Raw genomic sequence first — 57671 nt, forward strand, 5'->3', positions numbered from 1 at the left:
CCTCACTTCCACCCCGGCGATCGTGATGGGCCGCCGGATGGACGTCATCGCCTGGAACCCTCTCGCGGCGGCGCTGGTCACCGATTTCTCCGCCGTCCCCGAAAAGCATCGTAATTACGTGCGTATTCTCTTCACGGATCCGGCGATGCGGACGCTTTACGCCGACTGGAAAGGCGTTGCCCGTACCGCGGTCGCGCAATTGCGCATGGAGGCGGCGAAGTGCCCGGACGATCCCCGGCTGACGACTCTGGTCGGGGAGCTGTCGGTGCAGGATACGGACTTCCGGAAGTGGTGGGCCGCCCACCACGTCGCCACCCTGAGTGTGGGCACGAAGGTCCTCAACCACCCGGTCGCCGGTCAACTCTCCCTGGATTGGGACACCCTGACCGCCAGCACCGACCCCGACCAGCAGCTGGTCGTGTGGACCGCCGAAGTCGGGTCAGCCACCCACGACGGGCTGCGCATTCTCGCCTCCTGGGCGGCGGACCGGAATCTCTCGGCCGCTCCGCCGGAGTGAGAACGCCAGTGGCGTCCTGACTGCTCTTCGACGCGCGCGACAGTGCGTGACGCGAGCGCGGAGCCCGCATGTCCTGCCCAGAGGCGACCTACGAGCCGACCGACCGCCTGCGGGCCGGAAGCGAACCGGGACCCTTCCGGGGCGAGCGCACTTTCAACAGGTGCTGCGGAAGGAGGAGTCGGGTAGATATGTGTGCCACTCGTCAGGAGTGAGGCCACCGCCGGCCCGTCGGCAGAGGGTTCGGGTGGCGGCCTCCGGGGCGATCGTGAAGCTCTGCAGGAGGGTACGCCGACCTGCGGCGCGCAGGGTGTCGCCGTCGGGGGTGAAGGCGAGGGCAAGGACGGGATCGCCGGGGGTGGTGGGGAGGGCTTGGCCGAGGGGTTGATTGGAGGCGGTGTCCCACAGCCGTACGGTGCCGTCGTCACCCGCGGTGGCCAGGGTCTTCCCGTCGGGAGAGAAGGCGAGTGCGTTGACGCTCGCGCCTTGTGTGCTGTCTTCAGGGGTGGTTGCGTCGGTGACGGCCAGTTGGCCCAGGCGCCGGTGGCCTTGGCCGTCCCAGAGGGTGACCCGCCCGTGTTCGTCGCCTGCGGCCAGGAGGCTCCCGTCGGGGCTGAAGGCAACTGCCGTGGTCGACTCGCCCGTGAGGGCTTGGCGGCCGACCCGTCCTGTATCCAGGTCGACCAGCCGGCCGATGCTCTCCTCTCCTCCCGAGAAGGCGACGACGGAATGGCCGTCGGGGTGTGCGGCCATGGGGGTGCCGTCGACGTTCCGCAGAGTTCGCACCGTATGTCGGCGGGTATCCCAGATTTCCAGAGCCTCGTCTGTTGTGATCCACAATTCACCGTTCGCGGAGAAGATTCCGCCGGATGCTCGAAGGGCGCGGGGAACGCGAACTCGGTCGCGTGCACCCAGATCCCACATGTGAAAACGCGTCGTGAACGCGACGCGGGAGACGCCCTGGTCCCGGCGGACATAGGACTGCGGGGCCTGGTAGGCGAGACGACGGCCGTCAGGACGAAAGGCCAACTCCGCATTTCTCCGCCGGCAGCCTTCCGGACCCACTTGCACCTGGGCCTTCTGCAGGCAAGGAATGGCAGGCAACTCTGCTGTCAAGGTGCCGTTGTCGGCGTTCAGCACCTGAAACCGTGACCGGCTCCCCGCACGGAAGGAAATCGCCAGTTTCCGTCCGTCAGGGCTGAGTTGCGCCGCATCCGCCGGAGCGTCACGCTGTGTCCCTGTGGACGCGTAGGAGATGCTGCGCACTGCGCCCCCTCCCAAGTACCGGATCACATGGCGGTCGGTGTCCAGCTGCATATCTGTCACGCCCTCATTGGGGATCGTGTAGCGCAGGAACGGTGCCCCGGGCCGACTGGTGTGCCAGAGAAGGATTTCGTCGGCGTCCTGCCCTGCCAGGGTTTTGCCGTCATCGCTCAGGCGAACCTGCGTCAGTCCGGAGTGCTCGATCCCCCACCGCGTGCGTCCTGAGTCCAGGTCACGCACCTGGGCGCCGTGGCCCTCATCCACCGTCAGCAGCCCTCTGCTGTCCGGAGTGAATTGCAGGGTTTCCTCCGGACAGCCGGCCCTGCTCCGCCCCTGCGGGAGGGGCGAGGGCGTGGTTCGGATTCCTGTGGTGTTCCAAACCGTCAGCGGGAAATCATGGGAACAGACCGCTACGTACCGACCGTTCGAACTGACCGCGGACTGGTAGAGCACCTCATCCCCACTCTCCGGCAGTACGGGGAGCGCCTTCTTGAACAGCTCCTGCTGATGCTGCCGGTCCCACAGGCGAACGCCGTCGTCCTTGGTGATCAGCAACGTTCGCCCATCGCTGCTGAACCTTTTCAATCCCCCCTCAGGTGAAGGGATCTCGCGCGCCGTCGTTCTGCCGCCGGCGGTGCTGTAGATGCGTGAACGCGGAGCCTGGTCGATCACCACGGCCCGCCCGTCAGCGGATACATCGGCCATGAAGTTTTCCGACATCGCGGCTTCAGAGGCTTTCAGCGGAGCGAGTTCACGCTGCCTTGGGATGTCCCATCGACGTACTCGGTCCCTTGTCGAATACATGAGCGTTCGTCCGTCGCCACTGAGGTGCACGTTGATGGGGTCGACGTCGTCGGGTAGCGGCATTGCGTCCAGCTCGCGCTGGGAGAGGGCTGCGCCGAGGAGCGCTCCTCGGGTTTCAGGGGTGTGCGCGAGGTTCCACGCGGCGAGGCTCAGCCGCATGGCGCGTACGGGGTCGGTGGTGCGCAGGCTTGAGGCGACGGTGGCGATGCGCCGCGCTTCGGCCTGCGTGTGCTGCGTATCGCTGTGGCGCTTCTGCTCCCAGGCCATGGTGCCCGCCACCAGCGCCAGTGTGCACAGTGCGGCCAGAGCCACCATGGATCGGCGCGAGCGGCGCTTGGCCCGGGCCGTGCGCGTGCGCTCGGCGTCCTGGGCTGCGACCCCCGCTGCGAGGAATGCGGCTTCGAGGGGGTTGAGTTCGCCTCGCTGTGGGCCGGTGAAGGCTTCTTCGGCTCGGGAGAGTCGGGTGCCGCGGTAGACGGCGCCGGGGTCACGGGCAAGTTGCTGCCAGGTGGTGGCGTCGTGGGTGAGTTTGCGGTGGAGGCGGATGCGGTCGCGTTCCTCGTTGATCCAGCCGAGCAGCCGTGGCCAGGCGGTGATGAGGGCTTCGTGGGCGAGGAAGACGTGACCGTCGTCGAGGGTGAGCAGGCGGCTGCGGGCGAGACGGTCGAGGACGGCATCGACGTCATCCCCGTCCGCGCTGTCGGTGGTGGTGAACTCGGTCCGTGGTGTGGGTCGGTGGGTGTCCTGTGTGCCGTCGCCGGGGGCTATCAGGCGCAGCAGGGTGCGGCGGGCGAGGGGAGCTTGGGCAGGGGTCAGTTGGTGGTAGGCGTCCTCGGCGGTGCGGGCGATGGCACCGTGCAGGCCGCCGGCCACCTCATACGCCTGCATCGTCAGCGTCCGTCCACGCCGCCGGCGCCAAGTCTCCATCAGGGCATGGGACATCAGAGGCAGCGCGCCGGGCTCGTCGGCGATCTCCGCGACGATCCGGGCGGTCAGCTCACGCTCCACGTTGAGGCCACAGGCCCCGGCCGGCCCGACGATGGCCGCACGCAGTTCGTCCGGGCCCATGGAGCCGACCAGGAGCGTGGCGTCGTTGAGCGCCGCGGTCAGACCTGGGTGATCGGCGCAGCGCCCGAAGAAGTCCGCCCGTACGGCAAGGACCACCCGCAGCCGGCTGCCGTCCTCCCGGGCGACCAGCAATCGGTCCAGGAATGCCGTGCGTTCGTCGGGGTCGGCGCAGAGGGTGAACAGCTCCTCGAACTGGTCCACCAGCAACCAGGTGTCGCCCGAACCGTCGCCCGGCCGGAGCCGATCGGCGTGCCCCATCGGCTCCGGGCCGGGCGTCAGTACCCGCACCGCGGCCGGCATCCGGCCGGCCTCCTGAACGGGGCGGCGAAGCCGGGGTATGAGGCCGGCACGCAGCAGGGAGGACTTGCCGCTGCCCGAGGCACCCACCACCACGCAGACGCGGTGCCGACGGGCCATCTCCTCCAGCCGCCCGGTCATCTCCTCGCGGCCGAAGAACAACTCCGCATCCCCCGGCTCGAATCGGGCCAGTCCTCGATACGGCGGTTCGCCGTCGTCCTCGTCCGGGCGTGGCTGCGCCGCGATCTCCGCGTCCACCTGCTCCCAGCGGTGCTGCCACTCCTCCTCATCGCCCGCGCACGCACGGACGTAGGCCAGCAGGGCCGGCAGGCTCGGCAGACGCTCCCCGGCAGCCGCCTTCGAGAGTGCCGGCGCCGAGTACCCCACCCGCCGGGCCATCGCCCGGTAGGCCGGGCTGCCGGCCTCGTCCCGGAGCTTGCGCAACTCGTAGGCGAATCGCTCCACCGGGCCGTCCAGCGGATCGATGGCCTTCTCCGGACGCCCCACGCCACACTCCCCCTCCTCGCCCCGACTGTTTCGCCACCCTAAGGATCCGATCACTACCCCCGCAAACAGTGGGCCGCTCCACGGGGCGGATCAAGACGAATTGGTTCCTGCAGGTCAGACCGGGTGCGAATCAACTCTGCGGCGAGTGGACTTGCCTGCGTCGGCTTGCCTCGCTCGGTCGGGCGGGCCAGGGCAAGCCGACGGAGCAGGTAGCTGAAGCAACATTCATGACACCAGGGGGATTTCGTTGCGCTTTCGACGTGCTGCCAGAGCCGCCGCTTCTACGGCCGCGCTCGGCCCGAGCGCGCTGCCCGGAGCGGCACACCTTCGCGACAGCCACCGCCCGTGACGCATACGGCTTCGTCCGGCGCTCCACGTCCAAGCCCGCCGCAGCGCTGAAGAAAGTGTGGGTACGGACGCCCGGGCGCGGTACCGGCACCGCCCCGTCGGCGCGTCCACATCGAACCGCCCGCTCTGCCGTCCAGCGGAGCGACCGGCCACGATGCGTGGTGGACGGAGGACCCATGACATCGCCGCACCGATGAGTTCCGTCGATCCGGGCAGTCTGCATTCTCGACACGTTGACCGCGGCATCCACGGCAAGGAGCAGTGACGATGCGGAAGATCATCGAGCAGGCAGTAGTCACCCTGGACGGGCAGGTGAGCACGCCCCAGGAATGGCTCCCCACCAGGTGGGCCGGGGACTTCGAGCGGCTGTCCGAGGAGCTGCTCCGCTCCGTCGACGCGCTCCTCTACGGGCGGATCAGTTACGAGAACCACGCCGAGGTGTGGCCGACCCTGGAGGAGGCGTTCGGTGACTACGCGGTCCGGATGAACACCATCCCCAAGCACGTGGCGTCACGCACCCTCACCGAGGTGAAGTGGAACGCCACTCTCCTCGGTGAGGATGTCGTCGACGCCGTGCGCAGGCTCAAGGAGCAACCGGGCGGCGACATCCTCAAGGTCGGCACCGGCGGCTCGTTCAGCCGGACGCTTCTCGACCACCGGCTGGTCGACGAGTACCTGTTCTGGCTGTTCCCGGTCATCGCCGGCAGCGGCGAACGGCTCTACGACGGGATCGACACCACGGATTTCGACCTGATCGACGTCAATCGGCTCGACAACGGCATCGTCGGCCTCACCTACGTTCCGGCTGGCGGCTGACACCGCCCACGCACCAGCTCCGGGCCCCGAGTGGTTCGGGAGTCGCGGACCAATGATCCGTGCCCATCACGCCGTGCGCAGGATGGTGTCGGGGCGGCAGACAGGGCAGGGGACGGCGGTCTCGGGGTCCGCGAGAGCCTGGAGCGCTTCGGCGTCGCTCAGGAGCCGGTCGCCGAGGCACTGGGCGCAGTCGTCGCGGTGGATGTAGTAGTCGGCGGGGCTGGTGCGAGGGGCGTCGTAGATCCGCCAACGTCGACGCTCGTGCGGAGGCGCCGGGTTGAGGCTGCTGTAGTCCTCGCCCGGGAGGGGCTGGACGACCGGGTGCGGGGCGCTGAACGTGATCATGCGGGAGGTGAGGGTGGGGCCGTGACGGCGGTCGTCGTCACGGTCGGGTATCTCGATCTCCAGGTCGTACCACCACACGCCGGCGCGGTCGCGGCGCCGGCGTGTGACGGCTGCCTGCAACCGCTGCCCGTCGGGCAGGGAGACCTCGGCCCGCGGGCGGGTATCGATCGCTTGATCTCGGGGCCGTTCCATCGCTATGCCTCAGCCCCGTCGCCGTCGCCCGCCGGCTCATGGGCGTGCTTGAGAGCGGCTCGCGCGTCGACGATGCTGCCGGGGCACGAGACCCAGTAGTCGTGGCACGACAGCGTGACGGTCAGGTCAAGCTGCCTGACGCGCAGCGCTGTGACCTGGGCCTTTTCGTCGTCGGTGTAGCCGGGCGAATCCTCGCGCAGCCTCGGGCGCCAGAAGTCCTCACCCTGCCCCGCCATCGGGTCGACCGACCAGGGAAGCCGCGCGTACAGAGCGTGCAGCTCTGCCTGGACCCGGTGCAGCTCCAGTTGCACGTCCAGCAGGTCTTGAGGGAAGTCGACGAAGTCAGCCACACCCCACAGGATACGCTCACATGTTCGATTCCTGGACCGGGGCGGCCCGCCACCCTGGATTCACCCGGCAGGCCGACAGGCCGACAGGTCCCGCGACACCGCACCCGCACATGGTTCGCCACGCTTACCCACGACCCCTTGTGCTCGATTCTGTTCTACACAACACTCTCCATGCACAGAAACGCGCACCACTGAACATCTTCGAACCTTGAGTGACGGCCGGTCGAGTCGAGGAGAGCAGGCATGACGCAGTTCAGCCGACGTAGGTTTCTGAGCGCGGCCGTGGTGGGGGCCGCGTCCACGGGCATCGCCGTGGGCGGGCGTACAACCCTCGCGCAGGCGGAAAGCCCGCGCGGACTGACCATCCGAGGGAGCGAATTCCTCCTGGACGGCGAGCCGTTCCGGATCCTCGCCGGTGCCTTCCACTACTTCCGGACGCACCCCAAGGACTGGCGCGACCGGTTGCAGCGGATGCGGGCGATGGGCCTGAACACGGTGGAGACCTACATCGCCTGGAACTTCCACCAACCGTACGAGGGCAAGGCCGACTTCACCGGTTGGCGTGATGTCACCGCCTTCGTGCGGACCGCGGACGAGGTCGGGCTCAAGGTGATCGTGAGGCCGGGACCGTATATCTGTGCGGAATGGGACTTCGGCGGTCTGCCGGCCTGGCTCCTCAAGGACAAGGACGCGCCGCTGCGCCGCTCCGATCCCGCCTACGAGCGGGCAGTTGACGCCTGGTTCGCCGAATTGCTGCCCCGGTTCGTCGATCTGCAGGCCACGCGCGGCGGGCCCATCATCGCCATGCAGGTCGAGAACGAGTACGGCAGCTACGGCGACGACCACGCGCACCTGGAACATCTGCGGGACAGCATGCGGGCACAGGGCGTGGACAGCCTGCTGTTCTGCTCCAACGGGGCCACGCAGGAGGCACTGAAGGACGGCAGCCTTCCCGACCTCCTGTCCACCGTCAACTTCGCCGGCGACCCCACCGGCCCTTTCGCGGAGCTGCGTAAATTCCAGCCGGAAAAGCCCCTGTTCTGCACGGAGTTCTGGGACGGCTGGTTCGACCACTGGGGAGAACCGCATCACACCACGGACGCGGTGCAGACCGCCGCCGACGTGGAGAAGATCCTCGAAGCGGGAGCCTCCATCAACTTCTATATGGCGGTGGGCGGATCGAACTTCGGCTGGTCCGCGGGTGCCAACCTGAGCGGCAGCGCCTACCAGCCCACCGTCACCAGCTACGACTACGACTCCCCGATCAGCGAATCCGGCGAACTCACCGACAAATTCCACAAGGTGCGTGAGGTACTGGCCAAATACACCACCCTGCCGAGCACGCCCGTACCGGCCACACCGCGCCGTATGCCGGCCCAGCGGATCGCCGTCGATGAGTCGGTGCCGTTGATGGAGGCTCTCGATGTGCTCAGCACTCCGGTACGGCGCACCGACCCCGTCCACATGGAGGCTCTCGGGCAGCCGCACGGCCTGATCCACTACCGCACCCGGGTGCGCGGCCCGCAGGAAGCCAGGAAAGTGAAGGTCACGGGCCTGGGCGATCGTGCGCTGGTGTTCGGCGACGGCCGGCGCATCGGCACCTTCGACCGCAACCAGCCCGACCACACCGTCGACTTCACGGTGGTCGGCGCGGCCGGCGTCCTCGACCTCCTGGTTGATCCGACCGGGCGGATCAACTTCGGCCAGGGGCTCAACGACCCCAAGGGGATCAGCGGCAAGGTCCTCCTGGACGATGAGGAACTGAGCGACTGGGAGATCCGACGGCTGCCCCTCGACAACCTCGCCGCCCTGAAGTTCGGCAGCGGAGACACGCCGACCGGCCCCGCGTTCCACCGGGCACGGGTCCAGGTCGACGCCCCCGCGGACGCCTTCCTCGCCTTTCCGGGCTGGGACAAGGGCATGGTGTGGCTCAACGGGTTCGCGCTCGGCCGGTACTGGTCCCTCGGGCCGCAGGTCACCCTGTACGCGCCGAGCCACCTGTGGCGGCGGGGGCCGAACGAGCTCGTCGTCCTGGAGATGGAGCGGACGGGGGATCACATCGAGGTGCGGTCCGAGCCCGACATCGGATAGGTTCCACCGCCACCCCGACGGCCGACTGTCGCGCTTCCCGAGACGCCCCGCACCGCGACCGCTCAGGAAATCGGTTCAGATCACCATGAGTTGGATACGCGGGTGCCGGCCTGAGTACCTGTACTCAGGACCTGGGGCTCGAAGTCCTCCACGGTGGGAGCAGACCGAACAACCCACAGGAGACGACCGTGATTCCCCGTACCAGCCGCCCCCGTTACGCCTCTCGACGCCGGGTCCGCACTGCCGCGGCCCTCACGGGAGCCGTCGCGGTCATAGCGCTCACCGGCTGCTCCGGATTCTCCTTCCAGGACGACATCTGTGGCGACGGCGAGTACCCCGTCATGAGCGTCGGGGGCACCGGCTCCGCGTGCGTCAAGGACGGCGAGAAGGTGCCGGAGGGGTACACGCGCTACCCCGAGGGCAAGGTGCCGCAGCAGGTCGACGACAAATGGGATGTGTACTGGCGCACGCACACCGTGGACGAGAAGGGCAACATCGTGAAGGCACCGGAAGAGAAGTAAGCCGCCGCGGCCCGGGGTGCGTTGCCCTCTCCAGGATTCTTCGACGATGTTGCCGGCGGGCTGTTCGCAGACCCCTACATACGTGGTCGGAGTGTCAGCTGCTCCGCCCACGTAGCCCGGATTCGCAGACGAATCGCCGAACTGAGCCCCTTTTCAACCGGGTTCGTGGACGCGCGTAAAGCGGCAACCGATGCTGTTGTCCGGATCGTCCCCCGGAATCTGCAGGAGCATGAGCCCGCTATCGCTCTCGCGCAGCAGCACCGCTTCGGTTGCCTTACCCAGCTTCACTTGGAGTTCCTGCCTGCCCTGGAATGCTTCCAGCATCCAGGTTCCGGTGCCGTTCTTCCGCTGAGAGATGCCCCCCTGGTCGTTCAGGGATATCGGCCATCGCGACACTCGTGCGGAGCCGCCTTCCTCAAGCCTCAGCGACGAATCACACATGCCGCCTGCGTGCCACTCACCCACCAGATCGGAGCGCGTGACGTGTTCCGCCTGCGGCTCCGGTGATCCCGAGCATCCGGAAACAAGGCCCATGCTGAGGCTGAGCAGGACCGTGCCCACCAACCGCTGCTTCACCATCGTGCTCCCCCTTGAATGGGAACACACTGTATGTCCATGCCAGAAGGGTGCTGTCTCCGGCCCCCGGGCAGTAGGAAACGCGGTCAGCCGTCAGCGGTCGGCCCTGGACATCCACGGTCACGCAGTCAGCAACGTGCGCCGGGCCTGCCTCGGGAATTGAGGAGAGATTACGCGGACGCGGCCGCGATGACCGCGCGTACGTTTTCGGCTCTGCCGGGAGCGGATGCCAACTGGTCCCGCCGCGCCTTGACGAAGGCGGCACCGAGTTCCGCCCGCCGCTCGTCGCTGACGTTCTCCCGGGTGTCGTTGATCAGTGACCGCTCCTCCTCGTCCAAGTGGTGCGTCACCGCCTGTACGAGATCCTCCAGCCTTTCGTCCCATTCGTCGCTGCCGGGCTCACCGGCCTCCAACAGCGCGAGCAGAGCCTCGTTGCCCTCGGTGTGCTCTTCCTTTCCGTGCTCCACATCGTGATCGTCCACGTTCTTGAACCGGCGCAGCGCTGGGTAGACCTCGCGCTCCTCGGCCTCGGCGTGAGCGATCAGCAGGTCGGCGAACCGGCGCAGCGCCGCGCTCCGGTCCGCGTCCACGCTTCGCATTTCCCGGAACAGATCCTCCATGGTGCGGTGATCCCGCAGGATCAGCGCCACCACATCCGTTTCCGCCTCGTGCAGCTGGTCGCTCATGTCACCCACCTTTCGTTGACTGGCGGATGCCCCGCAGCGATCAACTCACTCATTTCTCCTCACACGGTCCCCGCCATTGAACAGAAGCCTCGAACAGGCCGTACAGCTAACGGCGGGCCGATCTCCCGAGCCTGGTCCGCCGTGCCACCACCGGCTTCGCACGGAAGGACCATCGGGTGTCCCACACTCCTCGCTCTCACCGGCAGCCGGCCACGGACACAAGTACGGGTACGGCCACGGAAACAGGTACGGGTACTGCCACGCTGAATACGGCAGCAACGGAGAACGCCCGGACGCGGGGCGGACCACCGGAGCCCGGTCCGGACGGCAGCGTCGGCAGTCGGAAGGGCACGGGAGGTGGCCAGGCCGACGGCTGGCGGGGCAAGTACCCGGCGGCGGCACGGGTGTTGTCGTGGACGGCCACCGCTCTGGCCGCCTTGCTTGTGCTCTTCGCCCTCCTGCTGCCCGACGAGTTCGGCGGCCTCACGCCCGGCGCGTTCGCACGGCTCCCGGTGGAGGGGATCTTCGGCGCCGTCGTGCTGCTCCTCCTGCCGTCGAAGGCGAGGCGGCCGGCGGCGATGGCCGCCGGCGTCGGCCTGGGAGTGCTGACCGTCCTGAAGTTCCTCGACATGGGCTTCCACTCGGTGCTCAGCCGCCCCTTCGACCTGGTGCTCGACTGGATCCTGCTCGACGACGCGGAGTCGTTCCTCGCGGACTCGGCCGGCCGGGCCGGTGCGACCGGAGCCGTCATCGCGGTGGTGGTCCTCGTTCTCGCCCTGCTCGTCCTCATGACGCTCGCGGTCGCACGGCTGAGCCGTCTCATGGCCCGGCACAGCGCCGTGGCGACCCCTGCCGTCTTGGTCCTGGGTACGGCATGGATAACCTGCGGCGCGCTGGGACTGCAGATCGCGGGAGCGCCGGTCGCTTCCCGCAGCACCGCCGACCTCGTCCAGGACCGTGCGGACCAGGTGCGTGCGGGCCTGCGGGACAAGCAGGCGTTCGCCAAGGAAGCCGCCGATGACACCTTCCGCGACACCCCGGCCGACCAGTTGCTGACCGGGCTGCGCGGCAAGGACGTCCTCTTCACCTTCATCGAGAGCTACGGCCGCAGCGCGTTCCAGGACCCGGCGACGGCGTCGCCCGTCGACACGGTCCTCGCGGACGGGACCGCTCGGCTGCGCAGGGCGGGATTCTCCTCCCGGAGCGCGTTCCTCACCTCACCGACAGCGGGCGGCGGCAGCTGGTTGGCGCACTCCACCTTCATGTCAGGCTTGTGGATCAAGAACCAGCAGCGCTACCGCAGCGTCACCTCCAGCGACCGCCTGACCCTCACCGGTGCCTTTCGCCGGGCCCGGGCCTGGCGGACGGTCGGCATCATGCCGGGCGTGACCGGTGCCTGGCCGGAGGGGAAGTTCTACGGCCTCGACCACGTCTACGACACACATCATCTCGGCTACAAGGGACCGAAGTTCAGCTGGTCGCGGGTACCCGACCAGTACAGCCTGGCGGCCTTCGAGCGCCTGGAGCACGGCAAGCCGGACCGCAAGCCCCTGATGTCGGAGAACATTCTGGTCTCCAGCCACAACCCGTGGGCGCCCATACCCAGGATGATCGACTGGGGCAGCGTCGGTGACGGCTCGGTCTACGAGGCCATCGAGAAGGACGGCAGGACTCCCGAAGAGGTGTGGAAGGACCCGGCACGGGTGCGCACGGAGTACCGGCGCGCCATCGCGTACTCACTGCGAAGCCTCATCTCGTACGTGGAGAAGTACGGCAACGAGAACACCGTGCTCGTCTTCCTGGGAGACCATCAGCCCGTGGCGACCGCCGCCGGCGAGAACGCCGACCGGGACGTACCGATCACGATCGTCGCCCACGACCCGACGGTGATGCGGCGAATTTCCAGCTGGGGCTGGCAGGACGGTCTGAAGCCGGGCACGAATGCACCGGTCTGGAGGATGGACAAGTTCCGCGACCGCTTTCTGGCCGCCTACAGCTCGCAACCCGGCCTCGCGCTGTCCTCGTCCGCCCACACACCCCACCCCACGCCCTCGCGGGGAGCGCGTTGACAGCCGGGAGGCCATGACAGGCGAAGACGCCATCGGATCGGGCGCGGAACAGCCCGGACCGAACGCCCGACCACAGTCGGAAGACGGCCGTCAGGGCCGGCCGCCCGCAACGCCTCAGCGCTCGGAAGAACCTGACATCGCGTCCTCGGCGTCGTGCTGTGATCGCCAGCCGTGGATCAGTAGGTCGAACACCGTCTCCACGGCCGCGCGTGGATCCTGGCGGCCCTTGGCCAGGGTCGGGAACTGCAGGACGAACCTCGCGAGCGCTGAGCACGCGAGATCGTCCGCCTCCCGGCCGAGTTCCTCCGCGATCACGGTGCCCAGGGTGACCGCATGGCGCATCCACATGCGCTCCGAGTACTCGCGGAGCGCGGGCGTTCGGTCCACCAGCGCGGTGAACTCATGCAGCCGCGGATCCGACGCGATCGGCAGCCAGGACTTCAGCGCGTGGGCGCGGAGCGCCTCCACCACGCTCTGGCCCTCGGGCCGTTCGCGGACGGCGGCTGTCAGCTCCGCCTCGACTGCCTCGTCGCGGTCGAAGACCAGGGCCTCTTTGCTCGGGAAGTGGGCGAAGAGGGTCGTCGTCGACACATCGGCCGTCTCGGCGATATCTCGGACGCTCACCCCCTCGAATCCGTGCTCAAGGAAGAGCTCCAGGGCGGAGTCGGCGATGGCCTGCCGCGTCGCCGCCTTCTTGCGCTCGCGACGACCAACGGTCGGAGAGTCGGGCATGGCTCCATCCTACCCGATAACTGGAATGAAGCAGAAACTGGAACTGTTGCACTTTCTGACTCGCTTCTGCTTTGCTGGCCTCCGCAGGGGTTGCCGCCCCGCGGGGGTCGCGGCACCCGGATCGCCACCCATGGCGTCACCGGGAACCCCACCGACGAAAGGAGTCCGCCGTGGCCTCTCCGACGCCCTCACGTGCGCGGATCAGCATCATCGGCGCCGGACCCGGCGGCCTCACATGCGCTCGCATCCTGCAGCGGCACGGCATCGCCGCGACGGTGTACGACCGCGAGCCGGAGGTGGACGCCCGAAACCAGGGAGGCTCGCTCGACCTCCACGAGGACGACGGTCAGCTCGCACTCCGCGAAGCGGGCCTGCTGGCGGAGTTCTTGGCGCTCGCCAGGGTCGAGGGGCAGGAAATGCGCCAGATGGACCCAGCAGGGCGCGTCCTTGACCACCAGCTGCCGGACGAGGGCGAAACGGCCCGGCCCGAGATCGACCGCGGACAGCTTCGCGATCTCCTGCTGCGTTCGCTCGCCCCGGGGACGGTGCAGTGGGGGCGCACGCTCGAATCGGTGAGCGGACCGGCCAACGGGCCGCGCACGCTGACGTTCACCGACGGGACGACCGTCGAGGCGGATCTCGCGATCGGCGCGGACGGCGCCTTCTCCCGCGTCCGCACCGCCGTGTCGCCCGCGACTCCCCGCTACACCGGGGTCAGCTTCCTCGAGGCGTGGTTCGACGACATGGAGCACGCCCACCCGGAGCTTTCCCAACTGGCCGGGAAGGGCAGTGCCCACATCACCGACGGCGAGCGGGGCCTCTTCGCGCAGCGCAACAGCGGCGGGCACATGCGCGTCTACGTCATGCAGCGCGTCCCCGTGGACTGGATCGCGGCGAACGGGCTTCACCCCGAGGACACCGAGGGCATCCGCAGCCATCTGCTCGGCGAGTACGCGGCCTGGTCACCGCAGATACTCCGACTGATCACCGACAACGACGGCGCCTACGTCGATCGCCCGCTGTTCGCGCTGCCGGTGCCGCACACTTGGGAGCACTCGCCCGGAGTGACGCTCCTGGGAGACGCCGCACACCTCATGCCGCCGCTCGGCGTCGGCGTCAACCTCGCCATGCTCGACGCCTGCGAACTCGCCCTCGCACTCGCCCGGTCCGCCACCATCGACGACGCCGTACACGACTACGAGAAGTCGATGCTCCCGCGCTCGACCGAAATGGCCCGGCTGCTCGAAGGCGGCGCCGAGCATCTCCTGTCCATGCCCGACGCCGACGAGATGTCACGGTTCCAGCAAGCTGCCCAGACCTGACGCCGTGCGGGGGGGCGGTACAGGGCGACTCACCGAGCGGACCGCCCCCGGGACTACCCAGCTGACGACCACGCACCTTGCGACTGCCGGCTCCAGCCCGGGACTTCGGCGCCACCCCGTCCCCCCTAAAGCCTCCCCGCCCATCACTCGGGGAGTGACGGGGACCGAATCCTGCCCCAAGTACCGCTGCGGGCCGTCGCGTTGGGAGTTCCTGCCGCCTTCCGTCAATGATGGGAATGCGCGGCGGGCCCCGACACGCGGATCGCGCTGCCTCCGCCTTCCAGGGCGGAGTCGGCTGCCCGACACCTGCCGCCCGCCACCCGCCGAGCCCTTCGCCCCCACCCCAGCCCCACACGTGACCGACATCACAGTGCGGCGCCTCACATCCTCAGGTCATCATATGACGCGATCGCCGCACGGATTCAGAGCCGGGCCGTGCCCGGACGGGACAGCGAGACGAGGATGGGCATGAACGACCAGGACAGGCCGGCGCGGCCGCGCGTAGGCGTGGTGGGCCTCGGGGCCATGGGGCTCGGCATGGCGCGCAGTCTGCGCAACGCGGGCTTCGAGGTGGGTGTCCACGATCTGCGCCCCGCCGTGACCGCGGCCTTCGCCGAGGACGGCGGCACGGCCTTCGCCTCCGCCGGTGAGCTGGCGGCCACGGTGGACGTCCTGGTCGGCGTCGTGGTCAATGCGGCGCAGGTGGAGTCGGTCCTGTTCGGTGCCGACGGCGCGGCCGAGCGGCTGCGTCCGGGCTCCGTCTACGTCATGTGCTCCACGGCCGACCCCGGCTGGTCCGCCGAGTTGGAGAAGCGCCTCGCCGAGCGTGGTGTGCTCTACCTGGACGCCCCCATCTCCGGTGGCGCCGCACGGGCCGCGAACGGCGAACTCACCATGATGACGTCGGGCGCCCCCGGCGCGTACGCGGTCGCCGACCCGGTGCTGGAGGCCATGAGCGGCACGGTCTACCGCCTGGGCGACGAGGCCGGCATCGGCTCCAAGGTCAAGATCGTCAATCAGCTGCTCGCCGGGGTGCACATCGCCGCTGCGGCCGAGGCGATGGCGCTGGGCATCAAGGCGGGCGTGCCCGCCGAGGCGCTCTACGAGGTCATCACGCACAGCGCGGGCAACTCGTGGATGTTCGAGAACCGCATGGCGCATGTGCTCGCCGGGGACTACACGCCGCTGTCCGCGGTCGACATCTTCGTCAAGGACCTGGGTCTCGTGCTCGACGCGGCCCGGCCGGAGAAGTTCCCGCTCCCCCTGGCGGCCACCGCGCACCAGATGTTCCTCCAGGCGTCGGCGTCCGGCCTGGGAGCCGAGGACGACAGCGCGGTGATCAAGATCTTCCCCGGGATCGAGCTGCCCGAGCAGGGGGAGGTCTGACATGGGAATCCGACTCGGCTGCATCGCCGACGACTTCACCGGAGCCACGGACCTTGCAAACAACCTGGTGCGCGCGGGCATGCGCGTGGTCCAGCTGATCGACGTGCCGCAGGCCGGGGCCGAGGGGCCGGTCGACGCGGACGCCGTGGTCATCGCGCTCAAGTCGCGGACCACCCCGGCGGACGACGCGGTCGCGGCCTCGCTGCGGGCGCTGGACTGGCTGCGGTCGGCGGGGGCGGAGCAGATCTACTTCAAGTACTGCTCGACCTTCGACTCGACGCGTCACGGCAACATCGGGCCCGTCACCGAGGCGCTGATGGACGCGCTGGGCACGGACTTCACGGTCGCGACACCGGCCTTCCCCGACAACGGCCGCACGGTCTTCAAGGGGCACCTCTTCGTCGGCGACGTGCTGCTCAGCGAGAGCGGTATGCGTCATCACCCGCTGACCCCGATGACCGATTCCCACCTGGTGTCCGTGCTCGGCGCGCAGACGGCGCGCCCCGTCGGCCTCATCGACCACACCGTCGTCGCCGCCGGTGCCGACGCGATCCGGGAGCGCGTCGACGAGCTGCGCAAGGAGGGCGTCGGCGCCGCGATCGTGGACGCCGTCTCCAACGAGGATCTCGTACGTCTCGGTGCGGCCGTCAAGGAGCTGCCGCTGGTGACCGCCGGTTCGGGTCTGGCGATCGGCCTGCCCGCGAACTGGGGGTTCGAGCCCTCTCCTGCCGCCGCCCGGCTGCCCCCGCCGGGCGGCCACCAGGCCGTCGTCTCCGGGTCGGTGTCCACCGCCACCAACGGTCAGGTCGTGGAGTTCCTGCGCAGCGGGCGTCCCGCGTTCAGCGTGGACCCGCTGCGGATCGCGGCCGGCGAGGACGTGGCCGGACAGGCGCTGGCCTTCGCCGCCTCGCACCTGGCCGAGGGACCGGTCCTGGTCTACTCGACCGAGGCGCCCGACGCGGTCAGGAACGTCCAGGGCCGGCTCGGCGTCGCCGAGGCCGGTGAGTTGGTCGAGCAGACCATGGCCCGTGTCGCACAGGGCCTCGTGGAGCTCGGCGTCCGTCAGCTCGTCGTCGCCGGAGGTGAGACCTCGGGAGCGGTCGTCCAGGCACTCGGCCTCACCGGCCTGCGCATCGGACCGCAGATCGACCCGGGTGTGCCGTGGTGCGCGGCGGCGCTCCCCGGCGGGGACACGCTCCACATCACGCTGAAGTCGGGCAACTTCGGCGGCCCGGGCTTCTTCACCACGTCCTTCGCCCACCTCGACGGGGAGACCGTATGAGCCCGCCCCCGAACCCTGCCGTGGACGAGGCGCGCGCCGAGATCGTCCGGGTGGGCACCAGCCTGTTCGCCCGCGGCTACGTCCACGCGAGCGCCGGCAACATCAGCGCGCGGGTCGGCGAATCCCACCTGATCACGCCCACCGACGCCGCCCTCGGCTTCCTCAGGCCCGAGCGCCTCGCCCTGGTCGACGCCGGCGGCGAGCAGATCGCGGGCGACCGCGCCAGCAAGACCCTCACCCTCCATCGACGCATCTACGACACCGACCCCACGGCACGGTTCGTCATCCACACCCACTCCACGCATCTCGTCGCGCTCACCCTGGCCGGCGTGTGGAGCCGGGACGACGTGCTGCCGCCCCTCACGCCGTACTACGTCATGAAGGTCGGGCACGTCCCGCTCATCCCCTACCACCGGCCCGGCGACCCGCGTGTCGCCGAGCTGGTGACCGCCCGTATCGCTGACCGCGCCGCGAGTGACACGCCGATCAGGGCCGTGCTGCTCGACCGTCTCGGCCCCGTGGTCTGGGGCCCGGACGCGGCCTCCGCTCTCGCCGTACTCGAAGAACTCGAGGAAACGGCACGCCTCTGGCTCCTGACCGACCGTCGCCCCGAGCCGCTCCCCTCCCCCGCTCTCGACGAACTCAAGGACGTGTTCGGCTCCTCTTGGTGACCGCGCACCACCCGTCGGAGAATCCCCTGAGCCGCAGTAAGGATTCCGCATGTCCACGCCCACCGCGACGGCCGAGACCCCCGGCCTCGCCCGCGAGAACGCCGTCTTCCGCAAGGTCGTTCTCCGTATCGTCCCCTTCCTGGTCCTCTGCTACGTCTTCTCCTACCTGGACCGCGTCAACGTCGGCTTCGCGAAGCTGCAGATGGCCGACGACCTCGGCCTCAGCGAGGCGGCGTACGGCCTCGGCGCCGGCCTGTTCTTCATCGGCTACTTCCTCTTCGAGGTCCCCTCGAACCTGATGCTGCAACGCATCGGGGCCCGCACCTGGATCGCCCGGATCATGATCACCTGGGGGCTGGTCTCGGGGGCGTTCACCTTCGTCACCAACGAGACGACGTTCTATGTGCTCCGCTTCCTCCTCGGAGCGGCGGAAGCCGGCTTCTACCCGGGGGTGATCCTCTACTGCACCTACTGGTTCCCGTCCCACCGTCGCGCCCGCGTGATCGCGATGTTCATGTCGGCGATCCCCGTGGCCGGCATCTTCGGCAACCCGCTCTCCGGCTGGATCATGGACCGCTTCCAGGGGGTCAACGGCTGGCAGGGCTGGCAGTGGATGTTCCTGCTGGAGGCGATCCCGGCGCTCCTCATCGGTGTCGCCACGCTGTTCTACCTGGACAACGGCGTACGCAGCGCCAAGTGGCTCTCCGACGACGAGAAGGACATCGTCGAGGCGGCGATCGCCAAGGACACCGCGCACCAGAAGCACGGGCGGGCCTGGGACGGCTTCCGTGACCCCAAGGTGTGGCTGATGTGTCTCATCTACTTCTGCTTCGTGATGGGCCAGTACGCCCTGACCTTCTGGATGCCCACCTTCGTCAAGTCGACCGGCATCGAGAACAACGTCACGATCGGTGTGCTCAGCGCCGTTCCGTTCCTGGCCGCACTGGTCGCGATGAACCTGTTCGGACGCTCCGCGGACAAGCGCCGCGAGCGCCGCTGGCACCTGGTCATCCCGAGCCTGATGGGGGCCGTCGGTTTCTCCCTCGCCGCCGGCTGGGCCGGCTCCACCGCGCTGTCCCTTGTCGCGCTGTCCTTCGCCGCGGCCGGTGTGCTGACCTGCGCCCCGCTGTTCTGGTCGCTGCCCACCGCGTTCCTCGGCGGCACCGCCGCGGCGGCCGGACTCGCCGTGATCAACTCGGTGGGCAACCTGGCCGGCTTCGTCAGCCCGTACATGATCGGCGCGCTCAAGGACGCCACCGGCTCGGCCTCCATCCCGATGTACGTCCTGGCGTTCAGCCTCGTCGTGGGCGCGGCCGCCGTCCTCACCACCAAGAAGCAGGTCGTCAACCGATGACCGGGTCCGGTCCGCCCGGATCGAATACAGGAGCAAGCATGCCGAGGTTCGCCGCGAACCTGTCCATGATGTACACCGAGCACGACTTCCTCGACCGCTTCGCCGCGGCGTCGGCGGACGGCTTCGAGGCCGTCGAGTACCTCTTCCCGTACGACCACGAGGCCGGCGAGCTGCGCCGTCGGCTCGACGACCACGGTCTGCGGCAGGTGCTGTTCAACGCACCGCCCGGCGCATGGGATTCCGGGGAGCGCGGCATCGCCTCGCTGCCCGGCCGTGAGGCCGAGGTCCGCGCCGGGATCGACCGGGCACTGGAGTACGCGGCGGAGCTCGGCTGCGGCCAGGTGCACGTGATGGCCGGTCTGGTGCCTGCGGACGCGACGGCCGCGCAGCTCGCCGGCCACCGCGACACCTACCTGGCCAACCTGGCCTGGGCCGCGGCGCGGGCCGCCGCCGTGGACGTCGATCTCCTGATCGAGCCGATCAACGGCCGTGACATGCCGGGCTACTTCCTGCCCAGGCAGGCCGAGGCGCACACAGTCGTGCAGGAGGTGGGCGCCCCGAATCTCAAGGTGCAGCTGGACCTGTACCACTGCCAGATCGTGGAGGGCGACCTCACCACGACGCTCCGCCGGGACCTTCCGACCGGCCGCGTCGGCCATCTGCAGATCGCGGGGGTGCCCGACCGTCATGAGCCCGATCGGGGCGAACTCGACATCCGGCACCTCTTCGACGTCGTCGACGAGCTGGGCTTCGACGGCTGGATCGGCTGCGAATACCGCCCCCGCGCCGGTACGAGCGAGGGGCTCGGCTGGATCGCGAACTACCGAGGAGAGAACGCATGAGGATCGTCATCACGGGTGGCTTCGGCTTCCTGGGCCGGCAGGTCGCCGACGCTCTGCTCAGGCGGCGGACCCTGGGCGGTGTATCCATCGACCGTCTGGTGCTCGCCGACCGGTTCGTCCCGGCCGGGTCGCCGGTGGCGGCCGACCTTTCCCCAGGCTCTTCGAGCAGGGGGTACCCCATGGTGGACGTCGTGCAGGGCGACCTGAGCGAGCGCCTCGACGAGATCTTCGCCCGACCGGTGGACGTCGTGATCCACCTGGCCTCCGCGGTCTCGTCCGAGTGCGAGGCGGACTTCGACCTCGGTATGAGCGCCAATCTCGACACCACCCGCGCGCTGCTGGAGGCCGCCCGCGCGCAGTCGGCCGCCGGCGGCCCGACGCCCCGGGTGGTGTTCTCCAGCAGCGTCGCGGTCTACGGCGCCGACCCCGCGCTGCCGCTGCCCCCCGTGGTCGGCGAGTCGACCCTGCCCACACCGCAGTCGAGCTACGGGACGCAGAAGCGCGTCTGCGAGCAGCTGGTCGCGGAGTACACCCGCCGGGGCTTCCTCGACGGACGCGTCGCGCGCCTGATGACCGTCTCGGTGCGGCCGGGCAAGCCGAACGCGGCCGCCTCCGGCTTCCTGTCCGGCGTCATCCGCGAGCCGCTCGCGGGGCTCCCGGCAACCTGCCCGGTCAGCCCCGACCTGAAGGTCGCGCTCGCCTCACCGCGGCGCACCGTCGAGGGCATCCTCCGCATCGCCGAAGCCGAGCGGGGCAGTGGCCCCGGCGAACTCGACGGCGGGCTCCCGGTCAACCTGCCGGCGCTGACGGTGACGGTCGCCGAGATGCTGGACACGCTGCGCCGGGTGGCCGGGGACGCCGTAGCCGACCTGGTGACGGTCGCGCCGGACCCCGCTGTCGAAGCCATCGTGGGCTCGTGGCCCGCCGTCTTCGACAACGGCCGTGCCGCGGCGCTCGGGCTCGAAGCCGACGAGAGCTTCGAGTCGGTCGTACGGGCGTACGCCGAGGACCACCCCGCGGCCCTCGCGGCCGGTGAGCTGCCCACGGCCGGTGCGGCCAGGCCCTGACGGATAGACTGACGAGCATGTTCTCCAAGGTGAGTGGCCCCGTACGGCTCGCGGACCGGGTCGCCGCGATCCTCTCGGAGGAGATCGAGTCCGGGCGTCTGGCCGAGGGCGACAAGCTGCCGACCGAGGTGGAGTTGGTCAAGCAGCTGGGCGTCAGCCGCACCGTGATCCGCGAGGCCGTGTCGCGGCTGCGCAGCGCGGGCCTCGTCGAACCGCGCCAGGGCCGGGGTGTGTTCGTCATGCCCCGGCGCACCCGTCCGCTCGACCTCGAAGCCGATGCCTCCGGCACCAAGTCCAAGGTGCTGCAGATCGTGGAGGTCCGTCGCGCCATGGAGGGCGAGGCCGCCTCGCTCGCGGCCACCCGCGCCACGGCGGACGACATCGCCCGGATGCGGCAGTCCCTTGCCGCGATCGACAAGGCGGTCGCGGCCGGCGGTGACGGTGTGGACGAGGATCTGGCGTTCCACCAGTCGATCGCCGAGTCGACCGGGAACGCCGTGATGGTCTCGACCGTGCGGTACCTCGGTGAGGTGCTGCGCAGCGGCATCCGCGTCACACGGGCCAACGAGGCCCGGCGGAACGACTTCATCGAGGCCGTCAGGGTGGAGCACCACGCGATCCTGGCGGCCATCGAGTCCGGCGACGCGCAAGCGGCCAGCACTGCCGTGCGCCGTCATATGAAGCACGCCGCCTCCCGGCTCCAGGACGCCGACGAAGGCTTCTGGTCGGAGACGGACGACCTGGACGTCGACTTGGACGCAGCGCCCTGATCTGCACATATGCCCGTGGATGCGCCCCGGGGACGGTCCGTGTGGCCCGTGCCCGGGGCGCATCCGTTGCTCTCCGGGTCTCCGGGCGCCGGCTTCCTTCTACGCCGCCATCGACGAGAGCGGACTCCGACTCACCTCCTCTGGTGCCACTTCTGGGCCCGGTCCGGGGTCTCGCACGGTGAGAGTGCTGATCGTTGGTGGTTCCGGGTTCTTGGGTACCGAGCTGGCGCGGCAAGCGTCAGCGGCCGGGCACACGACGGCAGCGACCTACGCGACCAGGCCCGGGAGCATTCGAGAGGTCGCGTGGCACGCCCTCGACCTGCGGGACCCCGGAAGGGTGGCAGCGGTCGTGGCCGACGTCTGCCCTCGTGTCGTCATCAACGCATCGAGCGGCAATGCCGACTGGGCGGTCACGGCCGAGGGCCCGATCCGTCTGGCGATGGCCGCGGCGAAGTCCGGCAGCCGGCTGGTCCACGTCTCCAGCGACGCCGTGTTCTCCGGCGCCCGCGTCCACTACGACGAGTCCTGCCCGCCCGATCCGGTCACCCCGTACGGGGCGGCGAAGGCCGCGGCGGAGACCGGGGTTCTTCTCGTGCGTCCGGACGCCGTGGTCGCCCGCACCTCGCTGATCATCGGCGACGGGCAGTCCGTACACGAACGTGCGGTGCACGAGCTTGCCGCCGGGGCCCGCGCCGGGGCCCTGTTCACGGACGACATCCGTTGCCCGGTGCATGTCGCCGACTTGGCCGCAGCGCTGCTGGAACTCGCGTCGGGAGATACGAGCGGCATCCATCATCTCGGCGGAAGCGAAGCCCTGAGCCGTCACGAACTCGGCGTCCTCATCGCCAGGCGCGACGGACTCGACGACTCCCGACTGCCCACGGGTCTGCGAGCGGACAGTGCGATTCCCGGCGCCCTCGACGTACGCCTCGACAGCCGCGCAACCCAGCGCAAACTGCGCACCACGCTGCGCGGTGCCCACCGGTTCCTCACCCCGGCGGCTTGAACTCCCGCCTTCTGATGGTTTCCGCCCGCGGGTGTCGGCAGATGGGCTCAGGCCGCCATGAAGCGGCCCAGCTCGCGTGACTTCTGCTGAACGGCGGCTGCCCACGCCCTCTCAAGGGAACCCCAGGCCGTCGGGACCTGGACCCGCATGGGTTCCGATGCCGGACGGCAGAGCCCAGTGCCTCATTCCGCGGCCGGGCCCGACCGACCGAACGTCCGCCAGTACTGACGTCGCTTCTCGTCCCGTACGACGACACCGAGACGGGCCAGTTCTTCGCGGAGCTCGCGTACGTCGCCGTCGGACGGCCCTTTCTTCTCCAGGGCCCCTTGGCGGGCGTGGAGGAAGGCGTTCGCGGCTTGCGGCAGTTCGGGGGTGTCCGGGACCCAGCGGCGGAACTCGCTCTTGTGCGGATCGGCGTCCGCCCATGCGTAGCCGTGCCCGGTGAACGCCTCGGCAACCCGGCCGGCGTCCAGCTCGCACAGCTCCCGGCTGAGTTCCCCGCCGTCGTGGCCGAGCAGGACGAGATACTTGCCGTCCCGGCACACCGTGGCGACGGCATCATGCGGCAGTTCCTGGTCCCGGCCCTTGCGGCCGAGCACAACCGACTCGTCCGACAGGCGAACGACCAGCTCCTCGTGTTGCGCGATGAGCCCGACCACCAGACCCGCCACCGAGCCCACAACGGGCAGCACCGGGCCGGGGATCGACGCAAGGAGCCGGGCAGGGCCTTGCAGAGGCGCCCAGGGCAGCGTCACCAGCCAGTCGGCAAGAAGGCCGACGAGCCGGCCGGCGACCGCCCCTGCCAGGACCAGGACGACGTAGACGCCGGCGGTGCCCCACGCCGACCGGCCGAGCACGGTGCGTTGAGCCGCCTTCGGGTCCCGTTCGGGAATCTTGCCCATGTCCATGTGTCCCCCTCGCTGTCCGTCGCCCGCATCATAAACCGAGCGCTCAATCTATTATTGAGGAATGAGCCGAGAGACGACCAGGAAGAGCCCGCGATGAGAACCGTCGACCCGGCCAAGCACCGAGCACGGCGCCGGCACATCATCCACGCCGCAGCCGAGCTCTTCGCCGCCAAGGGCTTCGAGCGCACCACCACAGCAGAGATCTGCAAGGCCGCCGGCATGAGCGCGGGCAATCTGTTCCACTACTTCCCCAACAAGCGCGCGATTTTCCACGCCGTCTTCGAGGACGACGACCACGACGACGGCACCACCAAGTCCGAGCGCCTCGCCGCCGCCCGCGCCGCTGACGACCCTTGGACCGCCCTCTTCGACACCGTCGACCTCCTCGCGGCCCCCGCAACGCAGCCACTGGTCCCGGCCCTCGTCATGGAGGCGATGATCCAGGCCCACCGTGACCCCGAACTCGAAGCGCTGCTGAGCCGGGACAACGACGAGGAACGGTCCACCATCACCGTGCTGCTGCACAATGCAGCCGCGAAAGGTGACATCGACGCCGCTTTGAACCCCAACGACGCCGCGGCCTGGGTCATGGCGCTCATCGCCGCGCTCTACACCAGCGCCGCCACCGAACCGTCGTTCAACCCGGCGGAGCAACTCCCCACTCTGCGACTGATCCTCCACCGTTTCCTACAACCCGACGCCGCCCCGGCCTCGGTACAGCCGAGGCCGTAACAGGGAGCTCGGAACGCAGCGAGGGGTGGAAGTCGAGGGGCCGCAGGACCACAGGCGTGCTCCCGGAAATCCAAAGGAGGCCGGGCAGGCCCTCCTTCACGGTCGTCGGCCGGGCCGCCGCAGTCGGCGAGCACGACCGGCCCCGCTTCCGCGGTTCGCGCTGCCCGCGAGCCGCCGGACCGGGACCTCGTGCGACGACGGGCCTTGCCGGTCGGTGCCGCCTGAGGCCGCGGCAGCACCGTAACGCCGCGCGAGTGGCCCCGCGCTGAGGCCATGCGCCAGGACACTGAGCAACACCGTGCAGACGAGTACGGGAACGACCTGCTCTGTGACAGCGGGGGCGAGGTCCTCGACGGCGAGCAGACCGAAGATGATGGAGGCCAGCCCCCGGGGGCCGAACCAGCCGACGAAGACGACGGTGGCACGGTCCATTCCGCTGCCGAGCAGTGACAGCGCCACAGGGACCATCCGAACCACCGTCAGGCTCAGCAACGCGTAGAGGCCCACCTGCCACGTCATGTGCGGGAAAGCGGCCGGGACCAGGACCGCCCCGAACAGCAGCCACACCAGCAAGGAGAGCACCGATGCCGACTGCTCGGTGAACCGCAGTTGCCAGGGCGGCGCACCACCGTAGGAGGTGCCGAAGGCCAGTCCGGCCACGAACGCGGCGACGAACCCGTTGCCACCGATGGCAACGGCGGACAGATAGGACAGCAGGGCGAGGGCCAGCACGGCCGGGCCCGCGAAATCCTCGCCTGCCCAGCCCTTGCGCAGCGCCCACCGCAGCAGCCCCCCTCCGGCCAGACCGAGCGCCGCGCCGTAGGCGAGACCGATGGCGAGTTCCACGAGTTCCTTGCCGGTGGCGTCCGGACCTGCACCGGCAGCCGCTGCGGCCCCGGTCAGCGCGACCGCCACGACGGGGGTGGCGATGCCGTCGTTGAGGCCGCTCTCGACATTGATCAGGCGCCGGACGCGTTCGGGCACGACGGGGTTGGACATCATCGAGGCCCCGAGCGCCGCGTCGGTGGGGGCGAGAGCGGCCCCCACGAACACGGCTGCCCAGGCGCCGACGCCCGGAAGGAGACCGAGTGCCAAGAGCGCCCCGAGCGCGATGCACAAGGGCAGCCCGATCAGCAGAAGCCTCAGGTAGAGGCCGAGATCCGGCCGCAGGACCCGGAATGACAGCCGGGCCGCGTCGGTGAACAGGATCCAGGTCAGACAGATCTCCGCAAGACTCTTCACCGTCCCCGGCGGCGGGTCCAGGTCCATCGATCCCAGACATGTCGCCAGCACCAACCCCACCAGTACGAACGCCGCCGGAGCTGTCAGCTCGACCCGTTCCACCCGCTGCGAGAACAGCCCCCACAGGAACAACAGCAGCAGTACCAGCGAGAGCGTTCCGTCCATCCAGCAGCTCCAGGTCCCTAACCCTCACCCGGCGGCCGGGGGCCGGCGGTCCGCGCCGGCGCGGACCGAGCGCGATCGTGCCAGCGTGCGGTATTCCGCCACGGCCTGAGTTCATTCGCCGTACGCGCGTGTCGCCTCAATCATTCCCGCAGGCGTCGCAGTGGCTGATGATCTGCACCCCCGCCGCACCGGCTACGGCCGTCTTCCACGGGCTGCCGCGTGTGGCGGTCACGGTTCGGCGCGCCTGTGCCACGGGGCCCGGATGCGTGCATACAGTCGCCGCGTCGGCCGGTCCTGCGGCTCGGTGCGCGCATCCGAGAAGCGGTCAACTGGCGGCCTCGCCCGGCGTGCCGGCCGTCCGGCGTGCCGGCTTCACTGGTCATCTGCCGGTATCTGATCGCAGGTGCTGCGGATCGTGGCCGCGGTCCCGGCCCCATGACCGCTCGCGCGTCCTCGACGACGCCGGCGTACGGCACCGGACGGCCGGAGCGGCACCGAAGGAGGACCACGGCCGTCATGAGTGCGCGTACAGGCAGCATCCCGGGCAGGCGGCGGCGTCCACACCGCCTGCGTCCGCGCGCTCTTGAGGTCCTGACCACCGCCAATGTCCCCGTTCCTGTCGGCCGACCTCAGCACCGGAGCAGCGTCACGCACGACTCTTTCGTCCCCGGTCTCGAAGGGCTGATCCCATGACGGAGCGGAGAGCCCGGTCGGAAACGGCCGAACAGCCCTCGGAAGCGGACCGGTTGCGGGACCTGCTGCGCACCCCCGGGTATCGCAAGGCCCTCGTGTTCAGCGGCCTGATCGGTGTACCGATCTCCCTGGCGGCCTTCTGGTTCCTGGTCGGCCTGCACGAACTCGAACACGTCATGTGGGCGGACCTGCCCGAAGCGCTGGGCTGGGTCACCCCGCCGGCGTGGTGGCCGCTGCCGCTGCTCGCCCTTGCCGGCGTGGTCGTAGGTCTGGTGGTGACCCATCTGCCGGGCGCGGGCGGGCACATTCCCGCAACCGGCCTGCACGCCGGCGGTGCTTCCTCGGCTGCCCTGCCGGGAGTGATCATCGCCGCGATCGCGAGCCTGCCACTCGGTGCGGCCCTGGGCCCCGAGGCCCCGCTGATCGCGCTCGGTGGCGGCCTGGCCCTGCTGTTCCGAGATCTCGTCCGCGCCCCCGCCACCCCTCGGAGCACCGCCCTGCTGGGCGCGGCCGGCGCCTCCGCGGCGATCGCCGCCATCTTCGGCAACCCGCTCATCGCCGCGGTACTCCTGATCGAGGTGGCGGGCGTGGGCGGCCCCCAGCTCTTCGCGGTCATGCTCCCTTCCCTGCTGTCCAGCGGCGTGGGAGGGCTGGTGTTCACCGGCTTCGGACGCTGGACCGGTCTGGAGACCGGCAGCCTCGCCGTCCACTTCCCCGCCCCTCCCGCGAGTCTGGACACCGGGGACGTGGTGTGGTCCGTCCTGTTGGCCGTTGTCATCGGCGTACTGGTGCACCTCGTGATCATCGGTGGTCGGCTGGCCGCCGCGTTCGTCGCGGCAGCCCCGCTCCCGCGGACGGTGATCTGCGCGATCGCCGCCGGGGGCTGCGCAGCCCTGTACGCGGTCATCACCGGCCGCACTCCTGAGGACGTCGCCTCGTCCGGCCAGGGGACGCTGGCGGAACTGGCCGCCCACCCCCATGCGTGGAGTGTGGGCGCGCTGCTGGCGGTCCTGCTGTTCAAGGCCGTCGCCTACGCCCTTTGTCTGGGAACCCTGCGAGGCGGACTTGTCTTCCCTGCCCTGTTCCTGGGCGCGGCGGCCGGTGTGCTGTGCTCGCCGCTGCCCGGGCTCGGGGTCGTCCCCGCCGCGGCCACGGGCATGGCCGCGGCCGCCGCCGCGGCCCTGCGGCTGCCGGTCAGCAGCGTGGCCCTGGTGGTGCTGGTCCTCGGGAACGCCGAGACGATCCCCGTCGTGATCCTGGCGGCCGTGGCCGCGTTCATCACCACCGAGCTGTTGCCCACCGGCCCGTCCGCCGAGCCGCGACGCTCCCGCGAGGATCCTGCGGGCACCACCGCGACGTCCTGACCCCGGGCGTGTGCCTCACACACGCACCGGACGGCGGCCGTCGCGCGCACGGGACCGGCGGTTCCTCGCGTGCCGGTGGCGGCGCCGGAGAACAGGTCGCGATGCTGCTCTTCCCCAGCGCCGTCGCGGATGGTCTCAGCAGGTCAGCGGCCGAGGGCCTTGCGCAGCTCTTCCTTGTTCATGGACGAGCGGCCGTCGATGTGCTTCTTCTTGGCCTCTTCGTACAGCTGGTCCTTGGTGGGGCCCTGCGGCCCCTTGTGTGAGCGTTCGCCACCGCGCTGCGAGGCGGACTTCGGGTCGCGAAGGGACGCCTTGCTCGCCTGCTTCGACTCGCCCGTGCGGGCGCGTTCCTTGTTGACGGTGCGCGCGGCGATCTCCTTCGCGCGCCGCTCGGAGACGCCGTGCTGCTCGGCGTTCTCCTTGATGCGCTCGTACTGTCGCTCACGCTTCTTGCTCGACCCTGCGGGCATGTCAGCTCCTTCGGTCATGGTGCTGTCGCCATCGACGGTTTGCTCCGCGTCCGCCACCCGGCAACGGTCCAGGTCGTGGGCGCGCGCTTCTACTCCACGTCTAACCCCTGCGGAGCGCGACATGAACGAGCCGTCCAGGTAGACCCGAACGGTTCTGCCGTGGCCGGGGCTTTCAGCCGGTGCGGGCGCCTCCCCCTCGGAGAGCTCGCCCGCCTTCGTCTGCTGGTGGGGAGGGCCAACTGCTGGTGGAGAGCGTGCACTCGTCCTTCCGGCCGTTTTCACCCGGATGCAGCTGCCACCGAGGGGCTCCTCGGCGATCGGGGAAGGGGTTCGTCGTGCCGTAAGGAGCCGCCGTGGAGTTCGAGTCCGTCGCCGAAGAGCTGTACACCCTGCACCCTGCCGAGTTCACCGCCGCCCGCGACGCCTACGCCGCCCGGGCCCGAGAGGCCGGCGACCGGGGCCTGACCGCCCGGATCCGCCACTTGCGACGACCGTCCCGTGCCGCCTGGGCCGCCAACCTGCTCGTCCATCGGCAGCCGGACGAGGTGCACGGGCTGCTGGATCTGGGGAAACAACTGCGCGAGGCCCACCAGACCCTGGACACCGAGCAGCTGCGGCAGCTGGGGCGACAGCAGCACCTGGTGACCGCCTCGATGGCCCGGCAGGCACAAGAACTCGCCCGAGAGGCCGGACAGAGCATCAGCGACAGCGTGCTCTGGGAGGTGGAGGCCACCCTCCACGCCGCCGTGGCTGATGCCGATGCCGCCAGCCGGCTCGCCACCGGACGGTTGACCAAAGCACTCACCCACCGACCGACTTCCCCGCGTCCCCCACGGTCAGCAGGAAGTCCGGCGCTCCACCACCACCCACCCGAACCCCCGCTCACCAGGCCGAAGACGCCGCCGGGAGCACTCGGGGCCGAGCGTTGGAGGCAGCGCGCGCAGCGGCGGACGAGAGCGAGTCCGCCGCGCAGGCACGCAGTGCCGATCTGCGCGAGGCCGAAGCGTCCGAGCGAGCCGCGGAAACCGAACGCGACGAGTGCCAGGAGCAGGTGGCCGCCCTGACCGCTCAGCTCGAAGAAGCGAAGCACCGACGACGCGATGCGGAAGACCGTCTCGAAGCGGCCCGCGCCCGTGCACGCGAGGCGGGCAAGGCCGAACACGCAGCGCGCCGGCGGGCTCAGCAGGATCGTGCCGAGGCGGAGAAGCCGGCCCATCGAGAGAAACACCGGTAGGCGTGGGGGCCCTACGTCCTGCCCCCGGCCGAGGCGCGGGCCTGCCTCGGGCATCGGCGCCGGGAGCGGCACGGCTGCGTTCGCCACTCGGTACGAAGAGGCTGCCGACCGCTGCCTCCCTCACTCGGTCCTGATGCGCATGAAGGTCACCGAGTGCGCGGGGAAGCCGTACGAGAAGGTGTTGGTGACTCCGTCGAAGGTCGACGTCGCCGGTTTGACCGGCTGGGTGTCCGCCGTGTTCTCCGCGGCCGGGTCGGCCGCGAGCGTGGTCACCCGCGCGGTGGGTGTCACCTTCACCCGGTCCCCGAGGTCGATCCTCGTACGGGCCGTCGTCGGTTGGTCGTTGACGACCTTGAGGATGAGGTCGCCGGTTGCCTTGTCGCGGGTGACGACCTGCCGGAAGGGCTCGGCCACCTTGTCGTCGGTGAAGGCGCCCCACTTCCTTCCGTCCAGGTAGAGCGTCACCTGGCGACCGCGCACCTCGACGCGGAGGTCATAGGTGCGGCCCGTCTCGACGGTCGTCCCGTCCTGGACCACGGTCTGCTTCTCACCGTCGACGGTCTTCTCCACGCCCGACCGAGTGTTGTTCCAGCCGCCCAGATTCCACCAGTAGTGGTTGCCGGTGTCCTTGACGCCGAAGGCGATGAGGAAGCCTTCCTTTCCGGACCTCTTGGTGGCTTTCACCCTCAGGTCATAGTTCTGCCAGCCCTTGTCGCCGGCGGTGACCAGGGTGTTCTCGGCGGCCTCGTCGGACTGGACGTACGCCCCGTCCCGCACGGCCCACGAGCCGGCGTCCGTGGCCTCGGTCCACCGACCGTCACCGGACGAGAAGTCGTCGGCCAGGAGGGACGTGCCGTCGGCGGCGGTGACCTGGACATCGTCGTAGGCGGCGCTGGTCGCCCAGGTGGACAGGCCGACGGCGCCGGTAATCGGTCCGGAGACGGCAGGGGTCGTCGAGGAGGTGGAAGGAACGACCTCGTCACCGACGTTGGTCATGAACAGCTTCTGCGTCTCATAGTTGGCCGATCCCCAGGACCTGGCGTTGTCGAACCAGATCATGTCGGGCTGCCACTGGACGTCGTCCTTTTTGGCGAGCAGCGGGGCGTACGAGACGAGTTTCACGATGTCGGCATTGCGTTCAAGGCCGGTCATGAACGCCGCTTCCGCGAGGGCGTTGGAGAACTTGTTGCCCTGTGAGGCGTATTCACCGAGGAAGACCTTCGGGCCGCTGCGGTCGTAAGTGTCGTAGCGGTCGTTGTTCTCCAGGAACCACTGCGGGCTGTTGTAGTAGTGCTCGTCGACCATGTCGACGTCCGCTTCCCTGTTGAGCCTCCACGCGGCGTCGAAGACGGTCCCCGCGTCATCGGGTCCGGAGTTCGAAATAACCTTGATGTGCGGGTACTTGGACTGGACGGCGGTCCGGAACTGCTTGAAGCGGGCGATGAACTCGGTCGGCAGGTTCTCCTCGTTGCCGACCTCGATGTGCGTGAGGTGGAAGGGTTCGGGATGCCCCATCGCCGCCCGCTTCCCGCCCCACTCGCTCGTCACGGGTCCGTTGGCGAATTCGATGAGGTCGAGGGTGTCCTGGATGTGCCGCTCCAGCAGCGCGTCGTCCTCGGTGACCGTGTTCTGGCCGCAGCCGGTGACGAGCGCGGGGACGACGGGCAGCGGCATCGCACCGGTGTCCTCGGCGAACTGGAAGTACTCGTAGTACCCGAGCCCGTAACTCTGGTTGTAGCCCCAGAAATTGGCGTTGGTCGCACGTTCCTCGACCGGGCCGACGGTGTCCTTCCACTGGTAGGAGCGCTTGCGCTGCCAGCCGGAATTCTCGTCGTACGCCTCATGGCTGCCGGTGTTGACCAGGCAGCCGCCGGGGAAGCGCAGAAAACCGGGGTCGAGGGCTTCGACGTTCTCCGCGAGGGCCTTGCGCAGGCCGTTCTTGCGGCCCTTGTAGGTGTCTCGGGGAAAGAGGGAAATCATGTCGAGTGCGGCCGACCGGTCCACGGCTACGGTGAGCCGGCCGGTGGTGGAGGTTCGGCGTGCGGTGAACGTCGCCGTGTACTTGGCCCAGCCACCGCGTGCGACGACGCGGCGGGCGGCAGCGAGTTCGCCTCGGGAATCGCGCATGCCGGCAGTCAGGGACGTCGTTCCCTCGGTGCGTGCCCAGAAGGAGAAGTCGTACTGCTTTCCCTTCTCCACCGCGATACCCGCGTGGTAACCGGAGTTCGTGACGGATGATCCGCCGCCGATCGACAGGTAGGTGCGGTTGCGCGAATTGAGCCGGCCGTCGTCGTCCACGGCTTTCGCACTGCCGGAGACGGTCCACGAGGACAGGGGCGTGTAGGCGCTGTTGTCCGCGGCCCGGTACTCGAAGGACCGGTTCTGTACGAGCTCCGCGTAAAGCCCGCCGTCGGCGGCGCGGTTGATGTCCTCGTAGAAGACGCCGTACATCGTCTCGTCGATCGCGGCGCCGGTACGGGCGGAGTCGACGGCGATCGTGTAGTCGGTGGGCTCGGCCGCCACGCCGGGTCCTGCGGCGAGCGTTCCGGCGAGCAGGGCTCCCAAGGCAAGTCCGAGCCGCCATCGTCTGCGGGCCATACGCACATCCTCTAAGGGATTGTTCGAAATATCGGAGGCCGATCAGAACTTCGAACAGCACCCTAGGAACGGACGACATGAGCGTCAACGCCTTGCGCGCGACCGAATTCGGCCACCCGATCGCCGTGCGTGGTATCGAACAGCCCATCTCTTCACGGCAGTTCGCGCGCGGGTGTGGCGAGCCGAGAAGACCCCGCCGGACGTGGCGTCGGACCGACTGCGTCCGCGACGTCGAAGGGGTGCCACTCCGGAAAGTCGGCGCGCCGCCGGAGCGAGCGAGCTCCTACGCCGGGAGGGTGACCGAAAGATCGCGGCAAGGCAGTACCGCCTCAACTCCGCCTCGTCGGCCCAGGTACTGTCTTACTCGCGATTCTCCCTGCTCAGAGGGCGAATTGAAGCCGCGCTGCCTCATATGTCCCACGTCGAGGCCCGTGCGGCAGGTGGCCGGTTGCAGGCGGGAAGGTCCCGTCCGTTCCTCACGTCGCGGCGCGCAGTATGGCCCTTCGAGAGGAGGATCGCCACCCCTATGAGAAAGCTACGCCCATCCCGGTGGTCCACCTGACGCTACGCCACTTTCGCTGTGCATATGCCTATACGCTCCCGCAGGTCTTCGGACGATCGTCTATTCCCATAGGTTGAGGGTGCTCATGGTCCAGGAGAAGTCGCCGTCAAGATTGCCGGCCGTGGCGGTGTATGCGTGGCTCATACCGGTGGTTGCTGCCGTGACGGTGGCGAGCCTGATCGAACCTCCTGTGTTCGCCGCGGCTGTCTGGATCGGCGTGACGGCTGTGGGAGCGGTGGCCGGCGCCGCCGGCGTGGCCGTCCGCCGGAGCCGGCAGGTCGCGCAACTGGAGGCGGACAGCCGGATGCAGGCAACTGCGTCGGTGCGGCAGCAGGAAGCAACCGCGCGGCTGGCCGACAGCCTGGTGCCGGAGATGCTGACGCGTCTGCGCCTGGACGAGGCCCCGGAGGAGGTTCTCAACTGGTTGACGACACGCTGGGCGGGCTCCTACAGGGGCCTGGCGCCCGAATTCCAGCAGGCCCACTGGGCGGTGCTGCGCACCGTTATCGATGCTGTGGCCGCCGAGGAAGGACTGCGGGACTCCGCTCAGCGGGCCCTGGTGAACCTGGCCAGGCGTATGCAGGCGATCGTCCATCAACAGGCGCGTGAACTGCGCGAGATGGAAGACCGGCACGGCAAGGACCCCGCCGTCTTCGGCGACCTCCTGCGGATCGACCACAACACCGCGCTCACCGGCCGGCTCGCCGACTCCATCGCCGTCCTCGGCGGCGCCCGCTCCGGCCGTCAGTGGAACCGGCCGGTGCCGCTGTACAGCGTGCTCCGCGGCGCGATGTCGCGGATCGTGGGCTACGAGCGGGTCGAGCTGAGCACCAGCACGGAGTGCGCCGTCGTGGGGCCTGCCGTCGAGCCGCTCATCCACGTACTGGCAGAATTGCTCGACAACGCGACGCGCTATTCCCCGCCCCACACGAAGGTCCATCTCACGGCCGCGGAGGTACAGTCCGGGGTCGCGGTGGAGATCGAGGACGGCGGTGTGGGCATGAGCGAGCAGGCCCGGCACCTGGCCGAACGGCGCCTTGAACAGGCGCAGCAGGGTATCGACCTGGGTGACCTGGGAGAGACCCCGCGGCTCGGCCTCGCGGTGGTGGGGCGCCTCACCCAGGCGTTCGGTCTGCAGGTATCGCTCCGCAACTCCGCCTACGGCGGCGTGCGGGTGGTGCTGGTGGTTCCTCAACAGTTGATCACCAGCGCGGCCGAGGCCTCCGGAGTCGCGCACGGTATCGGGACGTTCTCCGGTCCGCGGGCAGCGAGTCAACCGGGCCAGGCGGCGTCGCCTCGCCCCACGCCGAAGCCACAGGCGGTCAGGCGAGCCGACGATGCGCCGCCCGTGGTCGAGCGGACAGCGAACGGTCTCCCCCAGCGGCGACGCAGGGAGCGGGTGGCGGAGGCACAGGCGCCCGCGGGCAACACCCGGTCGGCGGAGGGACCGCAGCGGGCGCCGGGAGAGTGGCTGACCGCGTTCAAGACCGGACTGTCGGCGGAGGGCAGCAGTGGTGGCGACGACGCCGCCGCGCCGAGAGGAGAACTGTGAGTCAGCAGACGGCCAGCTTGGACTGGATGCTCAAGGACCTCGCGGAGAGCGTGCCGCAGACCCGTACGGTCCTCGTACTGTCCTCGGACGGACTGCGCATGGGGCACCACGGCGGGACCATCGAGTCGGCCGAGCGGCTGGCCGCGTCCTGCTCGGGTCTGCAGAGCCTCGCCAGTGCGGTCGGCAGCGAACTCCCGCACCAGGCGGGCAAAATGCAACTGGTGGTCATCGAGATGGAGGGCGGCTTCTTCTACCTGATGGCCGCCGGCCCGAGGGCCTACCTCGCGGTGCTGGCCGACGACGGTGTGGACGCCGGCCTCATGGGCCAACGTATGCGGGACCTGATCGCGCGACTCGGAGCTCACATCACCAGCCCGCCCCGCAGTGACGGGCAGGCCAGGTGAGCGACTCCCACCAGGACGGCACGGAGGAAGGGCCGGAGCGCCTCTACGTCATCACCAGCGGCCGTTCCTCCGCAGCCAACGATCTCGACCTGGTCACACTCGTCGTGGCGAGGACAGTCGCCACGGCCGGCATGCAGCCGGAGCATGCCGCGATCCTGAGTCTGTGCCAGGCCCCGCTCTCGGTCGCCGAGATATCCGCCCACACAGGACTGCCGGCGAGTGTCGTCACCGTCCTGATCAGCGACCTGCTGGACGGGCAACAGGTGCTCACGCGCCCGCCCGTACCGCCGGCGGATCTGCCCGACCTTGCCCTCATCGAAAAGGTGATCCATGGCCTTCAAAAGCTCTGAGCCGGCAGAGCCCCTCAACGAGGAGCGGCTCCCCCACACGGCGTCCGCGGCGGTCAAGGTCGTGATCGTGGGCGGATTCGGGGTCGGCAAGACGACCATGGTCGGATCGGTGAGCGAGATCCGGCCGCTGACCACCGAAGAGACCATGACCCAGGCCGGCGCCGCGGTCGACGACCGCGCCGGTGTGGAACACAAGACGGCCACCACCGTCGCCATGGACTTCGGCCGGATCAGCATCAGCGACGAACTCGTCCTCTACCTTTTCGGCACCCCCGGCCAGCAGCGGTTCTGGTTCCTGTGGAACGGTCTCTTCGAAGGTGCCCTCGGCGCGGTGGTACTGGTGGACACCCGGCGACTGGAGGACAGCTTCGACGTCATGGGCCGCCTGGAAGAGAGCGGCGTGCCCTTCGTCGTCGCGGTGAACTCCTTCGTGGGCGCTCCGCCGCACTCGCTGCAGGAACTCCGCAGCGCCCTCGACCTCCCTTCGAACGTCCCCCTGATGACATGCGATGCCCGGCATCGCGACTCCAGCCGTGACGTCCTGATTTCCCTCATGCACTACCTGCATTCGCTCGTCGTAACGGAGTCCTCATGAGCACGCCTCCCCTTCTCCCACCGCCCGGGTGCCCGGCGCACGGCCTCGGCCAGAACGGACCACAGCCGCAGCGCCTCTACGGCCCTGCCGCAGAGCACGACCCCATGGCCCTGTACGAGCAACTGCGCGCCGAACACGGCACGGTGGCGCCGGTGCTGGTGCATGACGACCAGCCGGCCTGGCTCATCCTGGGCCACCGGGAGAATCTGGAGGTGGCCCGGAACCCTGGCCGGTTCTCCCGTGACCCCCGCGAATGGGGTGCTGCGAAGAACGGGACGGTGGTCCCCGAGGAGTACGCACTGTCGCCGATGGTGACCTGGTGGCCGGTGATCAATTTCAACGACGGCCCGGTCTTCGAACGGCTGAGGGGCGCGGTGCTGGAGTCCCTGCAGCGCTTCGACCGCCGCGGGATCCGCCGGTACGTCACCCGGTTCGCCAACCAGCTCATCGACAACTTCGCCTCCAACGGCCAGGCCGATCTCGTGGCGGAGTTCTCCAGTCAGCTGCCGATGCTGGTCATGACGCAGCTGATCGGTGCTCCGGAGGAACACGGCCCCAGGCTCGTACGGGCAGTGCCCGACATGCTGGAGGGCACGGAGACCGCCCTCGAAAGCGACGAGTACGTCACGAAGACGCTGTATCAGCTGGTGGAGAGCAAGAAGGCCAGCCGTGGATACGACCTCACGTCCTGGCTGCTGGACCACCCCGCCGAGCTGACGGATGTCGAGGTTCTGGCGCACGTCCGCGTGATCCTGGTCGCGGCGTACGCAACCACCGCCAACCTGATCGCGAACACCCTGCGCATGGTCCTCACCGATCCTCGCTTCCGCGCGAACCTCTCGGGTGGCCGCATGACGCTGGCCGAGGCCCTGGAGCAGGTGCTGTGGGACCAGACGCCCATCAACACCGTCCTGGGCCGCTGGGCCACGGCGGACACCAAACTGGGCGGCCAGGAGATCAAGTGTGGTGACATGCTCCTGCTGTCCCTCGCCGCGGGCAACGTCGACCCCGCGGTCCGGCCCGACCTGTCCGCGCCGGTCCACGGCAACCGTTCGCACCTGGCGTTCAGCGCGGGCCCCCACGAGTGCCCGGGCCAGGACATCGGTCGGGCCATCGCCGACACCGGCATCGAGGCCCTGTTGGCGCGCTTGCCCGACATCGAGCTGACCGTGCACGACTTCGAGCTGGAGCGCCGGGGCACGCTGATGTCCCAGCACCTCGTGCAGCTGCCGGTGCGCTTCGAGCCCCGGTTCGTCGCCTCCACCGAACCGCGGTCCGCGCCCGATCAGCTGCCGCCGCTCGCTCCGCCGGAGGAGGCGGTGCGAACTGCGCCGGTCCCGCCGCGGCCTGCGCGGGCTCGGCGGTGGTCATGGCTGAAGCGCCTGCTCGGCCGGCGCTAGCCCCCGCAATAAGGGCCCGCAGCACACGCTGCGGGCCCTTTGCGCTGCTCGGACCGGGCGCCGGTGCGCCGAGCCGTCGCCGGCCGGTCACTGCTCCAGCTGCTGCCACCACCAGTTCAAGGACGGGACGTCGGGCGGCTCGGTGCTCGGATCGCTCGGAGAGTCGCTCCGGACCACATCGAATGTCGCCCCCTCCACCGGCCAGGGGTTGCGGTTGCGGGGGCTCGTGTAGCGCGGAGCGACGTTCTGCCACGCGATGCTGCCGGCGATGTAGTTCTGGAGGGAATCCAGGTATCGCTGAAGCGGCTCGTCCGCCCCCCGGGCGAGCTGTGCGCGCAGGCGGAGAAAGAGGGTCATCACCCGGTCCCGCAGGGCGACCGCCTCAGCGACGGCCTCTCCGGGGGCGCATCCTCGCTCGTGGGCCAGCACGTTGATCAGGTTCTGCTCCCAGGGCTCTTGGTCGTCGTCCTTGTTGTACGAGAAGAGATCGTTGTCGGCGGCGACGATCCACCCCGCTGCGTCGGTCACGGCCTGGACCGGGGCCGCGTAGAGGGTGTCCGGCGGCAGGTCGATCCCGTTCGCCGCATCGGCCCAGGTGAGGCTGAACCGGGTGCCGTTCGCGAGAGCGCCGAGACCGGCGTAGTCGGTGAGACTGGGCATGCGGCCCCGCTCGGCCTGCGCCGTGCGCCAGCCCGCGCCGATCAGCCAGTCCCTCGCTCCCTCCGCGAACCTGCGCAGCTGAAACGGCGTGAGCAGGCGGTGTGTCCGCTGCACCAGGTCATCCAGCGCCGAGGTGAGGGGCCCCGGGGGAAGGAGGGCGCAGCCGGGCATCTCCAGGGCCCGGGCGAGTCGGGCGCCGTGGTCGGTGATCGACGCGGTGCTGGTGGCGGCCGGTCCGGAGTCCTGCCAGTCGTCGACCGCGTTCGCCCAGTAGTTCCACAGCGTGAACGTCAGCACGTGGTCGACGCTGCCGTCGGGGATGATCCTGCAGGAGAAGTCGGCGCTGTGCGTGGCAAGACCCCAGGCACGTTCGGTGGCATCGGGGTAGATCCCGAAGGCATCGATCCATGCCTTGGCGCGCTGCTCGATCTCCACTGCCTTGGGGTGCCGTGCGGAGACGAACGGGCAGTAGAGGGGCGGCAGTTGCCAGCCTATTCGGGAGGCGTGGCCGTGTTCGGCGATCACGGTCAGCTGCCTCCGAGCCGGAAGTGCAGCAGGCGGGTTTCCACGGCGTGGTCGCGCCAGATGCGGAACAGCTTGCCGTGGGCGATGGCGCTCTGCTGGAGCCGATCCCGTGACCAGGCCGCCGGTTCGCCGCCCTGTGCCAGGCGCGACAGTTCTGCGGTGTTCCAGGCCATGGACTGGAGCCAGAACTCGCTGACGCCGTCCGTGACGTCCTCGTCCTGCTCCAGCTCGAAGCCGGCGGCCTCAGCAGCGCGGATGTACTCGGTGAGGGTGCCGAGCCGCGTCTTGTAGTAGTCGTCGATCCAGTCGCTCCACTCGGGCCGGCAGATGAAGTGCTCTTGGATGCCGAACCAACCCCCGGGCCGCAGGGCCTTCCCCACCACCTCGAAGAGCCGCCTGCGGTCCATGTAGCCGGAGCTCTCGATGGCGTACGCCGCGTCGTAGCGCCGCTCGTCGGTCATGTCGTGGATGTCGCCGACGCGAGGGGCGACGCGGCCGGAAACCCCTGCCTGCCGGGCGAGTTCCCTGATGACCGGTATGTGGTCGCTCGCGACGGTGAGACCGGTGACCTTCGCGCCGTGTTCCTGCGCCCAGTAGAGGCTGCCGCCGCCAAGGCCGCAGCCGATGTCGAGCAGGTGCGCGGGGAATGACTGGCCGACCGTCCAGGTGCGCGCGGCGCGGTCGAGGATCGCCTCCTGGCTGCTGATGATCCGGCTCTTGAGGACCCGCTGGGAGACCGTCGTGTTGAGCTTGGCCGCCGGATCGAACAGGCCCACGTGGAAGTGAACCCGGGGCCCTGGACCGTACTTGTGAAGTATGTCCTGGGTCTTGCGTGCGTAGTAACGCGGCACTTCCGTGTCATCGAACGCCGGACCTTCTGCGCGCGACTGAGTGACAGGGTGAGCGTTCATCGATTCTCCGGTTTTCATCTGATCCACTCGTGGGCCCGGCCACACTGCCCACGACTGGCTGAAATGATGCCATCGCAGCGCGTGTATCCGGACGTTGGTATTCAGTTGTGATCAGCAACGATCCTCTCTACGTTCCGGTCACGCCACATTGCCGACGAATCTGGCGGATGCGCGGGGACTCGCGTGAAGAGTGCCCCCATCAGCGGCCCGTCGGCCAGACCCATGACGCGTGACCCGACTGCGACCTCGCGGCTTGATGGATGCTGGCACCGGACAGTGCCGTTGACGGCGTTTCATGCCGGCCACCAACTGCTCACGAAACCTGCAACATTGAGCCGAACATGCGTATGGGCGCTTAGCGCCTACATCCCTCGGCGGAGCCGCTCAGCCCTGGCCCGCGACGTGCTCGGCCAGGGCGTGCGCCCAGTTGCGCAAGTCCGCCATCGACAGTCCCACGTTGGCCAGGAAGGGCGCGGGGACGGTGGAGGACACTCCGGTGGTCAGCAGCAGGATTCCCGGTTCCCTCCCCGCGTGCCCGCATCTGCGACAGCACTTGCCCCACGGCCGTCACTGCACCGAGTACGTGCAGATCGATCTGCGCTGCGGCGGATGCGACCGTGGTCTGGGCGGCACCGGTGACCATGACAAGAGTGCTCGCCACCCGACATCCCCTCAACAAGCGGCGCGCCGCCAACGATTGCGACGCACCGCCTCGCCGCCCCGTCGACACGAGCCGGATCACTCGCAGCCCGACGACGAACCGGCAGGTGAGACCGATGACGAGGGTTGCCGCGAGGTTCTGCGGATCCTCGCCCTGATCTGCGACAAGTGGAGCATCCTGGTCATCGGTCAACTGCAGGCGCGGACCCTACGCTTCGGGAACTCCACCGCGCGGTCCGAGGCATCTCGCAACGCATGCTCACCCTGACCCTGCGCCGGCTCGAACGCGACGGACTCCTCACGCGCACCGTGCACGCCGGCGTTCCCCCGCGCGTCGAGTACGCGCTCACCCCGCTCGGCGCCACACTGCTGGACTCCATGGTGGCCCTCGGCGAATGGGCCACCACACCCGGCAGGAGATCAACAGCAACCGCATCCGCTACGACGCCGCCCGCCCACCTCGGGCCCAGCCCTGACCGCGCCCGCGCCGGTCCACAGGTATTGCCTGCGGACCGGCTCCCGTTCGTGACCGGCGCAGGTGAGAGTGCCCCGGGGGCGAAGACTTCGAGAGCCCTCACGCCCCGGGGCAGTTCGGGGTGCTCAGCTCTGGTCGTTGGCGAACCAGGCGGCCAGGTCGGGGGCGATACGTGGCACCGTGACGGGGAGGCCGTCGGCGCGCAGCGACTCCGTCGCCGCAACGCCGGCCGCGACGGCCTCCCGGGCGGCGACCGGGCTGGTGTCCGTCGGGCCACCGGAGCGGACGAAGCGGAGGAACTCGGCCACCAGCATGGGGTCGGAGCCGCCGTGCCCGCCCTCGCCGGGTGAGGGCATCGGGATGACGAGATCGGCGTCGGCACGGTAGCCGCTGCGGCGCTGCCACACCCGGACCTCGGCGCTCTCCCCGTGGTCGCCGAAGTTCTCCAGCCTGCCCTCGGTGCCGATGACCGTGTAGTTGCGCCAGTAGTCGGGCGTGTAGTGGCACTGCTGGTAGCTGGCGTGTACGCCGCCCTCCAGGCGCATGACCATCATCGACAGGTCCTCGACGTCGACGACCGGGTTGAGGCCCGTGTTGGACAGCGGGGGCCAGTTGTTCTCGGGGTCGTACCAGTCGGGCATGACGGCACCGGGCGCCTGTCCCGAGCGGTCGGTGATGTCTCCGTAGACGGTGAGAGCGCCGAGCGCCGTGACGCGCTCGGTGTAGGCGCCGGCCAGCCAGTGGATGACGTCCAGGTCGTGGGCGCCCTTCTGGAGAAGCAGACTTGTGGTGTTGCGGCGGTCGGCGTGCCAGTCCTTGAAGTAGAAGTCCCCGCCGTGACCCACGAAGTGGCGGCACCACACGGCCTTGACCTCGCCGATCTCGCCGCGCTTGATGAGGTCGCGCATGACGCGCACCACCGGCATGTGCCGCATGTTGTGACCCACGTACAGCCGGGCGCCGCCGCTTCGCGCGGCCTCCAGAACGCGGTCGCAGCCCTCTGTGGTGATGGCGAGCGGCTTCTCCACGAAGACCGCGATCCCGGCCTCCAGCAGGTCGACCGCGAGCGCCTCATGGGTGTGGTCCGGGGTGATGACGAAGACCGCGTCCAGTTCTTCGGCGGCCAGCATCTGACGGTGGTCGGGGTAGACGTGGACGTCGTCGCCGAACCACTCGCGGGCCCGGCCGAACATGCCCGGCGCGGTGTCGGCCGCGGCCACCACCGCGGAGCCCTCGCCGGGGTGGTGGGCCTCCCGCGCGAGGGTGGCGCGCAGGCCGAGCCCGATGACGCCCAGCCGCAGGTCACGGGTGTGCGCGCGGTTGTCCGCCGGGGCGACGGAGGTGTCGGTCATGTGTGCTCAGCCCTTCATGCCGGAGAAAGCGATGCCCTGGATGAACTGACGCTGCATCGCGACGAACACCACGATCACCGGGAGCGTGGCGAGGAGAGAGCCGGCCATCAGCACCGGGTACTCGGTCAGGTGGGCTCCCTGGAGGGAGGCCAGCCCGGCCGACAGCGGCATCTTGGCCGGGTCGGTGTTGACGATCAGCGGCCACATCAGGTCGTTCCAGGACCACAGGAACGTGAGGATGCCCAGCGCCAGCAGCCCCGGGCGGGCCAGTGGCAGGGCGATGCGCCAGAAGACGGTGAAGGGATTGGCCCCGTCGAGCCGCGCCGCCTCCTCCAACTCCTCCGGCAGCCCCATGAAGAACTGCCGCAGCAGGAACGTCCCGAAGGCGGAGAACATGCCGGGGATCACCAACGCCTGCATGGAGTCCAGCCAGCCGAGGCTCTGCATGATCTGGTACTGCGGCAGCAGGAAGAGCTGGCCGGGAACCATCAGCACGGCGAGGAATCCGAGGAAGATCGCCCCGCGTCCCGGGAAACGGATGCGCGCGAAGGCGTAGGCCGCCATCGCACACAGCAGCAGTTGGGCCGCGGTCCGCAGCAGCGACATCACGATGGTGTTCACGAACTGCTGCCCGAACGGAATCGCCTCGAAGACCTTCGAGTAGTTCGACCAGTCCCAGTGCGCGGGCAGGATCGTCGGCGGCACCCGGACGGACTCGCCGAAGCTCTTGAAGGAGGTCAGCACCTCCCACAGCAGGGGGAAGACGGTGACCACCGCGCCCAGAACGAGCAGGACGTGGGCGGGCCACAGCCGGCCCGCACGGCTTCCGCGCCGGGAGCGTACGGGGCTCCGGGTGCCCTGCGTCATCTCAGGCATAGTGGACCCACCTCTTCTGCAACCGGAACTGGACGGCGGTCAGGGCCATGATCAGGAAGAACAGCACACAGACGATCGCCGCGCCGTAGCCGCGCTGGTTGTCGAAGAACGCCTTCTGGAAGAAGAGCATCACGACGGTCTGACCGTCGCCGTACGCCGGGTTCTGGAGCGAGTTCTGGGTGTTGGCGCCGATGATCAGGTACACCAGGTCGAAGACCTGAAGGGACTGGATGACGGACAGCACAGTGGTGAAGAACAGCGTGGGGCTCAGCAGCGGCAGGGTGACCGAGAAGAACTGCCGCACACGCCCGGCGCCGTCGAGCGACGCGGCCTCGTAGTAGTCGGCGGGGATGCTCTGGAGGCCGGCCAGCAGCAGGATCATGTTGTAGCCGACGGTCATCCACACGCCGACGATGGCCACCGCGAACCGGATGGTGTCCGGGTCGGACACCCAGTAGGTGCCGTCGATACCGATCGCGGACAGCGCGTGGTTGAGGATGCCGACGTCACCGTTGTAGAGCCAGCGCCAGACCACGGCGACCGCGGCAGGCATCGTGACCACCGGCAGGAAGTAGAACGTGCGGTAGAAGCCGGTGCCGCGCAGGCCCTTGAGGTTGAGCAGGACCGCCAGCACCATCGACAGCGGGATCCCCAGCAGCACCAGCCCGGTGTAGATACCGGTGTTGCCCAGCGACTGCCAGAACTCGGGGTCGTCGAGCAACGTGCGGTAGTTGGAGAGGCCGATCCAGGTCGTCCCGCCGAAGGCACCCCACTGGGTGAAGCTGTAGTACACCGTCTGCACCACGGGCCACAGGTAGAAGACCGCCAGGCCCAGCCCGGCCGGCGCGATCAGCGCGTAGCCCCACCACTTGTCCCGGTGCTGGAAACGGCGCTGACGGCGGCGCAGTTCCCGCTGGTCGAAGGGCGCCGGGCGGGTACGTTGCGCCGGGACCGCGGTCTCGGCACGCACATTGAGGCTCATCAGGACCGGCCCTTCCTCTCCTGCGCGAGAAGCTGATCCATCGCTTCGGTCAGGGAGCCCGTGGCGCCCTTGAGGCTCTCGTCGCCGCTCCACGCCTTGGCGAGCCACATCTGCTCCTTGTGCGACCAGGCGGCGCTGTTGGCGGAGCTGGGGAAGGGCACCGCGTAGTCGAGCGCGTCCAGGTGCACCTTGAGGTCGAAGCGCGGCATACCGGCGGTCCACGGTTCGGCGGTGCCGTTGCGCGCCGGGATGGCGGTGCCGTACTTGCCCTGGATCAACGAGGCGCGCTTCCCGCCGAGGAACCGGACGAAGTCCCGGGCCAGCTCGGGCTGCGGAGTGCGGGCGTAGACAACGTTGGCCAGGCCGTGCAGGACAGTGGCGCGACGCCGGCCCTTGGGCATCGGCGCGACGTCCACCTTGGCCCGCAGCTCGCGGTCGGCATGGAACATCGCCGCGTTGTAGGACGCCTCGTAGGTCATGGCCAGCGTCCCGGACAGGAACATCTGAGTGGGGTCGGTGTCGGTCATCTGCTGCAGGGACGGCGAGGCGCGGTAGCGGTGGATCAGGTCGATCCAGAGCTGGAGCCCCTCCCGGGTGCGCTCGTCGGAGTAGCCGGAGCGCTTCTTGTCCTCGGAGATCACCCAGCCGCCGGCCTGCGGTATCGAGTTGTAGTAGTTCTCCTGGGCGCGCACCGGAGCGCCCACCCCGTAGATGCCTCGCTTGCGGTCGGTGAGCCGCTGAGCGGTGGATATCAGGTCCTGCCAGGTCCAGGTGGCGTCCGGGTAGTCGACCTTGGCCCGGTCGAAAATCTCCTTGTTGAACCACAGCGCGACCGTGTCGAAGTCCTTCGGGACGCCGTACTGGGTGCCCTTCCAGCGGTAGAGGGACATCAGATCGGTCGGGAAGTCGGCGGGCCGCAGCACGGCGTCCGGCCCGTCGGTCTCCAGTGGCAGAAGCTGCCCGGCATCCGCGTAGAGACCGAAGTTGGGCCCGTTCATCCAGAAGACGTCCGGAGCGGCGCCGCCTGTGCACGCCGTGCGCAGCTTGGTCCAGTACGTCCCGTTGGGCGTGAGCTGCACATCGACGGTCACCCCCGGACGGGACCGCTCGAACTCGCGCGCCACCCGCCTCATGGCGGGCACCTGGTAGACGTCCCAGACGCCGTAGGTGAGATGGCCGCGCCGGGAGCCGCCACCGGAGGCCGACGACGATGAGGGGCCGCAGCCGGACGCGAGCGGGACCGCCGCAAGCGTGGTGGCGGCGGCAGCCGTGAGTAGGGAACGTCTACGCACGCGGAGCCTTCCTGAGGGTGGGGCCACCGGCCCCACCGCATGGGAGAGGCCATGAAGTCGGCGGAGAGGCGTCCGTGGGGACGTTGCTTTTCAGCCGAGACACCCGGACGCTAATTGCTCAAAGTTGACGAGGTCAATGCCCTTTCAATCATCTTTACGCATCGACCCTTCCGGCGGACGCCTCGCCGCGACACCTTCGGCCCGCCTCGCGCCCGTCCCACCACCAACCTGAGGAGCGTGGACCCGGCACTGGACAAGCGGCGCGACAAGCGGTCGACACGGGAGCAAACCGGCATGCAACCTGACCGCCGGCGCGGCGCTCCATGCGCGTGGACCGGACCGCGCAAGTACCGCTCGGTCATGGTGAGTTGATCCGCGGCGCGGCGGGCGTTGGGCGGGGTCAGGCAGCCGCAACGTCCCTGCGGGCATGAGTGCCCTCCCGCCGCTCCGGCCGAAAAACTGCCTACTCGTCCAGGCCGATCCACTGCCTCTCGGCGGAGAGCTACGCAGACGGCGACGCCGACCTGTCACCCGGAGGACCCGGTGAGCGGTCGGCGTCGCGGCGTGCGATCAGTCGCACTCGCGAAGATTCACGACGTGGCGTCGTCGTGGGTGACGGTGACGACGATCTTGCCGACCTGGCCGTTGGCCTCCATGTAGGCGTGGGCCTCCGCGATGTCGGTGAGGTCGAAGGTGCGGTCGACGACCGGGGTGAAGGAACCGGAGGCGAGGCCGGCGTTCACGAAGGCGACTGCGCGACGCAGGCGCTCGGGGTCGGATGTGATCTCGAAGAGCGTGTAGGTGCCGCTGGTCAGCGCGGGGAAGGACTGCGCGTTGGGCAGCGGAGTGGTGCGGGGGTCGAGAGCGCCGTAGACGACCAGGTGACCGCCGGGGGCGATGCCCTGGGCGAGGATCTCGACGCCGGGTCCGGCGATCGGGTCGAAGGCCAGACGCACGCCCTCACCACCGGTGATCTCCTTGATTCGCGCGGGGATGTCCTCGTCGTCGGTGACGATGACATCGGCGGCGCCGGCGTCCAGCAGGCGCTGCCGCTTGCTCGCGCCGCGGGTGGTGGCGATCGGGATGGCGCCGATGTGGCGGGCGATCTGGATGGCCGCCAGGCCGACACTGCTGGAGGCCGCGGTGATCAGTACGTGGTCGCCGGGCCGCACCCGGCCGCTCTCGGCGAGCGGTCCGTAGGCGGTGATGTAGGCCATCCACACGGCCGCAGCCGTGGTGGGGTCGACGTTCGCGGGGCGAGGAACCACTGCCGAGGCCGGCAGGGTGACATGATCACCGTAGGTGCCGTACTCGCTCTGCAGGAACGCCGGCACGACGGCGACCAGGTCGCCCTCGGCGAGGTGATCCACGCCGTCACCGACCGCCTCGACGGCGCCCGCGGCCTCGTAGCCCAGCGTCGAGGGGAAGACCGGCTGGTAGAAGTACGCACCCTCGCGGTACATGATCTCGGCCCGGTTCAGGCCGATCGCGTCGACGCGGATACGCACCTCTCCCGCGCCCGGAGCGCCCACCTCGACGTCGCGCAGGGTCAGGACCTCGGCGCCGCCGAGCCGGTCGAACTGTACGAGCTTTGCCATGGTGCACCAGTTCCAGGAGGAGAAGCAGGGAGGGGACGCCGCATCAGCGCGGCGTCCCCTTCACTCTGCCCCAAGGTTCGATGACCGTCAAATTACGAGCGTCATCGAAATATGTACCCGGACACGTACGGGGGTGTGGTGCATCCGGCCGGCCTCAGGACGCACCCGCCTCCGCGGCACAGGCGGCCATGACGGCCGCCAGCAGGCCGGGAAAACGCTCCTCCATCTCCTCCGCGCGCAGCGTGTTCATCTTCGTCGTCCCCACGTAGTACTGACGGATCACGCCCGCCTCGCGCAGCACGTTGAAGTGATGCGTCAACGTCGACGGCGACACCGGCGCCTCGAAAGTGCCGCAGGTCAGGTCCTCCCCCGCCCGATCGAGCTGGGTCAGCACCATCCGGCGCACCGGGTCCACCAGTGCCTCCAGGACCTGCTGCAGAGAGATCTGCTTCATGTCGGGGTGCTCCACCGTTCGGGCGGCGGTACGGGGGCGGGCCACGGTGACTCCTTGGGGCGACGTCGGCACTGCAAACCCATCCTACGACCGCCATCGAAACAAGGTGCCGGCGTCCATCGCCGACCTCGATGCCCCTTGGCCAGTGGCATGACCGCGCCGGCCAAACCCGCGCGGGTGATCACCTCGCCGCCGGGGCGCGGGAGCGGGCGTCGGAGCGGACGCGCGGGCGCCACTGGGACGTACCCGCGGCGGCCAACTCGCCCTCCAGAGCCGCCTCTCCGCGCCGGCCACGTGGATAAATGCCTGGACGTCCGCGGGCGGCACGCTTACGGTAAGCGCGCGCCCGTGACCAAAGAGAAGGAGGCGAGAGCGATGCCCACCACCACATTTCCGCGCTCCCGCCCCGTCCGCCGGGCGTCCCAGGTCTGATCCGGGAGCGCACCCCTCTCCCGAAGGATCTCTTCACCCATGACCGAACTTGTCATCCGTCCGCTCACCGCGGGCGAGACGTCCCTCTTCACCTCCCTGCCCGACACGGGCATCGTCGGGCGCGCCCTGCTCGGCCACACCTACGGCATGATCGCCGACGGCGGCGAGTACCGGCCCGAATGGACCTGGGTCGCCCTTCGCGACGGCGTCGTGGTCGCCCGCGCTGCCTGGTGGGCCCTTCCTGAGGACGAAAACCCCGTCGCCCTCGACTGGTTCGACTTCACCGACGCCGAGGCCGCTGTCCAACTGCTGCGCGCCGCACCCCTGCACGCCGAGTACAGCCTGCTGCTGCCGTCCGGCTGGCGCGAGAAGCCGGACGCGCGGGCCGCCGCCGAGGCCCGGATGGCCGCGGCCGAGGCCGCCGGCCTCCGGAAGCTGGTCGAACGCTACCGCTACACCTGGACCCCCGACTGCCCGCTCCCCGCGCGCACCGGGCGCCTGGAGTGCCGGCCGGAGCCGGACGACAGTGTCATCCGGGGCGTGGTGCGCCGCGTCCAGGAAGGCTCCTTGGACGCTCATGACGTGAACGAGATCGCGGAGTACGGCAGGGACGGTGCCGTCGAGAAGGTCCTCGGGCTCCTCGCCTCGATGCCTTCCCCGCGGAACTGGTGGCGCGTGGCCTACACCCCGACCGGCGAGATGGCGGGCTTCCACATCCCCATCCACAACCCGTCGGGCCCCTGCATCGGCTACATCGGTGTCCTTCCCGAGCAACGCGGTCACGGCTACGCCTACGACCTGTTGGTCGACTGCACACAGGACCTGGTGGAACGGGGCGCGACACGTATCGCGGCCGCCACTGACCAGGGGAACTTCCCGATGGCGGCGCATTTCGCGACGATGGGCTACCCGGTCACCGAGGAGCGCATCGACTTCATCTGACGGCCCTTCGGCGCGCAACAGGCGAGGGGCCCGTCGCGCCTCCCTGCCCCCGTAGACGGCCGCAAGGACCTGCATCAGCCGAACTCCCCCTCCCCGTAAGCGACTTCAGCGATACCCTCGCAGTGGCGACGGCCCCGTAGCGGCCTTCAAGGGGGGCGGCCCAGGGCCGTCGGCCCATGCAGGCGCTCCGGGCGGAGACCTCCGCCTCCGTCAGGTCCGTCTTTCCAGCGCAGCCGGGTGGGTGGCGGGGTCGTCGGCCGGAGCTTCCGTTCCGGGTGTCTTCCTGCGGTCCGGCCCCACGGGCAGCAGGAATGCCGGTACGAAGCCGAGCGCGGCGAGTCCGGCCAGGGCCAGCGATGCGGGGCCCATCGCCGGGGCAGATGTCGCCAGGGGCTCGACGGAGGACGGATGCGTACGCATCATGCCCGCGGCAACGGCGATTCCGAGTGCCGGTCCGATGTTCATGGCGGTCTGCTTGAGTCCACCGACCACCCCGGCGTATCCGGGCGGCGCGTCGCCGACGACCGTCCCGGTAGCGGTGACCATCACGGTGGCGAACCCCGCACCGAGCACGGCGAAGATCGCCCCGGTGACCATCCACGTGCTGGTCACGTCGAGCCGGGACAGGCCCGCGATGCCGAGGGTGACCAGGAGCGTACCCGTGACCGCGGTGCGGCGCGGGCCGTACCTGCGAAGGGCCGCGCCGGCAGCGGGCGCGCCGAGGACCATGAGCACCGTGAGCGGAAGTACCCGCAGGCCGCAGGCGAGCGCATCGAGCCGGAGCAGGTCCTGGAGGAAGAACGTGGCAACGAACAGAGCGCCGAACATCCCCCCGGCGGTTGCCAGTAGGAGCATCATCGATGCCGTCACCGGTACGGACCGCGCCACGGCAGGCGGCACGATCGGGTGGGCGGCCCGGCGTTCGTGCGCGACGAGTGCCCCCGCGAGGCCCGCGACCGCGACCAGGCCGAGCAGTGTCGGCAGGGCGGTCCACCCATGGGACGGTACGTCGGTCAGGGTGTGGACCAGGAGGGCGAGCGCGGAGGCGAGCAGGGCCGCGCCGATGACGTCGGGCGGCTGGGAGCCGTCACGTGCCGGCGTCGGCACCCGGACGGCCAGAGCGAACACGACGATCACGAGCGCGATGGGGAGGTTGATCCAGAACACCGCACGCCAGCCCAGGTGTTCGACGAGAACGCCCCCGAGGACCGGGCCTGATCCTGCGGCAACAGCGATCGCGCTGGTACGGATGGCGACAGGAGTACCGAGCCGGTGCGCCGGATAGGCCAGCCGCAGCAGCGCAAGTGTCGCCGGCTGGAGGAGCGCGCCGAACACGCCTTGGACGGCGCGCAGGCCGATCACCCAGCCGACCTGGGGCGCGAGCGCGATGGCCGCTGAGGCGGCGCCGAAACCGAGGACGCCGACGACCAGCAGCCGCAGGTGCCCGTAGCGATCGCCGAGGCGCCCCGCGATGACCAGAAATGCGGCAACGGCGAGCAGATAGCCGGTACTTGTCCATTGGACCTGCGCCACGCTCGCGCCGAGATCGCGCTGCAGGCTGGGCTGCGCCACGAGCAGTACGGTGCCGTCGAGCGCGACGATCATCGCGCCGGCCGCGCTGACCAGGAGCGCGAAGTGCGGCCGCACAGTTGGGGTCATGCGTCCACCGGGCCGAGGTGGGCGTCAAGGACCGCCGTGACGAGCTGGTCGACCTGGACGCTGACTCGTGCGCCGTCGGATGGCGGTGCACCGAGGGCTAGTTGCAGGCTGTCCCAGGCCCACAACTGGGCGATGCCATGCAGGTTCGACCAGAGCGCGGCGGCGACCACGGGCGGCGTCGGCTCGGCGCCGGCCTTGGTGCCCTGTCGGGCCTTGGCGCCCTTCTCGGTCCGGCACCGGGCGACGAGCCCGACGATGAGGTCGAACAGTGGGAGGGTTGACTCCCGCAGCCTCGGCCGGTCCGACGGGTGCTTTTCGCTGTCGAGCAGATCATGACGGAACATCAGCTCGAACATGCCGCGGTGCTCCAGAGCGTAGGCGACGTACGCCCGGGCGAGGGCATCGAGCTGAGCGCGCGAAGATGCCGTGTCGGCGACGACGGCCTCGAATCGCGCGCCGAGGTCCGCGAAGCCGCGCCGGGCGATCGCGGAGAGCAGGGCGTGATGCGTGGGGAAGTAGCGGCGCGGCGCCCCGTGGGACACCCCCGCCCGGCGGGCGATCTCGCGTAGCCCCAGCGACGCGGACCCCTCTGTGATCACGAGGTCCACGCCGACATCGATCAATCGCTCCCGAAGAGAGCTCTCGGCTTCCATAGACAGTGTCTACCAGGCATCGGTAGACACTGTCTACCCATGCCCGTGTGGCCAATTGGCGCCAGCGGTCCGAGCCTCATGGATGGACCGGTCATGGCCGCAGCCGGAGCCTTCGGGGCCCCGGCGGACGTCGTGGGCTCGCCGCACCATCTCCCACTCGCCAGATGGCCCGAAGCAGGGCGCGCCGCGCCGAAGTTGGAAGCTTGGGAACGACGTGCCCCGGCGATTCAGCACGACGGCGTGACGGCGTGACGGCGTGACGGCGTGACGGCGTGACGGCGTGACGGCGTGACGGCGTGACGGCGTGACGGCGTGACGGCGAATGGTGTCCGGCTCGACGGGCGGCCGGGGGGCCACAGCACCCCCTCCCCCTTGCCCGCCCGGCGCCTCAGATAGCTTCGCGGATGGCCCGTTCGAAGCCTTCGACGTGGCTGCGGGAGAGGTGAGCCGCCTTGTCCGGGTCACCGGCGACGATCGCCTGGATCAGCGGTCCGTGCTCTTCGATGTGGCCGGCCATGTCGGCCATGCGCTCCACGAACAGGCACCAGATGCGGGTGGCCAGGTTGTCGTGGCGGACGAGGGTGTCCTCCAGGTACGGGTTGTGGGTGGCGGCGTAGATGGCGCGGTGGACCTGAAGGTCGAGACGCATCAATTCCGCCGCGTCCTGCCGGCCGGAATCCGCGCTCTCCAGCTCGCGCCGCAGCGCCGTCAGGGCCGCCCGGTCCACGGCCGTGGCGCGCCGCGCGGCCTGGGCGGCGGCCAGCGGCTCCAGCTCCTGGCGCACCTCGGAGATGTGGGCGAGGTCGGTGATGTTGACCTCGGTGGCGAAGGTGCCGCGCCGGGGGAAGGTCGTGATCAGCCGCTCGTACTGGAGCCGCTTGAGTGCCTCGCGCACCGGCGTCCGCCCGACGCCGAGTGACTGCGCCAGCTGATCCTCGTTGATCGGCGCGCCCGGGCGGATCTCGAGCATGACGAGCCGGTCGCGGAGGGCACGGTAGGCGCGCTCGGCGAGGGAGAGTTCCTCACCCTCGGGCTCGGTCGCCGTGTGCTGCATGAGGCCCCCTTGACTTGTTCAACGAGCTCCCATACCTTACCGCACAAGCTGATATATCAGTTGCCCATTAGTTGGCTCTCAGAATGGTGCGCAGATGGCAACGAACCCGTCGATCACCACGGTCATCTCCCCCCTCTCCCTCCCGCTCGGCGAGCTCGACCCGGATGTCGCCGCCGCGGTGGACGCCGAACTGCACCGGCAGCAGTCGACCCTGGAGATGATCGCCTCGGAGAACTTCGCCCCGGCCGCTGTCATGGAGGCCCAGGGCTCAGTGCTAACCAACAAGTACGCCGAGGGCTATCCGGGCCGCCGCTACTACGGGGGCTGTGAACACGTCGATGACATCGAGCGGTTGGCCATCGACCGAATCAAGGCGCTGTTCGGCGCCGAGGCCGCGAACGTGCAGCCGCACTCGGGGGCGCAGGCCAACGCGGCGGCGATGTTCGCCCTGCTCGAGCCCGGCGACACGATCCTCGGCCTCGACCTGGCGCACGGTGGGCACCTGACCCACGGCATGCGTCTGAACTACTCCGGCAAGCTGTACAACGTCGTGCCCTACCACGTGCACGAGTCCGATCTGCGCATCGACATGGACGAGGTCGAACAGCTCGCCCTCGCGCACCGGCCCAAGATGATCGTCGCCGGCTGGTCGGCCTACCCCCGCCGCCTGGACTTCGCCGCGTTCCGGCGCATCGCCGACCAGGTGGGCGCCTACCTGATGGTCGACATGGCGCACTTCGCCGGCCTGGTGGCGGCGGGCCTTCACCCGAACCCGGTGCCGTACGCCGATGTCGTGACGACCACCACGCACAAGACCCTCGGCGGCCCCCGCGGCGGTGTGATCCTCAGCCGCACCGACCTTGCCAAGAAGATCAACTCCGCGGTCTTCCCCGGCCAGCAGGGCGGGCCACTGGAGCACGTCATCGCCGCAAAGGCGGTGGCGTTCAAGGTGGCGGCGAGCGAGGCGTTCAAGGAGCGGCAGCAGCGCACTCTCGACGGCGCCCGCATCCTCGCCGGACGGCTGCTGGCCGACGACGTGGCCGAGGCCGGGATCACCGTGCTGACCGGCGGCACCGAAGTCCACCTGGTCCTGGTCGACCTGCGCAATTCCGCCCTCGACGGGCAGCAGGCCGAGGACCGGCTGCACCGCATCGGCATCACCGTCAACCGCAACGCCGTGCCGTTCGACCCGCGCCCGCCGATGGTCTCCTCGGGGCTGCGGATCGGCACCCCGGCCCTGGCCACCAGGGGCTTCGGCGAGACCGAGTTCCGGGAGGTCGCGGACATCATCGCCCAGGCCCTGAAGGAGGAGCGGCTCGGCGACGAGCGCACGGGCCTGCTGCGCGACCGCGTGGAGAAGCTCGCCGGTGCGTTCCCCCTGTATCCCCACCTGAACGGAGACGCGGCATGACCACGCAGCCGCTGCCGGAGCACCCGGACTTCCTGTGGCGCAACCCCGAGCCGCGCTCCAGCTACGACGTCGTCATCGTGGGCGCCGGCGGCCACGGCCTGGCCACCGCCTACTACCTCGCCAAGGAGCACGGCATCACCAATGTCGCCGTCCTGGAGAAGGGCTGGCTGGCCGGCGGCAACATGGCGCGCAACACCACGATCATCCGCTCCAACTACCTGTGGGACGAGAGCGCAGCGATCTACGAGCACGCTCTCAAACTGTGGGAGCGGCTGCCGGAAGAGCTGGACTACGACTTCCTGTTCAGCCAGCGCGGTGTGCTCAACCTCGCGCACACCCTGCAGGACGTCCGCGAGAGCGTGCGCCGGGTCAACGCCAACCGACTCAACGGCGTCGACGCCGAATGGCTCGCACCGGACGAGATCGCCGAGGTCTGCCCCATCGTCAACGTCTCGTCCGACACCCGCTATCCGGTCCTCGGGGCTACCTTCCAGCCCCGCGCGGGTATCGCCAAGCACGACCATGTCGCCTGGGCACTGGCCCGCCGGGCCGACGAGATGGGCGTCGACCTGATCCAGGGCTGCGAGGTCACCGGCTTCCTCAAGGACGGCGACCGGGTCACCGGCGTCGAGACCAACCGGGGACGTATCCTCGCCGGCCGGGTCGGTCTCTCGGCCGCCGGGCACAGCAGTGTCCTTGCGGAGCGGGCCGGGTTCCGGCTGCCGGTGGAGTCCCACCCCCTTCAGGCGCTGGTCTCCGAACTCCACGAGCCGGTGCACCCCACCGTGGTGATGTCCAACCACGTGCACGTCTACGTCTCCCAGGCCCACAAGGGCGAACTGGTCATGGGCGCGGGCGTGGACCAGTACACCGGCTACGGGCAGCGCGGTTCCTTCCATGTGATTGAGCATCAGATGGCCGCCGCCGTCGAGCTGTTCCCGATCTTCGCCCGTGCCCACGTGCTGCGGACCTGGGGCGGCATCGTCGATGTCACGCCCGACGCGTCCCCGATCATCGGCACCACGCCGATCGAGAACCTGTACGTCAACTGCGGCTGGGGCACCGGCGGTTTCAAGGGGATGCCCGCCGCCGGCCTGACCTTCGCGCACACCATCGCCACGGGCGAGCCGCATCCGCTGAACGCGCCCTTCGCCCTTGAGCGGTTCACCACGGGCGCGTTGGTGGACGAACACGGCGCCGCGGCCGTGGCCCACTGACCGAGTCCCCTCCCAGCCCCCTCGCAGCCCCGGCCGAGCGCCCCGCCGAGAGAAGGACACCCACCGTGCTACTGATCACGTGCCCATGGTGCGGTCCCCGTGAGGAGACCGAGTACCACTACGGGGGGCAGGCCCATGTCCCCTACCCCGAGAACCCCGCGGACCTCGACGACCGGCAGTGGGCCGAGTACGTCTTCTACCGCGACAACCCCAAGGGCCCTTTCGCCGAACGGTGGGCGCACAGCACCGGCTGTCGCCGCTGGTTCAACGTCCTACGCGACACCGCCAGTTACGAGATTCTCGCCGTCTACCGGCTCGACGAACCCCGCCCCGGCCTCCCCGCCCTGAGTGACCGCCGACAGACCATCGAAGCCGAAGCGGCCGGAGGGACCCGATGACCCACCAGACCCACCGGCTGCCGCACGCCGGCCGCGTCGACCGCACCACGACCCTGCGCTTCACCGTCGACGGCCGCGAGCTGACCGGCCACCCCGGTGACACCGTCGCCTCCGCGATGCTCGCCAACGGCATCACCGAAGTGGCGCCGTCCCTCTACCGCGGCCGCTCGCGCGGCATCGTCGCCGCCGGTGTCGAGGAGCCCAACGCACTGCTCCAGATCGCCGGGCCGTGCTCGGAGGGCATGCTGCCGGCCACCGCCGTCGAGCTGTACGACGGACTGTCCGCGACGACCCTGTCCGCGATGGGCCGGCTCGACCCGGCCCCCGACCCCGCCGTCTACGACAAGAAGTACGTACACACCGACGTCCTGGTCGTCGGCGCGGGACCGGCCGGGCTCGCGGCCGCCGCGGCCGCCGCCGACTCCGGCGCCCGCGTGATCCTCGTCGACGACCAGCCCGAGCCCGGTGGTTCGCTGCTCTCCGGACGGACCGAGACGGTCGGCGCGCACACCGCCCTCGAATGGGTCGCCGGGATCCGCGCGGCACTCGACGCCGCCCCCGAGGTCACCGTCCTGCAGCGCACCACGGCTTTCGGCAGTTACGACGACAACTATGTGCTCGCCCTGGAGCGGCGCACCGACCACCTCGGAGCCGACGCGCCCGAGCCGTCGGCGGGCATCTCGCGGCAGCGGCTGTGGCACATCCGCGCCCGCCAGGTGGTTCTGGCGACCGGTGCGCACGAGCGTCCGCCGGTCTTCGCCGGCAACGACCGGCCGGGGGTCATGCTCGCCGCGGCCGTGCGCACGTACGTCAACCGATACGGCGTGGCTCCGGGCTCGCGGGCCGTGGTGAGCACGACCAACGACAGCGCCTATGACACGGTCGCCGATCTCCATGCGGCCGGGATCGGCATCGCCGCCGTCGTGGACGCGCGCCCGGAGCTGTCCCACCGGGCCGCCGAGGTCGCCGAGGCGACCGGGGTGCGGGTGCTGCCGGGCAGCGCGGTGGTCGACACCGAGGGCGGTGGCCGGCTCTCCGCCGTCACCGCCCAGGCCCTCGACGAGAACGGTCAACTCACCGGTGCCCCGGAGTTCTTCGACTGCGACCTGCTTGCCGTCTCGGGCGGGTGGAGCCCGGTGGTGCACCTGCACAGCCAGCGTCAGGGCCGCCTTCGCTGGGACGAGGCCCTGGTCGCCTTCGTCCCCGACGGCCCCGTACGGGACCAGCAGGTCGTCGGCGCGGCCCGCGGGACGTACGACCTCGACTGCTGTCTGGCCGAAGGGACACTGGCCGGTGCCCACGCCGCGACGGACGCGGGCTTCCCGGTGCCCGTGCCCGCGCAGTCGTCGGAGAGCGCGCGTTCCGGGGCCGGAGCCGGCCCGGTGCGTGAACTGTGGCTGGTGCCTGCCCCCGGCGGTGACTCCGGCAGCGGCGCGGACAGCGACCCCGCCACGTGGGACGCGCACTTCGTCGACCTGCAGCGCGACGTCACCGTCGCCGACGTCTGGCGATCCACCGGCGCCGGCATGCGCGGCGTCGAGCACGTCAAGCGCTACACCTCTCTCGGCACCGCCAACGACCAGGGCAAGACGTCCGGCGTCAACGCGATCGGGGTGATCGCCCAGGCCCTCGGCGCGGGCGCGTCCCCCGGAGAGATCGGCACCACGGCCTACCGGGCGCCGTACACACCGGTGGCCTTCGCCGCCCTGGCCGGGCGTGAGCGCGGCGAGCTGTTCGACCCGGAGCGCACGACGTCCGTGCACAGCTGGCACGTCACGCACGGTGCGCTGTTCGAGGACGTCGGACAGTGGAAGCGCCCCTGGTACTACCCCCGGCCCGGCGAGGACATGGACACGGCCGTGCGCCGCGAGTGCCGCGCGGCCCGCGAGGGCGTGGCGTTCATGGATGCCTCCACCCTCGGCAAGATCGAGATCCGGGGCGCGGACGCCGGGGAGTTCCTCAACCGCATCTACACCAACGGCTTCAAGAAGCTCAAGGCCGGTCTCGCCCGCTACGGCGTGATGTGCAAGCCGGACGGCATGATCTTCGACGACGGGGTCACCCTCCGCCTCGCCGAGAACCGCTACTTCATGACCACGACGACCGGTGGCGCCGCCGGGGTCCTGGACTGGCTGGAGGAGTGGCTGCAGACCGAGTGGCCCGAACTCGACGTCCACTGCACCTCGGTGACCGAGCAGTGGTCGACGATCGCCGTCGTCGGGCCCCGCTCCCGCGAGGTCGTCGCCCAACTCGCGCCCGACGTCGATCTGTCCGCCGAAGCGTTCCCGTTCATGGCCTTCCGCGAGACCACGCTGGCCTCCGGTGTCCCGGCCCGCATCTGCCGGATCTCCTTCTCCGGCGAACTCGCCTACGAGATCAACGTCTCCGCGTGGTACGGCCTGGCGGTCTGGGAGGAGGTGGACGCGATCGGCCGGCCGTACGACATCACGCCGTACGGCACCGAGACCATGCACGTCCTGCGGGCCGAGAAGGGCTACATCATCGTCGGGCAGGACACCGACGGCACCGTCACGCCGCAGGACGCGGGCATGTCCTGGGTGGTCTCGAAGGTGAAGGACTTCGTCGGGAAGCGGTCCTACTCCCGCGCCGACACCTCGCGCACCGACCGCAAGCAACTCGTCGGGCTGCTGCCGAGCGACCGCAGGACCCGGCTTCCCGAGGGCACCCAGCTCATCGCTCCGAACGTGCCCCTCACCCCCGAGGCGGGGCCGGTGCCGATGCTCGGCCACGTCACCTCCAGCTACCACAGCGAGGCGCTGGGCCGCCCGTTCGCCCTCGCGCTGGTCGCCGCGGGCCGGGACCGCGTCGGCGACACGCTCTTCGCCCCCGTCGGCGACGACCTCGTGCCCGTCGAGGTCACCGAACCCGTCCTCTACGACCCCGAAGGGACCAAGCGAGATGGCTGAGCCGACGATCGACGCGGGCACCGGTCCGGTGGCACTGCGCAGGAG

The 57671-nt window shown here is 69.6% G+C and carries 50 protein-coding genes and 1 pseudogene (2 of these 51 running past the window's edge); 30 read left to right on the forward strand and 21 right to left on the reverse strand.

Going from position 1 to position 57671, the window contains the following annotated elements:
• Positions 1–517 carry the 3' portion of a helix-turn-helix domain-containing protein gene (locus QOM21_RS02430; protein WP_407555562.1) on the forward strand. 365 nt of this gene lie to the left of the window's left edge, so only the last 517 of its 882 coding nucleotides appear in the window; its start codon lies off the left edge, out of view; its stop codon occupies positions 515–517.
• A 153-nt stretch (positions 518–670) separates the two neighbouring features.
• On the opposite strand, the gene QOM21_RS02435 is transcribed toward QOM21_RS02430, so the two are convergent.
• On the reverse strand, positions 671–4453 hold the full coding sequence (locus QOM21_RS02435) for a DNA-binding protein (RefSeq protein WP_407547832.1): 3783 nt from the start codon (positions 4451–4453) through the stop codon (positions 671–673).
• A gap of 615 nt (positions 4454–5068) precedes the next feature.
• Between QOM21_RS02435 and QOM21_RS02440 the strand changes: the two genes are divergently transcribed.
• Positions 5069–5617: a dihydrofolate reductase family protein gene (locus QOM21_RS02440; protein WP_407547833.1), complete on the forward strand. Its 549-nt coding sequence runs from the start codon at positions 5069–5071 to the stop codon at positions 5615–5617.
• Positions 5618–5683: 66 nt separating this feature from the next.
• Here QOM21_RS02440 and QOM21_RS02445 read toward each other — a convergent pair whose 3' ends face one another.
• Both QOM21_RS02445 and QOM21_RS02450 read right to left on the reverse strand, forming a co-directional pair.
• Positions 5684–6154 carry a DUF6233 domain-containing protein gene (locus tag QOM21_RS02445; protein WP_407547834.1) on the reverse strand — a complete coding sequence of 157 codons (471 nt, stop codon included), beginning with the start codon at positions 6152–6154 and terminating at the stop codon, positions 5684–5686.
• Positions 6155–6156: 2 nt separating this feature from the next.
• Positions 6157–6504: a hypothetical protein gene (locus tag QOM21_RS02450; RefSeq protein WP_407547835.1), complete on the reverse strand. Its 348-nt coding sequence runs from the start codon at positions 6502–6504 to the stop codon at positions 6157–6159.
• Between the two features lie 243 nt (positions 6505–6747).
• Between QOM21_RS02450 and QOM21_RS02455 the strand changes: the two genes are divergently transcribed.
• Both QOM21_RS02455 and QOM21_RS02460 read left to right on the forward strand, forming a co-directional pair.
• Positions 6748–8595: a glycoside hydrolase family 35 protein gene (locus QOM21_RS02455; RefSeq protein WP_407547836.1), complete on the forward strand. Its 1848-nt coding sequence runs from the start codon at positions 6748–6750 to the stop codon at positions 8593–8595.
• 188 nt (positions 8596–8783) lie between these two features.
• Positions 8784–9116 carry an SCO0607 family lipoprotein gene (locus tag QOM21_RS02460; RefSeq protein WP_407547837.1) on the forward strand — a complete coding sequence of 111 codons (333 nt, stop codon included), beginning with the start codon at positions 8784–8786 and terminating at the stop codon, positions 9114–9116.
• A 153-nt stretch (positions 9117–9269) separates the two neighbouring features.
• Here QOM21_RS02460 and QOM21_RS02465 read toward each other — a convergent pair whose 3' ends face one another.
• Both QOM21_RS02465 and QOM21_RS02470 read right to left on the reverse strand, forming a co-directional pair.
• Positions 9270–9695 carry a hypothetical protein gene (locus tag QOM21_RS02465; RefSeq protein WP_407547838.1) on the reverse strand — a complete coding sequence of 142 codons (426 nt, stop codon included), beginning with the start codon at positions 9693–9695 and terminating at the stop codon, positions 9270–9272.
• A 167-nt stretch (positions 9696–9862) separates the two neighbouring features.
• Positions 9863–10378 (reverse strand): hemerythrin domain-containing protein, encoded by a 516-nt coding sequence (locus QOM21_RS02470; RefSeq protein WP_407547839.1) that lies wholly within the window; start codon positions 10376–10378, stop codon positions 9863–9865.
• A gap of 404 nt (positions 10379–10782) precedes the next feature.
• Here QOM21_RS02470 and QOM21_RS02475 point away from each other — a divergent pair, with 404 nt between their 5' ends.
• Positions 10783–12447, forward strand: coding sequence for a sulfatase (locus QOM21_RS02475; RefSeq protein ID WP_407547840.1), 1665 nt, complete (start codon positions 10783–10785; stop codon positions 12445–12447).
• A 114-nt stretch (positions 12448–12561) separates the two neighbouring features.
• Here QOM21_RS02475 and QOM21_RS02480 read toward each other — a convergent pair whose 3' ends face one another.
• A complete protein-coding gene (locus QOM21_RS02480; RefSeq protein WP_407547841.1) occupies positions 12562–13179 on the reverse strand; it encodes a TetR/AcrR family transcriptional regulator in 618 nt (205 codons plus the stop codon).
• Between the two features lie 170 nt (positions 13180–13349).
• On the opposite strand from QOM21_RS02480, the gene QOM21_RS02485 reads away from it, so the two are divergent.
• From QOM21_RS02485 to QOM21_RS02525, 9 genes are all read left to right on the forward strand, one after another.
• Positions 13350–14501: an FAD-dependent oxidoreductase gene (locus QOM21_RS02485; protein ID WP_407547842.1), complete on the forward strand. Its 1152-nt coding sequence runs from the start codon at positions 13350–13352 to the stop codon at positions 14499–14501.
• A 468-nt stretch (positions 14502–14969) separates the two neighbouring features.
• Complete coding sequence (gene ltnD, locus QOM21_RS02490; protein ID WP_407547843.1) at positions 14970–15887, forward strand: L-threonate dehydrogenase; 918 nt, start codon at positions 14970–14972, stop codon at positions 15885–15887.
• Position 15888: 1 nt separating this feature from the next.
• Positions 15889–17169, forward strand: a complete 1281-nt coding sequence (gene otnK / locus QOM21_RS02495; protein WP_407547844.1) for a 3-oxo-tetronate kinase — start codon at positions 15889–15891, stop codon at positions 17167–17169.
• On the forward strand, positions 17166–17840 hold the full coding sequence (locus QOM21_RS02500; protein ID WP_407547845.1) for an aldolase: 675 nt from the start codon (positions 17166–17168) through the stop codon (positions 17838–17840). Before otnK ends, QOM21_RS02500 begins: the two co-directional genes overlap by 4 nt.
• Positions 17841–17889: 49 nt before the next feature.
• The gene (locus tag QOM21_RS02505; protein WP_407547846.1) at positions 17890–19194 is read left to right on the forward strand and encodes an MFS transporter; all 1305 of its coding nucleotides are present in this window, start codon (positions 17890–17892) and stop codon (positions 19192–19194) included.
• A gap of 38 nt (positions 19195–19232) precedes the next feature.
• Positions 19233–20036, forward strand: a complete 804-nt coding sequence (gene otnI, locus QOM21_RS02510) for a 2-oxo-tetronate isomerase (protein ID WP_407547847.1) — start codon at positions 19233–19235, stop codon at positions 20034–20036.
• A complete protein-coding gene (gene denD / locus QOM21_RS02515) occupies positions 20033–21103 on the forward strand; it encodes a D-erythronate dehydrogenase (protein ID WP_407547848.1) in 1071 nt (356 codons plus the stop codon). The genes otnI and denD overlap by 4 nt, the downstream gene beginning before the upstream one ends.
• A gap of 17 nt (positions 21104–21120) precedes the next feature.
• On the forward strand, positions 21121–21873 hold the full coding sequence (locus QOM21_RS02520; protein WP_407547849.1) for a FadR/GntR family transcriptional regulator: 753 nt from the start codon (positions 21121–21123) through the stop codon (positions 21871–21873).
• Positions 21874–22051: 178 nt separating this feature from the next.
• Positions 22052–22879: an SDR family oxidoreductase gene (locus QOM21_RS02525; protein ID WP_407547850.1), complete on the forward strand. Its 828-nt coding sequence runs from the start codon at positions 22052–22054 to the stop codon at positions 22877–22879.
• 182 nt (positions 22880–23061) lie between these two features.
• Here the strand turns inward: QOM21_RS02525 and QOM21_RS02530 are convergent, their stop codons facing one another.
• Positions 23062–23787 carry a hypothetical protein gene (locus tag QOM21_RS02530; RefSeq protein ID WP_407547851.1) on the reverse strand — a complete coding sequence of 242 codons (726 nt, stop codon included), beginning with the start codon at positions 23785–23787 and terminating at the stop codon, positions 23062–23064.
• Positions 23788–23880: 93 nt separating this feature from the next.
• Between QOM21_RS02530 and QOM21_RS02535 the strand changes: the two genes are divergently transcribed.
• Positions 23881–24519 (forward strand): TetR/AcrR family transcriptional regulator, encoded by a 639-nt coding sequence (locus QOM21_RS02535; protein ID WP_407547852.1) that lies wholly within the window; start codon positions 23881–23883, stop codon positions 24517–24519.
• Between the two features lie 96 nt (positions 24520–24615).
• Here the strand turns inward: QOM21_RS02535 and QOM21_RS02540 are convergent, their stop codons facing one another.
• Positions 24616–25926: a cation:proton antiporter gene (locus QOM21_RS02540; RefSeq protein WP_407547853.1), complete on the reverse strand. Its 1311-nt coding sequence runs from the start codon at positions 25924–25926 to the stop codon at positions 24616–24618.
• A gap of 689 nt (positions 25927–26615) precedes the next feature.
• Here QOM21_RS02540 and QOM21_RS02545 point away from each other — a divergent pair.
• On the forward strand, positions 26616–27983 hold the full coding sequence (locus tag QOM21_RS02545; protein WP_407547854.1) for a chloride channel protein: 1368 nt from the start codon (positions 26616–26618) through the stop codon (positions 27981–27983).
• A 143-nt stretch (positions 27984–28126) separates the two neighbouring features.
• Here the strand turns inward: QOM21_RS02545 and QOM21_RS02550 are convergent, their stop codons facing one another.
• The gene (locus tag QOM21_RS02550; RefSeq protein ID WP_407547855.1) at positions 28127–28453 is read right to left on the reverse strand and encodes a plasmid stabilization protein; all 327 of its coding nucleotides are present in this window, start codon (positions 28451–28453) and stop codon (positions 28127–28129) included.
• A 353-nt stretch (positions 28454–28806) separates the two neighbouring features.
• On the opposite strand from QOM21_RS02550, the gene QOM21_RS02555 reads away from it, so the two are divergent.
• Positions 28807–29517: a hypothetical protein gene (locus QOM21_RS02555; RefSeq protein WP_407547856.1), complete on the forward strand. Its 711-nt coding sequence runs from the start codon at positions 28807–28809 to the stop codon at positions 29515–29517.
• A complete protein-coding gene (locus tag QOM21_RS02560; protein ID WP_407547857.1) occupies positions 29505–29687 on the forward strand; it encodes a hypothetical protein in 183 nt (60 codons plus the stop codon). The genes QOM21_RS02555 and QOM21_RS02560 overlap by 13 nt, the downstream gene beginning before the upstream one ends.
• A 120-nt stretch (positions 29688–29807) precedes the next feature.
• Here the strand turns inward: QOM21_RS02560 and QOM21_RS02565 are convergent, their stop codons facing one another.
• Complete coding sequence (locus tag QOM21_RS02565; RefSeq protein WP_407547858.1) at positions 29808–32285, reverse strand: alpha-L-arabinofuranosidase C-terminal domain-containing protein; 2478 nt, start codon at positions 32283–32285, stop codon at positions 29808–29810.
• A gap of 647 nt (positions 32286–32932) precedes the next feature.
• Here QOM21_RS02565 and QOM21_RS02570 point away from each other — a divergent pair.
• From QOM21_RS02570 to QOM21_RS02590, 5 genes are read left to right on the forward strand one after another with little or no spacing between them, the layout of a single operon-like run.
• A complete protein-coding gene (locus QOM21_RS02570) occupies positions 32933–34399 on the forward strand; it encodes a sensor histidine kinase (RefSeq protein WP_407547859.1) in 1467 nt (488 codons plus the stop codon).
• Between the two features lie 17 nt (positions 34400–34416).
• The gene (locus QOM21_RS02575) at positions 34417–34803 is read left to right on the forward strand and encodes a roadblock/LC7 domain-containing protein (protein ID WP_393894107.1); all 387 of its coding nucleotides are present in this window, start codon (positions 34417–34419) and stop codon (positions 34801–34803) included.
• Positions 34800–35153, forward strand: a complete 354-nt coding sequence (locus QOM21_RS02580) for a DUF742 domain-containing protein (RefSeq protein WP_407547860.1) — start codon at positions 34800–34802, stop codon at positions 35151–35153. The genes QOM21_RS02575 and QOM21_RS02580 overlap by 4 nt, the downstream gene beginning before the upstream one ends.
• Positions 35134–35748, forward strand: a complete 615-nt coding sequence (locus tag QOM21_RS02585; protein WP_407547861.1) for a GTP-binding protein — start codon at positions 35134–35136, stop codon at positions 35746–35748. Before QOM21_RS02580 ends, QOM21_RS02585 begins: the two co-directional genes overlap by 20 nt.
• Complete coding sequence (locus QOM21_RS02590) at positions 35745–37148, forward strand: cytochrome P450 (RefSeq protein WP_407547862.1); 1404 nt, start codon at positions 35745–35747, stop codon at positions 37146–37148. Before QOM21_RS02585 ends, QOM21_RS02590 begins: the two co-directional genes overlap by 4 nt.
• A gap of 87 nt (positions 37149–37235) precedes the next feature.
• On the opposite strand, the gene QOM21_RS02595 is transcribed toward QOM21_RS02590, so the two are convergent.
• Together QOM21_RS02595 and QOM21_RS02600 are read right to left on the reverse strand one after the other, a co-directional pair.
• Positions 37236–38333 (reverse strand): terpene synthase family protein, encoded by a 1098-nt coding sequence (locus QOM21_RS02595; RefSeq protein WP_407547863.1) that lies wholly within the window; start codon positions 38331–38333, stop codon positions 37236–37238.
• Positions 38334–38335: 2 nt separating this feature from the next.
• Positions 38336–39109 carry a methyltransferase domain-containing protein gene (locus QOM21_RS02600; protein WP_407547864.1) on the reverse strand — a complete coding sequence of 258 codons (774 nt, stop codon included), beginning with the start codon at positions 39107–39109 and terminating at the stop codon, positions 38336–38338.
• Between the two features lie 949 nt (positions 39110–40058).
• Between QOM21_RS02600 and QOM21_RS02605 the strand changes: the two are divergent.
• Positions 40059–40380, forward strand: a pseudogene (locus QOM21_RS02605) (winged helix-turn-helix transcriptional regulator).
• Positions 40381–40504: 124 nt separating this feature from the next.
• Here QOM21_RS02605 and QOM21_RS02610 read toward each other — a convergent pair.
• The 6 genes from QOM21_RS02610 to QOM21_RS02635 form a co-directional block, all read right to left on the reverse strand.
• Entirely contained in the window at positions 40505–41731 is a 1227-nt protein-coding gene (locus QOM21_RS02610) for a Gfo/Idh/MocA family protein (RefSeq protein WP_407547865.1), read from the reverse strand.
• 6 nt (positions 41732–41737) lie between these two features.
• On the reverse strand, positions 41738–42607 hold the full coding sequence (locus tag QOM21_RS02615) for a carbohydrate ABC transporter permease (protein ID WP_407547866.1): 870 nt from the start codon (positions 42605–42607) through the stop codon (positions 41738–41740).
• Positions 42600–43589, reverse strand: coding sequence for a carbohydrate ABC transporter permease (locus tag QOM21_RS02620; protein WP_407547867.1), 990 nt, complete (start codon positions 43587–43589; stop codon positions 42600–42602). The genes QOM21_RS02615 and QOM21_RS02620 overlap by 8 nt, the downstream gene beginning before the upstream one ends.
• Positions 43589–44881, reverse strand: coding sequence for an ABC transporter substrate-binding protein (locus QOM21_RS02625; protein WP_407547868.1), 1293 nt, complete (start codon positions 44879–44881; stop codon positions 43589–43591). The genes QOM21_RS02620 and QOM21_RS02625 overlap by 1 nt, the downstream gene beginning before the upstream one ends.
• A 590-nt stretch (positions 44882–45471) precedes the next feature.
• Entirely contained in the window at positions 45472–46479 is a 1008-nt protein-coding gene (locus QOM21_RS02630) for a zinc-dependent alcohol dehydrogenase family protein (RefSeq protein ID WP_407547869.1), read from the reverse strand.
• Positions 46480–46633: 154 nt separating this feature from the next.
• The gene (locus QOM21_RS02635; RefSeq protein ID WP_407555563.1) at positions 46634–46933 is read right to left on the reverse strand and encodes an ArsR/SmtB family transcription factor; all 300 of its coding nucleotides are present in this window, start codon (positions 46931–46933) and stop codon (positions 46634–46636) included.
• Positions 46934–47404: 471 nt separating this feature from the next.
• On the opposite strand from QOM21_RS02635, the gene QOM21_RS02640 reads away from it, so the two are divergent.
• Positions 47405–48307, forward strand: a complete 903-nt coding sequence (locus QOM21_RS02640; RefSeq protein WP_407547870.1) for a GNAT family N-acetyltransferase — start codon at positions 47405–47407, stop codon at positions 48305–48307.
• Between the two features lie 210 nt (positions 48308–48517).
• On the opposite strand, the gene QOM21_RS02645 is transcribed toward QOM21_RS02640, so the two are convergent.
• The 3 genes from QOM21_RS02645 to QOM21_RS02655 form a co-directional block, all read right to left on the reverse strand.
• Entirely contained in the window at positions 48518–49966 is a 1449-nt protein-coding gene (locus QOM21_RS02645) for an MFS transporter (RefSeq protein WP_407547871.1), read from the reverse strand.
• Positions 49963–50619, reverse strand: a complete 657-nt coding sequence (locus QOM21_RS02650; protein WP_407547872.1) for a TetR/AcrR family transcriptional regulator — start codon at positions 50617–50619, stop codon at positions 49963–49965. Before QOM21_RS02650 ends, QOM21_RS02645 begins: the two co-directional genes overlap by 4 nt.
• Positions 50620–51007: 388 nt before the next feature.
• Positions 51008–51673, reverse strand: coding sequence for a GntR family transcriptional regulator (locus QOM21_RS02655; RefSeq protein ID WP_407547873.1), 666 nt, complete (start codon positions 51671–51673; stop codon positions 51008–51010).
• Between the two features lie 94 nt (positions 51674–51767).
• Between QOM21_RS02655 and glyA the strand changes: the two genes are divergently transcribed.
• The 5 genes from glyA to QOM21_RS02680 all read left to right on the forward strand — a co-directional run.
• Positions 51768–53084 carry a serine hydroxymethyltransferase gene (glyA, locus tag QOM21_RS02660; RefSeq protein ID WP_407547874.1) on the forward strand — a complete coding sequence of 439 codons (1317 nt, stop codon included), beginning with the start codon at positions 51768–51770 and terminating at the stop codon, positions 53082–53084.
• Positions 53081–54301: a sarcosine oxidase subunit beta family protein gene (locus tag QOM21_RS02665; protein WP_407547875.1), complete on the forward strand. Its 1221-nt coding sequence runs from the start codon at positions 53081–53083 to the stop codon at positions 54299–54301. The genes glyA and QOM21_RS02665 overlap by 4 nt, the downstream gene beginning before the upstream one ends.
• A gap of 65 nt (positions 54302–54366) precedes the next feature.
• Complete coding sequence (locus tag QOM21_RS02670) at positions 54367–54699, forward strand: sarcosine oxidase subunit delta (RefSeq protein ID WP_407547876.1); 333 nt, start codon at positions 54367–54369, stop codon at positions 54697–54699.
• A complete protein-coding gene (locus QOM21_RS02675; protein ID WP_407547877.1) occupies positions 54696–57626 on the forward strand; it encodes a sarcosine oxidase subunit alpha family protein in 2931 nt (976 codons plus the stop codon). The genes QOM21_RS02670 and QOM21_RS02675 overlap by 4 nt, the downstream gene beginning before the upstream one ends.
• Positions 57619–57671 carry the 5' portion of a sarcosine oxidase subunit gamma gene (locus tag QOM21_RS02680; protein WP_407547878.1) on the forward strand. 577 nt of this gene lie beyond the right edge of the window, so the window shows 53 of its 630 coding nt (coding positions 1–53); its start codon is at positions 57619–57621; its stop codon lies off the right edge, out of view. The genes QOM21_RS02675 and QOM21_RS02680 overlap by 8 nt, the downstream gene beginning before the upstream one ends.

Source organism: Streptomyces sp. Pv4-95 (genome assembly GCF_045782725.1).
In the GTDB taxonomy this organism is placed as follows: domain Bacteria; phylum Actinomycetota; class Actinomycetes; order Streptomycetales; family Streptomycetaceae; genus Streptomyces.

Excerpts from the sequence above, each read along its gene's own strand:
- QOM21_RS02440 (WP_407547833.1), top strand. The coding sequence starts at position 5,069 with ATGCGGAAGATCATCGAGCAGGCAGTAGTCACCCTGGACGGGCAGGTG.
- QOM21_RS02445 (WP_407547834.1), bottom strand. The coding sequence starts at position 6,154 with ATGGAACGGCCCCGAGATCAAGCGATCGATACCCGCCCGCGGGCCGAG.
- QOM21_RS02455 (WP_407547836.1), top strand. The coding sequence starts at position 6,748 with ATGACGCAGTTCAGCCGACGTAGGTTTCTGAGCGCGGCCGTGGTGGGG.
- QOM21_RS02465 (WP_407547838.1), bottom strand. The coding sequence starts at position 9,695 with ATGGTGAAGCAGCGGTTGGTGGGCACGGTCCTGCTCAGCCTCAGCATG.
- QOM21_RS02470 (WP_407547839.1), bottom strand. The coding sequence starts at position 10,378 with ATGAGCGACCAGCTGCACGAGGCGGAAACGGATGTGGTGGCGCTGATC.
- QOM21_RS02480 (WP_407547841.1), bottom strand. The coding sequence starts at position 13,179 with ATGCCCGACTCTCCGACCGTTGGTCGTCGCGAGCGCAAGAAGGCGGCG.
- ltnD (WP_407547843.1), top strand. The coding sequence starts at position 14,970 with ATGAACGACCAGGACAGGCCGGCGCGGCCGCGCGTAGGCGTGGTGGGC.
- otnK (WP_407547844.1), top strand. The coding sequence starts at position 15,889 with ATGGGAATCCGACTCGGCTGCATCGCCGACGACTTCACCGGAGCCACG.
- QOM21_RS02500 (WP_407547845.1), top strand. The coding sequence starts at position 17,166 with ATGAGCCCGCCCCCGAACCCTGCCGTGGACGAGGCGCGCGCCGAGATC.
- QOM21_RS02505 (WP_407547846.1), top strand. The coding sequence starts at position 17,890 with ATGTCCACGCCCACCGCGACGGCCGAGACCCCCGGCCTCGCCCGCGAG.
- otnI (WP_407547847.1), top strand. The coding sequence starts at position 19,233 with ATGCCGAGGTTCGCCGCGAACCTGTCCATGATGTACACCGAGCACGAC.
- denD (WP_407547848.1), top strand. The coding sequence starts at position 20,033 with ATGAGGATCGTCATCACGGGTGGCTTCGGCTTCCTGGGCCGGCAGGTC.
- QOM21_RS02520 (WP_407547849.1), top strand. The coding sequence starts at position 21,121 with ATGTTCTCCAAGGTGAGTGGCCCCGTACGGCTCGCGGACCGGGTCGCC.
- QOM21_RS02530 (WP_407547851.1), bottom strand. The coding sequence starts at position 23,787 with ATGGACATGGGCAAGATTCCCGAACGGGACCCGAAGGCGGCTCAACGC.
- QOM21_RS02535 (WP_407547852.1), top strand. The coding sequence starts at position 23,881 with ATGAGAACCGTCGACCCGGCCAAGCACCGAGCACGGCGCCGGCACATC.
- QOM21_RS02540 (WP_407547853.1), bottom strand. The coding sequence starts at position 25,926 with ATGGACGGAACGCTCTCGCTGGTACTGCTGCTGTTGTTCCTGTGGGGG.
- QOM21_RS02545 (WP_407547854.1), top strand. The coding sequence starts at position 26,616 with ATGACGGAGCGGAGAGCCCGGTCGGAAACGGCCGAACAGCCCTCGGAA.
- QOM21_RS02550 (WP_407547855.1), bottom strand. The coding sequence starts at position 28,453 with ATGCCCGCAGGGTCGAGCAAGAAGCGTGAGCGACAGTACGAGCGCATC.
- QOM21_RS02565 (WP_407547858.1), bottom strand. The coding sequence starts at position 32,285 with ATGGCCCGCAGACGATGGCGGCTCGGACTTGCCTTGGGAGCCCTGCTC.
- QOM21_RS02570 (WP_407547859.1), top strand. The coding sequence starts at position 32,933 with ATGGTCCAGGAGAAGTCGCCGTCAAGATTGCCGGCCGTGGCGGTGTAT.
- QOM21_RS02585 (WP_407547861.1), top strand. The coding sequence starts at position 35,134 with ATGGCCTTCAAAAGCTCTGAGCCGGCAGAGCCCCTCAACGAGGAGCGG.
- QOM21_RS02590 (WP_407547862.1), top strand. The coding sequence starts at position 35,745 with ATGAGCACGCCTCCCCTTCTCCCACCGCCCGGGTGCCCGGCGCACGGC.
- QOM21_RS02610 (WP_407547865.1), bottom strand. The coding sequence starts at position 41,731 with ATGACCGACACCTCCGTCGCCCCGGCGGACAACCGCGCGCACACCCGT.
- QOM21_RS02615 (WP_407547866.1), bottom strand. The coding sequence starts at position 42,607 with ATGCCTGAGATGACGCAGGGCACCCGGAGCCCCGTACGCTCCCGGCGC.
- QOM21_RS02620 (WP_407547867.1), bottom strand. The coding sequence starts at position 43,589 with ATGAGCCTCAATGTGCGTGCCGAGACCGCGGTCCCGGCGCAACGTACC.
- QOM21_RS02630 (WP_407547869.1), bottom strand. The coding sequence starts at position 46,479 with ATGGCAAAGCTCGTACAGTTCGACCGGCTCGGCGGCGCCGAGGTCCTG.
- QOM21_RS02635 (WP_407555563.1), bottom strand. The coding sequence starts at position 46,933 with ATGAAGCAGATCTCTCTGCAGCAGGTCCTGGAGGCACTGGTGGACCCG.
- QOM21_RS02640 (WP_407547870.1), top strand. The coding sequence starts at position 47,405 with ATGACCGAACTTGTCATCCGTCCGCTCACCGCGGGCGAGACGTCCCTC.
- QOM21_RS02645 (WP_407547871.1), bottom strand. The coding sequence starts at position 49,966 with ATGACCCCAACTGTGCGGCCGCACTTCGCGCTCCTGGTCAGCGCGGCC.
- QOM21_RS02650 (WP_407547872.1), bottom strand. The coding sequence starts at position 50,619 with ATGGAAGCCGAGAGCTCTCTTCGGGAGCGATTGATCGATGTCGGCGTG.
- QOM21_RS02655 (WP_407547873.1), bottom strand. The coding sequence starts at position 51,673 with ATGCAGCACACGGCGACCGAGCCCGAGGGTGAGGAACTCTCCCTCGCC.
- glyA (WP_407547874.1), top strand. The coding sequence starts at position 51,768 with ATGGCAACGAACCCGTCGATCACCACGGTCATCTCCCCCCTCTCCCTC.
- QOM21_RS02665 (WP_407547875.1), top strand. The coding sequence starts at position 53,081 with ATGACCACGCAGCCGCTGCCGGAGCACCCGGACTTCCTGTGGCGCAAC.
- QOM21_RS02675 (WP_407547877.1), top strand. The coding sequence starts at position 54,696 with ATGACCCACCAGACCCACCGGCTGCCGCACGCCGGCCGCGTCGACCGC.